General features: G+C 74.4%; 48 protein-coding genes and 1 pseudogene (1 of these 49 cut by a window edge). 22 read left to right on the forward strand and 27 right to left on the reverse strand.

What is annotated here, in order from left to right:
* Window positions 1–81, forward strand: the final stretch of a protein-coding gene (locus ABZ449_RS17530) for a GntR family transcriptional regulator (RefSeq protein WP_360346465.1). 576 nt of this gene lie to the left of the window's left edge; the window shows 81 of its 657 coding nt (coding positions 577–657); its start codon lies beyond the left edge, outside the window; its stop codon occupies window positions 79–81.
* 85 nt (window positions 82–166) lie between these two features.
* Entirely contained in the window at window positions 167–1435 is a 1269-nt protein-coding gene (locus ABZ449_RS17535; RefSeq protein ID WP_360346467.1) for an MFS transporter, read from the forward strand.
* A 128-nt stretch (window positions 1436–1563) separates the two neighbouring features.
* Here ABZ449_RS17535 and ABZ449_RS17540 read toward each other — a convergent pair whose 3' ends face one another.
* Complete coding sequence (locus tag ABZ449_RS17540) at window positions 1564–3630, reverse strand: MDR family MFS transporter (RefSeq protein ID WP_360346469.1); 2067 nt, start codon at window positions 3628–3630, stop codon at window positions 1564–1566.
* A 258-nt stretch (window positions 3631–3888) separates the two neighbouring features.
* On the opposite strand from ABZ449_RS17540, the gene ABZ449_RS17545 reads away from it, so the two are divergent.
* Entirely contained in the window at window positions 3889–5337 is a 1449-nt protein-coding gene (locus ABZ449_RS17545; RefSeq protein ID WP_360346558.1) for an MFS transporter, read from the forward strand.
* Window positions 5338–5484: 147 nt separating this feature from the next.
* Here the strand turns inward: ABZ449_RS17545 and ABZ449_RS17550 are convergent, their stop codons facing one another.
* Window positions 5485–6324: an SAM-dependent methyltransferase gene (locus ABZ449_RS17550; RefSeq protein WP_360346471.1), complete on the reverse strand. Its 840-nt coding sequence runs from the start codon at window positions 6322–6324 to the stop codon at window positions 5485–5487.
* A gap of 98 nt (window positions 6325–6422) precedes the next feature.
* Window positions 6423–7175: a hypothetical protein gene (locus tag ABZ449_RS17555; protein ID WP_360346473.1), complete on the reverse strand. Its 753-nt coding sequence runs from the start codon at window positions 7173–7175 to the stop codon at window positions 6423–6425.
* Window positions 7176–7492: 317 nt separating this feature from the next.
* Between ABZ449_RS17555 and ABZ449_RS17560 the strand changes: the two genes are divergently transcribed.
* Window positions 7493–10360: a hypothetical protein gene (locus ABZ449_RS17560; protein WP_360346475.1), complete on the forward strand. Its 2868-nt coding sequence runs from the start codon at window positions 7493–7495 to the stop codon at window positions 10358–10360.
* A 92-nt stretch (window positions 10361–10452) separates the two neighbouring features.
* Here ABZ449_RS17560 and ABZ449_RS17565 read toward each other — a convergent pair whose 3' ends face one another.
* The 3 genes from ABZ449_RS17565 to ABZ449_RS17575 are packed head-to-tail and all read right to left on the reverse strand — an operon-like array spanning window position 10453 to window position 13654.
* Window positions 10453–11478 (reverse strand): DUF1648 domain-containing protein, encoded by a 1026-nt coding sequence (locus ABZ449_RS17565; protein ID WP_360346477.1) that lies wholly within the window; start codon window positions 11476–11478, stop codon window positions 10453–10455.
* On the reverse strand, window positions 11475–11822 hold the full coding sequence (locus ABZ449_RS17570) for a GntR family transcriptional regulator (RefSeq protein ID WP_360346479.1): 348 nt from the start codon (window positions 11820–11822) through the stop codon (window positions 11475–11477). The genes ABZ449_RS17565 and ABZ449_RS17570 overlap by 4 nt, the downstream gene beginning before the upstream one ends.
* Before the next feature lie 41 nt (window positions 11823–11863).
* Window positions 11864–13654: an oleate hydratase gene (locus tag ABZ449_RS17575; RefSeq protein WP_360346481.1), complete on the reverse strand. Its 1791-nt coding sequence runs from the start codon at window positions 13652–13654 to the stop codon at window positions 11864–11866.
* Between the two features lie 273 nt (window positions 13655–13927).
* Here ABZ449_RS17575 and ABZ449_RS17580 point away from each other — a divergent pair, with 273 nt between their 5' ends.
* A complete protein-coding gene (locus ABZ449_RS17580; RefSeq protein WP_360346483.1) occupies window positions 13928–14482 on the forward strand; it encodes a universal stress protein in 555 nt (184 codons plus the stop codon).
* A gap of 275 nt (window positions 14483–14757) precedes the next feature.
* Here ABZ449_RS17580 and ABZ449_RS17585 read toward each other — a convergent pair whose 3' ends face one another.
* A complete protein-coding gene (locus ABZ449_RS17585) occupies window positions 14758–15189 on the reverse strand; it encodes an RNHCP domain-containing protein (protein WP_360346485.1) in 432 nt (143 codons plus the stop codon).
* A 28-nt stretch (window positions 15190–15217) separates the two neighbouring features.
* The gene (locus tag ABZ449_RS17590; RefSeq protein WP_360346487.1) at window positions 15218–15586 is read right to left on the reverse strand and encodes an RNHCP domain-containing protein; all 369 of its coding nucleotides are present in this window, start codon (window positions 15584–15586) and stop codon (window positions 15218–15220) included.
* 274 nt (window positions 15587–15860) lie between these two features.
* On the opposite strand from ABZ449_RS17590, the gene ABZ449_RS17595 reads away from it, so the two are divergent.
* Window positions 15861–16457, forward strand: coding sequence for a GNAT family N-acetyltransferase (locus ABZ449_RS17595; RefSeq protein WP_360346489.1), 597 nt, complete (start codon window positions 15861–15863; stop codon window positions 16455–16457).
* A 35-nt stretch (window positions 16458–16492) separates the two neighbouring features.
* Here the strand turns inward: ABZ449_RS17595 and ABZ449_RS17600 are convergent, their stop codons facing one another.
* The 3 genes from ABZ449_RS17600 to ABZ449_RS17610 form a co-directional block, all read right to left on the reverse strand.
* Window positions 16493–17344: an alpha/beta hydrolase gene (locus tag ABZ449_RS17600; RefSeq protein ID WP_360346491.1), complete on the reverse strand. Its 852-nt coding sequence runs from the start codon at window positions 17342–17344 to the stop codon at window positions 16493–16495.
* Window positions 17345–17589: 245 nt separating this feature from the next.
* Window positions 17590–18024, reverse strand: coding sequence for an alpha/beta hydrolase fold domain-containing protein (locus tag ABZ449_RS17605; RefSeq protein ID WP_360346493.1), 435 nt, complete (start codon window positions 18022–18024; stop codon window positions 17590–17592).
* Window positions 18025–18204: 180 nt separating this feature from the next.
* Window positions 18205–19188, reverse strand: a complete 984-nt coding sequence (locus ABZ449_RS17610) for a trypsin-like peptidase domain-containing protein (RefSeq protein WP_360346495.1) — start codon at window positions 19186–19188, stop codon at window positions 18205–18207.
* A gap of 195 nt (window positions 19189–19383) precedes the next feature.
* On the opposite strand from ABZ449_RS17610, the gene ABZ449_RS17615 reads away from it, so the two are divergent.
* Together ABZ449_RS17615 and ABZ449_RS17620 are read left to right on the forward strand one after the other, a co-directional pair.
* Window positions 19384–20337, forward strand: coding sequence for a Clp protease N-terminal domain-containing protein (locus tag ABZ449_RS17615; RefSeq protein WP_360346497.1), 954 nt, complete (start codon window positions 19384–19386; stop codon window positions 20335–20337).
* Between the two features lie 65 nt (window positions 20338–20402).
* Window positions 20403–21083: a GPP34 family phosphoprotein gene (locus ABZ449_RS17620; protein ID WP_360346499.1), complete on the forward strand. Its 681-nt coding sequence runs from the start codon at window positions 20403–20405 to the stop codon at window positions 21081–21083.
* Window positions 21084–21155: 72 nt separating this feature from the next.
* On the opposite strand, the gene ABZ449_RS17625 is transcribed toward ABZ449_RS17620, so the two are convergent.
* Window positions 21156–21572 carry a DUF3592 domain-containing protein gene (locus tag ABZ449_RS17625; RefSeq protein WP_360346501.1) on the reverse strand — a complete coding sequence of 139 codons (417 nt, stop codon included), beginning with the start codon at window positions 21570–21572 and terminating at the stop codon, window positions 21156–21158.
* A 164-nt stretch (window positions 21573–21736) separates the two neighbouring features.
* On the opposite strand from ABZ449_RS17625, the gene ABZ449_RS17630 reads away from it, so the two are divergent.
* Window positions 21737–22744 (forward strand): right-handed parallel beta-helix repeat-containing protein, encoded by a 1008-nt coding sequence (locus ABZ449_RS17630; RefSeq protein ID WP_360346503.1) that lies wholly within the window; start codon window positions 21737–21739, stop codon window positions 22742–22744.
* Window positions 22745–22746: 2 nt separating this feature from the next.
* Here the strand turns inward: ABZ449_RS17630 and ABZ449_RS17635 are convergent, their stop codons facing one another.
* The 4 genes from ABZ449_RS17635 to ABZ449_RS17650 all read right to left on the reverse strand — a co-directional run bounded on the left by ABZ449_RS17635 (window position 22747) and on the right by ABZ449_RS17650 (window position 26100).
* On the reverse strand, window positions 22747–24018 hold the full coding sequence (locus tag ABZ449_RS17635) for an FAD-dependent oxidoreductase (protein ID WP_360346505.1): 1272 nt from the start codon (window positions 24016–24018) through the stop codon (window positions 22747–22749).
* Window positions 24019–24144: 126 nt separating this feature from the next.
* Window positions 24145–24567 carry a nuclear transport factor 2 family protein gene (locus ABZ449_RS17640; protein WP_360346560.1) on the reverse strand — a complete coding sequence of 141 codons (423 nt, stop codon included), beginning with the start codon at window positions 24565–24567 and terminating at the stop codon, window positions 24145–24147.
* A gap of 16 nt (window positions 24568–24583) precedes the next feature.
* The gene (locus ABZ449_RS17645; protein WP_360346507.1) at window positions 24584–25387 is read right to left on the reverse strand and encodes an MBL fold metallo-hydrolase; all 804 of its coding nucleotides are present in this window, start codon (window positions 25385–25387) and stop codon (window positions 24584–24586) included.
* Between the two features lie 146 nt (window positions 25388–25533).
* The gene (locus ABZ449_RS17650; RefSeq protein WP_360346509.1) at window positions 25534–26100 is read right to left on the reverse strand and encodes a hypothetical protein; all 567 of its coding nucleotides are present in this window, start codon (window positions 26098–26100) and stop codon (window positions 25534–25536) included.
* Between the two features lie 184 nt (window positions 26101–26284).
* On the opposite strand from ABZ449_RS17650, the gene ABZ449_RS17655 reads away from it, so the two are divergent.
* The 3 genes from ABZ449_RS17655 (at window position 26285) to ABZ449_RS17665 (ending at window position 29778) form a co-directional block, all read left to right on the forward strand.
* Window positions 26285–27142 carry a PhzF family phenazine biosynthesis isomerase gene (locus ABZ449_RS17655; protein ID WP_360346511.1) on the forward strand — a complete coding sequence of 286 codons (858 nt, stop codon included), beginning with the start codon at window positions 26285–26287 and terminating at the stop codon, window positions 27140–27142.
* A gap of 482 nt (window positions 27143–27624) precedes the next feature.
* Entirely contained in the window at window positions 27625–28848 is a 1224-nt protein-coding gene (locus tag ABZ449_RS17660; RefSeq protein WP_360346513.1) for an aminoglycoside phosphotransferase family protein, read from the forward strand.
* A 9-nt stretch (window positions 28849–28857) separates the two neighbouring features.
* The gene (locus ABZ449_RS17665; protein WP_360346515.1) at window positions 28858–29778 is read left to right on the forward strand and encodes a LysR family transcriptional regulator; all 921 of its coding nucleotides are present in this window, start codon (window positions 28858–28860) and stop codon (window positions 29776–29778) included.
* A 30-nt stretch (window positions 29779–29808) separates the two neighbouring features.
* Here ABZ449_RS17665 and ABZ449_RS17670 read toward each other — a convergent pair whose 3' ends face one another.
* The 3 genes from ABZ449_RS17670 to ABZ449_RS17680 form a co-directional block, all read right to left on the reverse strand.
* The gene (locus tag ABZ449_RS17670; RefSeq protein WP_360346517.1) at window positions 29809–31041 is read right to left on the reverse strand and encodes an MFS transporter; all 1233 of its coding nucleotides are present in this window, start codon (window positions 31039–31041) and stop codon (window positions 29809–29811) included.
* 155 nt (window positions 31042–31196) lie between these two features.
* Window positions 31197–31457, reverse strand: coding sequence for a ferredoxin (locus tag ABZ449_RS17675; protein WP_360346519.1), 261 nt, complete (start codon window positions 31455–31457; stop codon window positions 31197–31199).
* Entirely contained in the window at window positions 31451–32665 is a 1215-nt protein-coding gene (locus ABZ449_RS17680; RefSeq protein WP_360346521.1) for a cytochrome P450, read from the reverse strand. Before ABZ449_RS17680 ends, ABZ449_RS17675 begins: the two co-directional genes overlap by 7 nt.
* A 641-nt stretch (window positions 32666–33306) precedes the next feature.
* Between ABZ449_RS17680 and ABZ449_RS17685 the strand changes: the two genes are divergently transcribed.
* From ABZ449_RS17685 to gndA, 4 genes are all read left to right on the forward strand, one after another.
* Window positions 33307–34392, forward strand: coding sequence for an S-(hydroxymethyl)mycothiol dehydrogenase (locus tag ABZ449_RS17685; protein ID WP_360346523.1), 1086 nt, complete (start codon window positions 33307–33309; stop codon window positions 34390–34392).
* On the forward strand, window positions 34389–35018 hold the full coding sequence (locus ABZ449_RS17690) for an MBL fold metallo-hydrolase (protein ID WP_360346525.1): 630 nt from the start codon (window positions 34389–34391) through the stop codon (window positions 35016–35018). The genes ABZ449_RS17685 and ABZ449_RS17690 overlap by 4 nt, the downstream gene beginning before the upstream one ends.
* Window positions 35019–35096: 78 nt before the next feature.
* Window positions 35097–35498 (forward strand): TIGR03618 family F420-dependent PPOX class oxidoreductase, encoded by a 402-nt coding sequence (locus ABZ449_RS17695; protein ID WP_360346527.1) that lies wholly within the window; start codon window positions 35097–35099, stop codon window positions 35496–35498.
* A 173-nt stretch (window positions 35499–35671) separates the two neighbouring features.
* On the forward strand, window positions 35672–37126 hold the full coding sequence (gene gndA, locus ABZ449_RS17700; protein WP_360346529.1) for an NADP-dependent phosphogluconate dehydrogenase: 1455 nt from the start codon (window positions 35672–35674) through the stop codon (window positions 37124–37126).
* 86 nt (window positions 37127–37212) lie between these two features.
* On the opposite strand, the gene ABZ449_RS17705 is transcribed toward gndA, so the two are convergent.
* The 5 genes from ABZ449_RS17705 to ABZ449_RS17725 all read right to left on the reverse strand — a co-directional run bounded on the left by ABZ449_RS17705 (window position 37213) and on the right by ABZ449_RS17725 (window position 42951).
* Window positions 37213–37965 (reverse strand): SDR family NAD(P)-dependent oxidoreductase, encoded by a 753-nt coding sequence (locus tag ABZ449_RS17705; protein WP_360346531.1) that lies wholly within the window; start codon window positions 37963–37965, stop codon window positions 37213–37215.
* Between the two features lie 74 nt (window positions 37966–38039).
* A complete protein-coding gene (locus ABZ449_RS17710) occupies window positions 38040–39368 on the reverse strand; it encodes an MFS transporter (RefSeq protein WP_360346533.1) in 1329 nt (442 codons plus the stop codon).
* Window positions 39369–39371: 3 nt separating this feature from the next.
* On the reverse strand, window positions 39372–40004 hold the full coding sequence (locus ABZ449_RS17715) for a DUF5825 family protein (protein WP_360346535.1): 633 nt from the start codon (window positions 40002–40004) through the stop codon (window positions 39372–39374).
* The gene (locus tag ABZ449_RS17720; protein WP_360346537.1) at window positions 40004–41932 is read right to left on the reverse strand and encodes a RiPP maturation radical SAM C-methyltransferase; all 1929 of its coding nucleotides are present in this window, start codon (window positions 41930–41932) and stop codon (window positions 40004–40006) included. The genes ABZ449_RS17715 and ABZ449_RS17720 overlap by 1 nt, the downstream gene beginning before the upstream one ends.
* 173 nt (window positions 41933–42105) lie before the next feature.
* The gene (locus tag ABZ449_RS17725) at window positions 42106–42951 is read right to left on the reverse strand and encodes a ferritin-like domain-containing protein (protein ID WP_360346539.1); all 846 of its coding nucleotides are present in this window, start codon (window positions 42949–42951) and stop codon (window positions 42106–42108) included.
* Between the two features lie 335 nt (window positions 42952–43286).
* On the opposite strand from ABZ449_RS17725, the gene ABZ449_RS17730 reads away from it, so the two are divergent.
* Window positions 43287–44660, forward strand: coding sequence for an FAD-binding oxidoreductase (locus ABZ449_RS17730; protein ID WP_360346541.1), 1374 nt, complete (start codon window positions 43287–43289; stop codon window positions 44658–44660).
* Window positions 44661–44710: 50 nt separating this feature from the next.
* On the opposite strand, the gene ABZ449_RS17735 is transcribed toward ABZ449_RS17730, so the two are convergent.
* The 3 genes from ABZ449_RS17735 to ABZ449_RS17745 all read right to left on the reverse strand — a co-directional run bounded on the left by ABZ449_RS17735 (window position 44711) and on the right by ABZ449_RS17745 (window position 47242).
* A complete protein-coding gene (locus tag ABZ449_RS17735; RefSeq protein ID WP_360346543.1) occupies window positions 44711–45448 on the reverse strand; it encodes a class I SAM-dependent methyltransferase in 738 nt (245 codons plus the stop codon).
* Window positions 45449–45597: 149 nt separating this feature from the next.
* Window positions 45598–46800: an MFS transporter gene (locus ABZ449_RS17740; RefSeq protein WP_360346545.1), complete on the reverse strand. Its 1203-nt coding sequence runs from the start codon at window positions 46798–46800 to the stop codon at window positions 45598–45600.
* 184 nt (window positions 46801–46984) lie between these two features.
* Complete coding sequence (locus ABZ449_RS17745) at window positions 46985–47242, reverse strand: hypothetical protein (protein ID WP_360346547.1); 258 nt, start codon at window positions 47240–47242, stop codon at window positions 46985–46987.
* 446 nt (window positions 47243–47688) lie between these two features.
* Here ABZ449_RS17745 and eccB point away from each other — a divergent pair, with 446 nt between their 5' ends.
* The 5 genes and pseudogenes from eccB to ABZ449_RS17770 form a co-directional block, all read left to right on the forward strand.
* The gene (eccB, locus tag ABZ449_RS17750) at window positions 47689–49188 is read left to right on the forward strand and encodes a type VII secretion protein EccB (protein WP_360346549.1); all 1500 of its coding nucleotides are present in this window, start codon (window positions 47689–47691) and stop codon (window positions 49186–49188) included.
* 100 nt (window positions 49189–49288) lie between these two features.
* Window positions 49289–49600: a hypothetical protein gene (locus ABZ449_RS17755; protein WP_360346550.1), complete on the forward strand. Its 312-nt coding sequence runs from the start codon at window positions 49289–49291 to the stop codon at window positions 49598–49600.
* Window positions 49601–49632: 32 nt separating this feature from the next.
* A complete protein-coding gene (locus tag ABZ449_RS17760; RefSeq protein ID WP_360346551.1) occupies window positions 49633–49932 on the forward strand; it encodes a hypothetical protein in 300 nt (99 codons plus the stop codon).
* 19 nt (window positions 49933–49951) lie between these two features.
* Window positions 49952–50317: a hypothetical protein gene (locus tag ABZ449_RS17765; RefSeq protein ID WP_360346552.1), complete on the forward strand. Its 366-nt coding sequence runs from the start codon at window positions 49952–49954 to the stop codon at window positions 50315–50317.
* A gap of 100 nt (window positions 50318–50417) precedes the next feature.
* Window positions 50418–52564: pseudogene (locus ABZ449_RS17770) on the forward strand (hypothetical protein); the annotation flags it as partial.

Genomic DNA, 52564 nt, shown 5'->3' on the forward strand with positions numbered 1-52564 from the left:
ATCGCGGCCCGCGACGCCGAGGGCTTCACCGCCGCGCTGCGCGCCCACCTCGACGCCCACCGCGCCGTCACCGACCGCTGAGCCGATCCCCCGCGCGCCGCGGACCTCGCGCGCGCACCCCCGACGGACCGCCGGGACCGACCGTCCGACAAGGAGCAGCACCACCATGAGCACCACCCGGCCGCCGTCCGCCGGTCCCGTCGCCACCTCCGGCCGGGGGCGGCCGTGGCTGTTCGCCGCCCTGGCCATGCTCTGCTGCGGCTGGGGCGGCAACCAGTTCACCCCGCTGCTGCTGATGTACCGCCACCTCGGCGGCTACTCCGAGGTCACCGTGGACGCCTTCCTGGGGGCGTACGTCCTCGGGCTGGTCCCCGGTCTGCTGGTCGGCGGCGCCACCTCGGACCGCTACGGGCGCCGCCCGCTGATGATCGGCGCGGTGGCCGCCTCGCTCGCCGCCAGCGGGGTGTTGTGCGGCGGCGCCGCCGGTGAACTCCCCATCTACGCCGGGCGGTTCCTCACCGGCATAGCCGTCGGCATCGCGATGGCCGTCGGCACCAGCTGGGTCAAGGAGCTCTCCGAGGCACCGCACGACCCGGCCGCCGACCCGGGCGCGGGCGCCCGCCGCGCCTCCCTGGCCCTGACCCTCGGCTTCGGCCTCGGCGCCGGGGCGGCCGGCGCGCTCGCCCAGTGGGGCCCCTGGCCGATGGTCACCCCGTACCTCGCCCACCTGCTGGTCACCCTGCCCGCGCTGTTCCTGCTCCCGAAGGCCGTCGAGACCCGTGCCCGCTCGGCCGCCGTCCGCAGCCTCTGGGCCGACCTCAAGGTCCCGGCCGCCGGGCACCGGCGCTTCGTACGGGTGGTCCTGCCGATGGCCCCGTGGGTGTTCGGCTCGGCCGGCGTCGCGTTCGCGGTGACCCCGCAGCTGGTCGGCGACCGCCTCGGCGACTGGTCACTGGCCTACGCGACCCTGCTGACCGTCCTCACCCTCGGCACCGGCGCCCTCGTCCAGCCCCTCGCCAAGCGCCTGGACACGCTCTCCTCGGCGCGCGGCGTCCTCGTCTCCATGGTGCTGATGGCCTGCGGCATGGCCGTCTGCGCCGGTGACGCGGCGGTGCGCTCGCCACTGCTCGGCCTCGGCGGCGCGGTCCTCCTCGGCGCCGCCTACGGCATCGGCGTCGTCTCCGGGCTGCTGGAGATCCAGCGCATCGTCACCCCCGACGACCTGGCCGGCCTCACCGGCGTCTACTACGCGCTCTGCTACTCCGGCTTCCTGCTGCCCGCGGTGCTCGCGGCACTCTCCTCGCTGGCCTCCTACACCGTGATGCTCGGCGTGGTCACGGCCCTCGCCCTCGCCAGCCTCGCCGTGGTCGCCGTCTCCTCCCGCCGCACCGCCCCGGCCCCGGCCCCGGTTCCGGTCGACGTCGCCAGCCGCTGATCCGGAACGCTCCGCGGACCGGCCCTGCCGCGGGCGTGAACGGTCAGCAGCGGCCCGTACCCCTTCGGTGCGCCCGTTCCCCTCCCGGCGCCCTTCGAGCTGGAGGTCGACACCTCCCGGCTGTAGGACTACACCGTCGCGCCGTTCGTCGGGCGGGCGTGGGCGGGGAGGCCGCTGGTGAGGTCCTCGACCAGGAGGCGCCAGGCGATGGCGTCGGCGGCGGCGCGGAGCCGGGGGCTGCGGGGGCGGCCGGCGTCGGCGTCGAGGCGGGCGTTGAGCCAGTCGGACCAGGCGTGGGCGAGGGCGCGGACCTCGTGGGTGCCGGCCGCGGTGGGGGAGAGGGCGTCGCCGTCGCGGGTGAGGTAGCCCTCGGCGGCCATCCGGTCGAAGACCGGCTCCAGGACTTCGGGCGGCACCCGTTTGCGGGCGGCGATGAGGTCGAGCGAGGCGTGGCCGACGGCCTTGGTGTGGCCGGCCACTTCCATCAGGGCCCAGGCCCCGGCCAGGTCCACCCGGGTGTCGGCGCCGGAGACGATCGCCCGGACGGCGTCGAGGTCCACCTCGCGCACGATCCGGCAGACCGAGTACTCCAGGTGAGGGTCGGAGTCGGGGGTGGTCGGCTGGGCGAAGGCCTCGCCCATGTCGGTGGAGCCCGCCCGGGCGGTGTCGCGCAGCTGCACCTGTTTGAGGAAGAGCGACACCACGAAGCCGACCACGGCCACCGGGATGGTCCACAGGAACACGGTGTGCAGGGCGTCGGAGTAGGCCTGGACGATCGGCGCGGCCTGGTCGGCGGGTAGCTGGTGCAGGCTCTGCGGGCTCTGGGCGGCCTGGGTGAGCACGGCCGGGTCGGCGCCGGTCACCTGGGCGGCGGTGGTGATCCCGTCGCCGAGTTCGGTCTTCAGGCTGTTGGCGTAGATGGTGCCGAACACGGCGGTGCCGAAGGAGCTGCCGATGGTGCGGAAGAAGGTCACCCCGGAGGTGGCGGTGCCGAGGTCGGCGTAGTCGACGGTGTTCTGGACGGCGATGGTGAGCACCTGCATGCTCAGCCCGATGCCGGCGCCGAGCACGAACATGTAGAGCGAGGCCAGCACGGATCCGGTGTCGGGTTCCAGCCGGGAGAGCAGGTAGAGGCCGAGGGCCATCACCGCCGTGCCGACGATCGGGAACATCCGGTACTTGCCGGTCTTGCTGACCGCGTTGCCGCTGGCGATCGAGGCGATCAGCAGGCCGATCACCATCGGCAGCGTCCGGACGCCGGAGACGGTCGCCGAGTCGCCGTCCACGTACTGGAGGAAGGTCGGCAGGAAGGTCAGCGCGCCGAGCATGGCGAAGCCGACGATGAAGCTGAGCACCGAGCAGACCGTGAACACCGGGTTGCGGAACAGCCGCATCGGCAGCATCGGCTCGACGGCCCGGGTCTCCGCCCAGCAGAACAGGCCGAGCGCCAGCGCGCCGCCGACGAACAGGCCGATGATCACCCCGGAGCCCCAGGCGTACTCGTTGCCGCCCCAGCTGGTGGCCAGGATCAGCGCGCCGGCGCCGACCGCGACCAGCACGATGCCGAGGTAGTCGACGACCGGGCGGGTCGCCGCGCGGACCGAGGGGATGGTCCGGGCGGCCGCGGCGACCACCACGACCGCGATCGGCACGTTGACGTAGAACGCCCAGCGCCAGGACAGGTGGTCGGTGAACAGCCCGCCCAGCAGCGGCCCGATCACCGTGGCCACGCCGAACACCGCACCGATCGCGCCCTGGTACTTGCCGCGCTCGCGCAGCGGGATGACGTCCGCGATCAGCGCCATCGAGGTGACCATCAGGCCGCCCGCGCCGAGGCCCTGCACGGCCCGCCAGGTGATCAGCAGGGTCATGTCGCCGGCGAGGCCGCACAGGAAGGAGCCGCCGACGAAGACGATCGCCGAGACCTGGAAGATCAGCTTGCGCCCGTACAGGTCGCCGAACTTGCCGGCCAGCACGCTGGCCACCGTCTCGGCCAGCAGATAGGACGTCACCACCCAGGACATGTGCGCGGCGCCGCCGAGGTCCGCGACGATGGTGGGCAGGGCGGTGCCGACGATGGTCTGGTCGAGCGCGGCCAGCAGCATGCCGAGCACGATGGTGGCGAAGACGACGTTCCGCTGCCGGACGTCCAGCACCGGAGGGGCGGCGGGCGGGGTCTCGGTGGCGACGGTCATGCCGTCAGCCTCCGGGGTGCGGGCGGCGGTCGCGATCCGGCTAGGCCGTTGGAGTGATCGCCGGCGGCGGCTGCCCGGGTGGCGGCCCGGGGAGGGCCGGGCGACGATGGGCCGAACGAATGCCGACCGACGAAGCCGACCGACGAAGCCGACCGAGCGTCCGCGGACCCGGACGCCCCGGCCCCCGGGAAGAGGCTCCCCTTGAACGCCGACCCCCCGCGCAGCAGCGCGCACCAGACCCGGCCCGGCGCCACCGCCGTGGGCGGCCGGGCCGCCACCCGGCGCTGGCGGGCACTCACCGTCTGCCTGGTCGCCGGCTTCATGACCCTGCTGGACGTCAGCATCGTCAACGTCGCCCTGCCGACCGTACGGGCCGGGCTGCACATGTCCGACAGCGGCCTGCAGTGGGTGCTCAGCGGCTACGCGCTGGCCTTCGGCCTGGTGCTGGTGCCCGCCGGGCGGCTCGGCGACGCGCGCAGCCGGCGGGCCGTCTTCCTCGCCGGACTCGCCCTGTTCACCGTGGCCAGCGCGCTCGCCGGAGCGGCGCAGAGCCAGGAGTGGCTGGTACTGGCCCGGCTGTTCCAGGGCGCGGCCGGCGGGGTGCTGGTCCCGCAGGTGTCCGGCTTCATCCAGGTGCTGTTCCAGGGCGCCGAGCGCGGCCGGGCCTTCGGCGCGCTCGGCGCCACCATCGGGCTGTCCACCGCCGTGGGGCCGCTGCTCGGCGGGCTGTTGATCCACGTGGTCGGCCCGCAGGACGGCTGGCGCTGGGTGTTCCTGGTCAACCTGCCGATCGGCGTCGCCGCGCTGCCGATCGCCTACCGGCTGCTTCCGGCGCCGCCCCCCGCCGCCCAGCGGGCCGGGCACCGGGACTTCGACCCGGTCGGCGTGCTGCTGCTCGGCGCCGGGACGGTCTCGCTGCTGCTGCCGTTCGTCCAGGCGCAGCAGTGGCACGGCGCGGCCCGCTGGCTGCTGCTGCCGCTGGCGGCGGTGCTGCTCGCCGCCTTCGTCGGCTGGGAGCTGCACTACGGGCGGCGGCGCGAACCACTGGTGAGCATGGCGCTGTTCACGGTACGGCCGTACGCGGCGGGGACGGTGCTGTCGCTGGTGTACTTCGCCGGGTTCACCGCGATCTTCTTCATCTTCACGCTCTACCTCCAAGCGGGCCTGCACTACTCGGCGCTGGCGGCGGGCCTGGCGATCACGCCGTTCGCGGTCGGCTCGGGGGTGTCCGCGCCGGTGGGCGGGCGCCTGGTGAGCAGGCTGGGGCGGCGGCTGGTGGTGGCCGGACTGGTGCTGGTGCTGGCCGGGCTGCTGGCCTCGGCGCTCGCCGTGCAGCTCTGGTCGGGGCCCCGCGTGGGCTGGACGACGGCGCTGCCGCTGCTGGTCGCCGGGACGGGCAGCGGGCTGGTGATCGCCCCGAACCAGACGCTGACCCTCCAGCAGGTGCCGGTGGCCCGGGCGGGCAGCGCGGGCGGGGTGATGCAGACCGCGCAGCGGGTCGGCTCGGCGGTGGGCATCGCCGTCGTCGGCTCGGTGTTCTTCGCCCACGCCGCCGGCCCCCGCCCGGACTGGGCGCTGGCCTTCCAACTGGGCGTGACGGTCGCCGCAGGGCTGGTGCTGGCGGCACTGCTGGTGGCGGTCGCCGACATGGCCTCGGGCCGGGGAAGCGTCCGGGCCGCCGGGCAGCGGGCGGGGGACGGGCCGTGACGGACACCCGAAGGGGATGGAGCGGGGTGCGGATCCCGGTGAGCGGACCCCGATGGGGCCCGGCGAGCGGACCCCGACGGGCGGGCCCGGTCGGCGGGCCCGCCGTGCGCAGAAACGATTCGGCGCTCGATCGCGAGGAGCAGGCGCTCAGCGCTTGATCGCCACGCCCGCGTACATCGCGATGTCCTGGTCGCGGACGGGCGCGGCGTCGGCGTCCGGCTGCCAGTGGTGCACCAGCGTGACGCCCGGGTCGAGCAGCTCGTAGCCCTCGAAGAACGCCTCGGCCTCGGCCTTGTCGCGGATCTGGAGCGGGATCCCGCGCGCGTTGTACTCGCGGCCGACGCCACCCACGCCCACCGGGTCGGTGTCACCCGTGAAGACCGTCAGGACGAGGAAGCTGCCGGGTGCCAGGGCGTCCATGAAGCGGCGCACGATGCCCTGCGGGTCGTCCTCGTCCAGGACGAAGTGGACGATCGCGATCAGCGACAGCGCCACCGGCTGCGAGAAGTCGAGCACCTCGCGCAGCCGGGGATCGCCGATGATCGAGTCCGGGTCGCGGAAGTCGGCGTCCACGTAACAGGTGCGGCCCTCGGGCGTGCTGTCCATCAGAGCCCGTGCGTGGGTCAGCACGATCGGGTCGTTGTCCACGTAGCCGATCCGGGCCCCGGGCGCGATCGCCTGGGCGATCTCGTGGAGGTTCGGCGAGGTCGGGATGCCGGTGCCGATGTCGAGGAACTGCCGCACGCCGTACTGCTCGGCCAGCCGGCGCACCGAGCGCTGCATGAAGTCGCGGGTGGTGCGCATCGAGATCGGCAGCGACGGCCAGGCCTGCACCGAGGCGTGCGCCGCGACCCGGTCCGCCTCGAAGTTGGTCTTGCCGCCGATGAGGTAGTCGTAGACCCGGGCGGAGTGCGGAACGTCCATCCGCAGGTCCACCGATGGGTAATCCTCGTGCGGACCGCGTTCCGCCCGGATCTCGTTGGTCATGCTCGCTCTCCCGTTGCTGGGCGTCCGTCACCGGCCGCCGTGGTGGCGGCCGTGGTGCGCATGGTAACGGTCGACCGGTGCTACGGGATGACTGGCCCTCAGGCCTGCGCCTCCGGGTGCCTCGGGTCGAGCGCGGCAGCACCCGACTGACGGGGGATCGAGGCGGAGGCGGCGGTGTCGCCCCGCCCGTGCGCCGCCAGTTCGAGCGCGGCGCCGATCCACGCGATGCCGAAGGACCACGTCGCCAGCCACTCGCACAGGTACAGCGGCCGCACCGACCAGGACGAGCCGACACCCGTCACCCCGGCCAGGACGGAGAGCGCCAGGGCGACCAGGATCACCACCCCGGCCACCAGGTAGGCCGTGCCCACCCGGGCCGGCTGGGCGGAGCGGGGATTGCGGAAGGAATAGAGGCAGAACATCGCCAGCATGACGAACAGCAGGCCGGCGAAGGCCAGGTGGAGCACCCCGACGGTGCGCTGGAGGCCGGAGGCGCCCCCCGGGGCCGTCGGGCACAGGGCGACCCCGACCGCGAAGAACCCGGCGGCCGTGCTCCAGCGGTCGTCCCGGCGGTCGAAGCGGTAGCAGATCAGGAACACCCCGAGGGCGCACAGCCCGCCGACGAAGAGGTCCCGGGTGTCGGTGTAGTAGGCGCCGCTCATCGAGCCCGGCCAGAAGTCGTCGGTGCTGCGCCCCGTCACCACGGCGGCCAGCCAGTTGCCGAACGGCAGGGCCGGCGGCAGCAGGATGCCGATCAGGCCGACGCCGAGGCGCAGGATCGCGATGGTCCGGACGTCCTGGATGCTCCGCCGGGTGGCGGGGGAGTTCTGCGTGCGCGAGTCGTGAGTCACGGACGCCTCCTTGCCTTTCGCACGGGCTCCTCGGCCCGCTGTTCCTCCGGCCGCGGGGGACGGGGTGGGGCGGTGTCGGACGGGCACCTCCACACACGTGAGCGACCGTCAACTTGTGTACCCGGATCGGCGTTCGAAGCACCACCGATTTGAGCGGTTTACGCCCACGATGACCGTCCGGAGAACCTCTGGTCACCATCTACCACGGCTGCGCGCACCGGATCGGTTCAACTTCCCGCCGAGGGCGCGGGAAGGACTGATCCCGGCAGCCCAACCGCACCTGACCGCAGCGGAATTGATCTGTACGATCCCGCCTCGTGGAGGAGACGATGACCACCGGGGCCGCCGCCCCCGGCACCCCTGGTACCCCCGGCACGCCCGGTACCCCCGGCACCCCCGGGAACGCCCACCGCCCGGCGCGCTGGGTCCGCAGCCGGCTGCGCGCGAGCCCGGCGGCCGCCCTGCTGATGGCGGCCCTCGCGTTCGTCACCGTCCTGCTGTCCGTGGCCGTCCCCCGCCTCGTGGACCGGGGCGCGGACGCGGCCCTGCGCGACCACGTGCGCCAGAAGGGCATCCACACCACCAGCCTGCAGGCCGGCTCGAAGGCCCGCCCCACCGACACCGTCGCCGACCTCGACGCCGTCCAGCGGGAGCTCGCCGCGAGGTTCGGCGGCAAGCTGCCGCTGTCCGCGCCGGGCCACGCCCACGGCACCGTCACCGCGGCCGACAAGGTGTACAACCCGGGCTTCGCGCGGATCAACGCCGAGGTCCCCCCGCAGCTCTCGCTGATGTACCTGGACGGCTTCGCGGACCGGGTCACCCTGACCGAGGGCAGCTGGCCGGGCCCCGCCACGGACGGCGCGCCGCTGCCGATGGCCGTGAGCCGCACGGCCGCCGAGATGATCGGCATCAGGATCGGCGACGTCGTCGACAGCGGGAGCCGGGGACCGGTCCGGCGGACCAGCGTGGTGACGGGCGTCTACCGGGTCGACGACCCGCTGGACCCGTTCTGGGACGACCTCGGCTGCCCCGACCGCCCCTGCCTGGAACTCGGTCAGTACGGCGACGACTGGTTGCGGTTCACCGGTCTCGTCGACGGCGGAAGCCTGGCCGCGCTGACCGCCTGGGGCCAGGACGTCCGGAACTTCTGGCGGCTGGCCGTCGACCCGGCCCCGCTGCGCGCCGACCGGCTGGACCGGACCCGGACCGACGTCGCCCACCTGCTGGTCGGCCCGGACAACGACGCCCTGGTCGCCGCGACCGGGCGGGCGGACCTGCGGATCGCTTCGTTCCTGCCCGAGGTCCTCGCCGGGGCGGCCGAGCGCTACCGGGCCGCGATGGCGTTGAGCGCGATCGGTCCGGCCGGGGTCGCCGGGGTCGCCGTGGTGGTGCTCTGCCTGGCCGCGGCCCTCGCCACCGATCGGCGCGCCGCCGAACTCCGGCTGCTGCGGGCCCGCGGGGGCTCGCTCGGCGGGGTGCTGCGGCGGCTGCTCGGCGAGGGGGCGGTGACCGTCCTGCCCGCCGCCGCGCTCGCGACGGTGCTCGGCCTGGTGCTGCTGCCCACGCCCCGGTGGGGCGCCGCGGTGGCGGCCGGTCTCACCACCACCCTGCTCGCCCTGCTGGCCTTCCCGGCCCGGGCCGCGCTGTTCCGGGAGCTCCCCCGGCCGTCCGGGCCGTGGCGCCGGCTGATCGGCGAACTCGCCCTGCTGGCCGCCACCGTCGTGGCGGTGGCCGAGGTGCGCCGTCGGGGCGTCGGCCACTCCGGGGCCGGGGTGGACCCGTTGCTGGTCGCCGCCCCGCTGCTGCTCGCCGTCACCGGTGGACTGCTGCTGGCGAGGATCGAGCCGGTGGTGGTCGGCCGGCTGGCCGCCCTCGTCGGCCGGGGCCGCGGTCTGGTCGCCTACCTCGGACTCGCCCGGGCCGCCCGCGACGCCTCCGGCCGTCGCCGGCCCTCCGCGCTGCCGCTGCTCGCGCTGCTGATCGCCGTCACCGCGACCGGTTTCGGCGCCACCCTGCTCGACTCGGTGGACCACGGGCGGCTGCGCGCCGCCCGCATCGCCGTCGGCGGCGACGTCGCCATCTCCGTTCCGGGCTACGCGACCCTGCCGGAACCTTTCCTCACGGCCGCCGGCGCACTCCCGGGCACCCGGGCCGCGACCGGGGTCCGGGTGGACCGCAAGGCCCTGTTCGTCGGTGCCGGCTCGAACAACTACACCAAGGTGACCCTCGTGGTCGCCGAACCGGCCGCGTACGCCGAGATCGCCCGTACCCTCGGCGTCGGCGAGTTCGACCCGGCGACGCTCGCCGGCACCCCCGGCGGCCCGGACACCCCGGTACCCGCGCTGTTCAGCCGCGACCTGGCCGAACGCCTGACCGCCGGTGCGCCGTTGGTGCACCTGTCCACCGCGAACGAGCTGCGCACCACCGTCGCCGGGATCGTCACCGCGACGCCCGCGCTGCCGGACCCGAGCCTGCCGTTCGTCGTGGTGCCCTCGGGGCCCGCGCTGGAACGCCTGCCGGAACTGGGCCGGGCCAACGGCTGGCTCGCCGTCGGCGACCTGGACCCCGGGCAGGTCAGGTCCCTCCTGCGGGAGCGGGGCGTGGTCGAGCCGACCGGCAGCGCGAAGCGGATCACCGAGGCCGCCGCGGCGGCCGGAAAGGGCAGCCACGGGCTGCCGCCCGCCTACGCGGTGGGCAGCAGCCGCGAGTACGCCGCACAGCTCGCCGACGACCCGCTGCAGCAGGCCGCCGGGCGGCTGTTCTGGTACGCGGCCCCCGCCAGTGCCGGATTCGCCGTCCTCGCCGTCCTGCTGACGCTGCTGCGGGCCGCGCCCGACCGAACGGCGGTGCTCGCCCGGCTGCGCACCATGGGCCTGCGGCCCCGTCAGGGGCTGGCTCTGATCATCGCCGAGGCGCTGCCGCGGACGCTGGTCGCGGCCGTCGGCGGCGCGGTGGTCGCGGCCGTGGCGGCCGTCCTGCTCGGGCCGGCCTTCGATCTCTCGACCCTGGTCGGCGTCAAGGCCGCCCTGGCCGGAAGGGCCGGCAACGCCCTGGATCCGGCGGTGCTGCCGGTGCTGCTGCCCACGGCGGGACTGGCGCTGGTGGCCTGCCTCGGGGTGGTGCTGGAGACGCTGGTCGCCGGACGGCGGCAGATCGCCACCGAGCTGCGGGCGGGGGACGCCTGAGCGCGGCAGAAGGCGGCCCGGCCTGCCGGCCGGACCGCCTTCTCCGCTTCCGCTTCCGCCGCTTCAGCCGCTTCCGCCTCTGCTGAAACGGTTCAGCCGGTGGTCTCCCGGGTGCGCGCGATCAGCGCGTTGAGCAGCGCCGCCCCGCGCTCGGCGTCGTCGACGCTGACCGCGAAGTCCGCGCCCCGACGGGTGCGGACCACCAGGCAGACGCCCCCGCGGAGCATCACGGTGGTGCCGAGTCCGTTGATCCGGTAGCCCCAGCCGCCCGCCTGCGCGGCGGTGCGCCGCTCGGCGCGGGCGGATTCGAGCTCGGCGGGGGACCAGTGCCGGGCGGGCCGGCCGAACGGGCCGAAGCCGACGGTCAGGCCGCGGGCGGTCACCCGCGCCCGCACCGAGGAGCAGCCGAGGGCGGCCAGCGAGACGACGGCGAACGGCACCACCAGCGCCCAGTCCAGCTCGGCGACCCCGCTCGCGGCGGCCACCACCCCCGCCACCGTCACCAGCCCGAACACCGCGGCGGCCAGCTGCAGCCACGGGTTGGCGGCCCGGGACAGCCAGACGAACCGCTCGCCCGGCGGCATCTCCAGCGGCGCCGCCCCGGTCACCGGCCGCCGCTCGGGCCGGCCGCCGTAGCGGCGGCCCGCCAGCCAGGCCAGCAGCCCGGCGAGGCCGGTGGCCAGCAGGATCAGGACCACCTCGATGCCCATCGGTGCGGCGTCCTGCCAGCGGGCGCGGTCCAGGTTGGCGTGCACGATCGAGGTCTGCGCCCCCGTCAGCAGCACCCCGCCGGCCGCCAGCGTGGCCGCTGCGGCCCCGGGCGACCGACCGGCCCAGTACCGCCGCAGGGCCACCGAGGTCAGCACCAGGACCGCCCAGAACGCGGCCGGGAACAGCGCGGACGCCGTCAGCGACATCGAGCCGTCCGGGTGCCGCCCGTTCCAGTGGGTGGCCAGCGGGTCCGGCAGCCGGTGGCGGGCCACCAGCGGCAGGGCGATCAGCAGTGCCGCCACGCCGGCGGACCAGGCCGCCGCGGCCCAGACGGCGCCGCGAGCCGGTCGCTCCGCCGCGGTCGGCTCCTCCGTCGCCCTCTCGTCCGTTGTCCCCTCGTCCGTCACGACATCCCCCTGATCATGTCCACGAGATCGTTCCTGCTGTAGCCGGCCCGGGCCGCGTCCTCGACCAACCGCCGTACCCGGTCGACCAGTTCGGAGCGGGTGTCGGCGCCGGTCGCGATCGTGATGCCGCGGCCCCGGCGGAACTCCAGCACCCCCTCGTCGCGCAGCGTGCGCAGTCCGCGCAGGACGGTGTTGGTGTTCACCCCCAGCGCCCGGGAGAGTTCCCGGGCCGGGGGCAGCTTGTCCCCGGGGGCGCACTCGCCCTCGGCGACGGCCCGTCTGATCGCGCCGGCGACCTGTTCGTGCAGCGGTCGGGTGTCCCCGATGTCCAGCTTCAGCAACATGGTGCTACCGACGATAGCACCATAGGCGTTTCCCGCCCCGGCTACCGCCGCTCGTCCTCGATCAGGCCGAACTCCTGCATCAGCTCGCCGATCTCGGTGGCCTCCAGCCGGCGCAGCAGCCTCCTGCGCAGGAACTCCGGCCCGGGCAGGTCGAGTTCGGCGCCGTCGCGGAGCCGGGTGGTGGCGGCGAGCAGCTTGCGCACGTCGTAGGTGGAGTTGAACACCTCCGGCACGCCGCGCTCGACGTCCAGCAGTCGGTAGACTGCCTCCATGCCGGTGCGCACCGAGTACTCGGTGGTGAAGACGCAGTCCCGGGTGGTCTCCGCGAACTGGCCGATGAAGGCGAAGTTGACCGCACCCTCGGGCACCACGTCCGGACGGTCGCCGGCGTGCCGGGGCAGGAAGAAGGACGTCACGTACGGCATCATCACCGGCACGCAGCGGGCGGCGTTCGCGGCCAGGTCGGGGATCTCCCCGACCGGCACGCCCAGGTGGTACAGCCACTCCTGGGTGATCTGCTCGCCGGTGCACTCCTGCATCGGCTTGCGCACGAAGTCGCCCGGGCGGTCGACGAACAGCGAGTAGACCCAGACCACGATCTGGTCGGCGGGCTGCTGCTTGAAGTGCGGCTGGCGGTTGACCGTCCAGCTCAGCAGCCAGGAGGAGTCCCGGGCGGTGACGATGCCGCCGGTGACCACGCCGCCGCCGAACGGGTCGCGCTTGGCGACCTTCCGGATGTAGTGCGGGATGCGCGGGTCCAGGGTGGTGACGGTCGCCGACTCCCACTTGCTCTCGGCGATGTTGCCGCAGAACACCTCGGGGCGGCCGAAGGCCGGGTCCTTGGCGGCGATCCGGCGCCACAGGTCCCAGGCCGGGGCCGGGCCCTCGTCCAGCCGGGCCGGGGTGTGCTGGTCGCCGTCGTCGGAGTTCTCGGTGAGCGAGCCGATGGTGGTGAACACCAGGTCGTCCGGGCCGAGGTCCACCCCGCCCTCCCGGCCGGCCTCCCGCCAGTGGATCCGGGTGGCCTGCTTGCGGCCGGGGGCGTCGGCGGTGCCGGGGGAGAGGTCGAAGTCGATGTCGGTGACCTCGACCTCGTAGCGGAACCGCACACCCTGGTCCATCAGCCAGCGGGTCAGCGGCAGGACCATCGACTCGTACTGGTTGTACTTGGTGAACTTCAGCGCGGACAGGTCCGGCAGGCCGCCGATGTGGTGGATGAAGCGGTGCAGGTAGAGCTTCATCTCCAGCGCGCCGTGCCATTCCTCGAAGGCGAACATGGTGCGCCAGTACAGCCAGAAGTTGCTGTCCAGGAAGTTCCGCGAGAAGACGTCGTCGATCCGCTTGCCCTCCAATTCCTCACGGGTCGCGAGGAAGACGCGGATCAGGTCCTTCTGCGCCTTGTCGTCGAGCGCGAACCGGCCCTCGGTGCGGGCGTCCCGGCCACGCTGCTCGGTGACCCGCTGGAGCGAGAAGTTCGGGTCGTCCTTGTTGAGCCAGTAGAACTCGTCCAGCACGGACGCGCCCTCGACCTCCAGCGAGGGCACCGAGCGGAAGAGGTCCCACAGGCACTCCATGTGGTCCTCCAGCTCGCGCCCGCCGCGGACCACGAAGCCCTTCTCGGGCACCTCGATCCCGTCCAGCGCGCCGCCGGCCAGCTTCAACCGCTCCAGGATCGTGATCCGCTCGCCGGGCACCTGCCCGTCCCGGACCAGGAACGCCGCTCCGGCCAACGCCGCGAGCCCCGACCCCACGAACCACGCACTCTTGCGCTCGGCGCCTTCGGGCTTCCTCGGCCGGGCGAACGCCTCGTAATTGCCACTGCTGTAGTACATGCGCGCGCTCCCTGGAAAGTTCGGTATCGAACTGCCCGTCGGGCATCGTGAATCCCGGCGGGTCATTTCCGTCCACCCATCCGGTGATGATGTTTGCATGCTTTATCTGCCGAACGAGTGAGGAGGGGGGTGGTGCGGGCCCCGGCGCGTCGCGTATGGAGAGCGTTGGGAACGCCGCCCGGCGCGTCAGGGATCCGTCAAGGAGCGCAGGTCGGCCCCACCGGGGCGGTTGGGTGGAGGACGACGGCGAACACGACCACACGAGGACGGATCATGCACGGCAACGGGCGGCACGGCGGCGGCGCGGAACCCAGGGTGGTGGTCGGGGTGAGCGGGTCGCTGGGAAGCCTGGCCGCACTGCACCACGGCCTCGCCGAGGCCCGCGACCGCGGCGCCGTCCTGGTGCCGGTGCTCGCCTGGGAGCCTCCCGGCGGTGAGCACGGCTACCGGCGCTCGCCCTGCCCGCCGCTGCTCTCCGCCGTCCGGGAGGCCGCCGAACGGCGACTGCGGGACGCCCTCGACGCGGCCTTCGGCGGAGCCGACCCCGGTGTGCCGCTGAGCCCGGTGGTGGTCCGCGGCGAGACCGGCCCCGCCCTGCTGCACGTCGCCGACCGGCCCGACGACCTGCTGGTCCTCGGGCGCAGCGGCGGCCCGCTGCACCGCCGGCTGCGCCGCGCGGTGCCCGCCTACTGCGCCCGGCGGGCGGGCTGCCCGGTGCTGACCGTCCCGGGGCCCGAGCTGCTGCATGATCTGGAGGCCCTGCACCGGCGCACCCGATGGCACCTGCCGGTCGCCACCGAGCACGAACTCGCCTCGATGCGGCGGTAGTCCGCGGTGCGGATGTACTCGGCCCGGCGAACGGTACGGATGGCCCCGCTGCGCCTCGGCGCTCCACGCCGAGGGCGCGGCCCACGGACGGTCCGCCCGTGAGGACGGACCTCACCGAGGAACCGGGACTCCGGCCGGTGTCCGGAGCCCGCGGCGAACCGGTGGAGACGGGCGGCCGGGCGCGCGGCGCGGTCGCCGGTTCGGACAGCGGGCCCGCCCTCACGGGCGGGCCCGCGGCGGCCGCCCCGCGCCCCGGTGGGGGAGCGGGGCGGCGGTCACAGCGCGAGCAGCACGCGGTGGGCCAGGGTGGTGTCCCGCAGGGGTCTGACGGCGAGCCGGACCAGTGCCAGGGCGTTGTCGTCCCCGGCGATCCGGTTGGCGCTCAACTCGCCGCAGGACAGGCACTGGTGGATGACCATCCACTCGCCGTCGGCGCGGGCCGACAGGCTCAGCGCGGCCATCCGGCCGCCGCAACCGGCCGCCCGGTCGCCGGGTGTCCTGCCGTCGACGTGGCGGCTGGTCAGGCAGTGCGGGCAGTGGTTGCGGTGGGCGGTGCCGGGGGCGTCCAGGGAGACGTCCAGCCGGCAGCCCACGCAGCGGAAGGCGTGCGCCTGGTGGCCGCCCTGCTCGTGCAGGACGTCCTTGTGCCGCTGGGGTCGGCGCTCCCGCCGCCCCCGGCCGCCGGTGCTGTTCTTGCGTCGTGGCACGGTTCGGTGCTCCCTCTTCTGCGGCGGTTCAGAGGGTGCCGAACGCCTCGAGCGGGAACGGCGGTTGGGCGAGCGGGCGGACGGCCATCCGCATCAGGACGAGCTGGTTGTCGTCCGCGCAGATCGGCGTGGACGTCAGTTCGTCGCAGCGCACACACCGGTGGACGACCGTCCAGTCCCCGGTGCGCAGCACGGCGATGGCGATCGGCGACATCCGGCCCCGGCAGTCGCTCGGGCCGCCCTCGACCTGGTCGAGGACGTGCCGTGAATGCAGGCAGGACGGGCAGTGGTTGCGCCGCGTGCCGTCGGCGGCGTGGGTGGAGACGGTCAGACCGCACCAGGCGCAGGCGAAGGTGGAGGTCTTCAGGACGTGGGGAGTGCTGGAGGTGCTGGACACCCGGGTGTGCTCCTTGCCGAGGGGTTCCTGTGATGGCAGCAAGAGCAGGCCGAGTGGCCTCGACGGTTCGTCAGGCGGTTGTCGTCAGGCGGCGTGGCGAGGCGCACTCGGCGCGGTGCGGGACATCAAGACACCCTCTCCGGCCGGGCGTTGGCCCGGGTCGATCGGTACGGAACGGCGCCAGCCTAACCACACCCGTCGCACGGGTGCCAACGGATTTCCGCGGCTCTGACCCTCGCCGCGGGACGGACATAAGGGCGCGCAGGATGTCCGTATGCAGATGACCAACGTGCCCCGGACGGCGACCCCCGACGACGCGTCGTCCATCAGCCGATCGCTGGCCCTGGCCTTCGCCGACGATCCGGTGATGTGCTGGTTCTTCCCCGACGAGGCCACCCGGCGGGCGGGGCTGGTCGGTTACTTCACCACGCTGTTCACCCGTCAGTACGGCCGGTACGGGGTGTGCGAGCGGACCGCGAACGCGGCCGCGTTCTGGTTACCGCCGCGGGCGCAGGACAAGGCGGTCCCGGACGAGGGGACGCTCCGGGAGCTGACGGAACTGCTCGGCGACCGGGCCGAGCAGTTCCGGCGCTCCGTCGAGGCGGCCGCCGCCGACGCGCCGCAGGAACCGTACTGGTACCTGGCGGTCATCGGGGCCGACCCGGCCGCCCAGGGCCAGGGGCAGGGCGGCGCCCTGCTGCGCTCGGGACTGGCCAAGGCGGACGCGGACGGGCTGCCCGTGTACCTGGAGTCCTCCAAGAAGGAGAACCTGGCGGTCTACGGGCACTTCGGCTTCGAGGTGCTGGAGGAGGTCAGGCTGCCGGAGGACGGGCCGGCGCTCTGGGTGATGCGGCGTTCGGCGGGCTCCTAGCGGGCGTCCTGCCCGCATGCGGGACCCGCTGTGGTTCAGCGGGTGTCGCGGGCCGCGCGGAGGATGAGGTCGGTGACCGCGGCCGGGTGGGATACGGCGACCGCGTGGGAGGCCTTGTCGACGGTGACGGTGTGGGCGTGGGCGCGCTCGGCCATCCACTGCTCGGCCTTCGGCGGGATGTTGTAGTCCTGGCCGGCGACCAGGGCGTAGGAGGGGATGTCCTTCCAGGCCGCCTGTGAAGCCTTCTCCTCCAGGGCAAGGGTGGAGACCGGCCGCTGGGTGGCCGCCATGATCGCGGCAGTGGCAGCGGGGACGTCGGCCGCGAACTGGTGGCGGAACAGGTCCTGCTTGATGGTCAGTTCGGTGCCGGTGCCGCCGCCGGGCAGGGGGTAGGAGCTGGTGTTGAGGGTCTCGCCGAGGGTGCTGCCGGGGAACTTGCCGGCCAGCTCGCCGGCGCTCTCGCCGACGTTCGGGATGAACGCGGCGATGTAGACCAGCGCCTTCACGTCGGGGTCACCGGCGGCGGCCTGGGTGATCACCGAGCCGCCGTAGGAGTGGCCGACCAGGATCACGGGCCCGTGCACGCCGTCCAGGACGCTGCGCAGGTAGGCGGCGTCGCTGTTCACGCCGCGCAGTGGGTTGGCGGCGGCGATGACCGGGTAGCCGTCGCGCTGCAGTCGCTTGATGACGTCGGACCAGCTGGAGGCGTCGGCGAAGGCGCCGTGGACGAGCACGACGGTGGGCTTGGTCTGGCTCGCCCCGCCCTTCTGCGAGGCTGCGGCGCTGCTCACCGTGGTGGCGGCCAGCAGGGAGCCGGCCACGGCCGAGGCGAGGGCCACGGTGATGGCGGCCCGGCGAGCTGAACGGGTACGGGAGGAACGGGACATGACGGTCTCCTTGAAGGCGGTCGCCGGTGACGCGGTCTGGCAGGAAGGCGCGGGTGTGCCGCGTTTTGAACCGTTCTGACCGTTCTGATCGGCGACGCGGTTGAACGGCCACACCGGTGACGGCGTGAGGTCGGTCGAGCTGGGCCGGTCGGCCGGAATGGGCCGCGCGGTGCGCGGCGTCCGGCCTTGGGGGTGCGGGGCATCCGAGGGCGGCCCGGGGGAAGCCGGGCCGCCCTGGTGCGGGGTCAGGAGGTGCCGTGCAGGCCGGTGCAGAGGAAGCGGTTGGCCTGGTCGACGGCTGCCTCGGCGGCGTTGGTGTCGGCGAGGGCGTCGAGCATGGCGAAGTCGTGGATGATGCCCTGGTAGCGGACGGTGGTGATGTCGTTGCCGGCGGCGCGGAGCTTGGCGGCGTACGCCTCGCCCTCGTCCCGCAGGACGTCGGCCTCGTCGGTGATGACCAGGGCCTTGGGCAGGTCCTTGAGCTGGTCGAGGTTCGCGCGCAGCGGGGAGGCGAGGATCTGCTCGCGGTCCTTGGCGTTGGGGGCGTAGGCGTCCCAGAACCACTTCATGGCCTTGCGGGTCAGCCAGGGGCCGTTGGCGAACTCCCGGTAGGAGGGGGTTTCGAAGTCGGCGTCGGTGACGGGGTAGAAGAGCCGGGTGATGGTCTGCGAGTGGGACATGGTGAAGGGCGACTCTCGGTGGTCGAGGGGGAGGGCCCCAGATTAGGAACCCGTGTCCCCCCGCTTGTACGCGCAGCGCACTCGTTCCGGCCGGTCCGCGTACCCGTCGCCGACACCCGTTGGGGCGTCGACTCGGCTCGACAGTCGGGGGGATTCCGCTGTCGAACGCCCTGGCTCCGGTCAGTCGTCGGCGGGCAGCTCCGCCGGGACGGCGAGGACGTCGACCAGCGCCTCGCCGCGCAGGACGGTCAGCGGCAGCGGGCGGCCGATCGCGTCGGCCAGCATCAGGCGCTGGAGGGCCTGGGCGCTGCCCATCGGCTCGTCGGCGGCGGTGAGCAGCAGGTCGCCCTCGTGCAGTCCGGCGCGGTCGGCGGGTGCGCCGGGCACCACCTCGACGATCCGCAGGCCGGTGCGCTGCCCGGTGCGGTGGCGCACGGCCGGCGGGAGGGGCGCGGGCACCCCGGCGAGGCCGAGGTAGGCGCGGCGGATCCGGCCGTCGGAGAGCAGGGCGGCGACGATCCGGCGGCTGGTGGCGTCGATCGGGACGGCCAGGCCGAGCCCGTTCCCGGCCACCGCCGTGGTGATGCCGACCACCTCGCCGTTCGCGGTGGCCAGCGCGCCGCCGGAGTTGCCCGGGTTGAGCGCGGCGTCGGTCTGGATCACGTTGTCGATGACCCGCACCGTGCCGGCGGAGCGGGCCGGGATCGAGCGGCCGAGCGCGCTGACCACGCCCGCCGTGACCGTTCCGGCCAGTCCCAGCGGGTTGCCGACGGCGACGACCAGCTGCCCGACCCGCAGGGCGGTCGCCTCGCCGAGTGTCACCGGCGTCGGGGTCGGCCCGTCGGCGCGCAGGACGGCGAGGTCGGAGAGCAGGTCGGTGCCGATGGTGTGGAACGGGGAGGTGGTGCCGTCGGCGAAGGCCAGCGTCCCGGCGTCGGCGTGGCCGACGACATGGGCGTTGGTGAGCAGGAACCCGTCCTCGGTGAAGACCACGGCCGAGCCGAGCGCGGTGCTGAACCAGCCTCCCCGCCCGCGCCGGGGGACCTGGAGCGCGGCGACCCGCGGCGTCAGCGCGGCGGCGACGGAGGTGACGATCCGGGAGTAGGCGTCCAGCGGAGCCTGTGCCTCGGGGACCGGGCCAGGCCCGGGGAGCGTGTCGGCCATGGTGCTCACCCCTCTCGCGGGCGCGGTTCTCACGATGGCACCCGATGGCAACAACGGCGGGGCGCTCGGTCTTCCGCGCCCTCTGCCGACGCTGTCCTGACGCGTTCTTGACGTACGGATGGCCTGCGGGGAACCCCCAAGAAAGGGAAAAGCGGGAGTATTGTTCGGGTAAAGCCGCAGTGGTGGGAGGGGCCGATGGACACGACCATGCTGGAGCCGGACTGGCACGCGCTCGGCGGGCCGGGTGACGGGCCGGGGGACGGGCCGCTGGGGACGGAGCACCTCCTGGTCGCGGTGGCGGGGGAGGCGGGCCCCGCCGGCGCGGCCCTCGCCGCCGCCGGGGCGGGTGCGGACACCCTGCGCGCCCTGGTCCGGGAGCGCGAGGGGCGCTGGACGGCGGCCGACGGGCCCGTCGTCGGCGGGGAGGACGGTCGGCCGCTGAGCGGGGCCGCCGCCCGGGCGCTGGCCACCGCGACGGAGCGCGCCCGCCGGGACGGCGAACCCGGCTGCACCGCGGCACACCTGCTGCGCGCCCTGCTCGCCGACGAACGCTCCGACGGGCTCGCGGACGGGCTCGCCGATGGGCCCGGCGACGGCCACCGCGGCCGGACCCGCGCCGCCGAGCTGCTGCGTGCGGCCGGCGTCGCGCCGCAGGCCGTCCTGGACCGGCTCGACGGTGCCGGGCGGCAGGACGGTGACCTCGATCCGCTGCTCCGCCCCACCCGGGAGGCGCTGCTGGCCCGCCGCACCCGTCCGGCCCCGCGCTGGAAGCGTCTGGTGCGGCCGGGCTCCTCCGCTCCGGCGGCCTGGATCCGGCCGGAGGCCGACGCCCAGGCCGAGCGACTCGGCCGCCGTACGCCCGGCACCGAGCACGTCCTGCTCGCGCTGCTGGCCGTGCACGAAGTGGCCCGCCACGAGCCGCGGTTGGCGGCGGAGGACGGGGCCGGTGAGCTGCTCTCCGGGCTCGGCCTCGACTACGCCCGGGCGCACGCCGTGCTCGACTCCGGTGGGGTGATGCTGCCCGCCGACCCGCGCGCGGTCGAGGCCTATCTGGCCGACGCCGCAGGTCAGGGCACCGATCGGCTGGTCCGGGCGTTGCTGGAGGAGGACACCCGGGCCCGGCGCCTGGTCGAAGCCCTGCGCGGCTGAGGCGGCGCCGGCGCGACGAACCGCGACACCGGGACGAACCGCGACACCGAGAGGAAGGACACCCGATGCACGTCACCCTCGCCGAGGAGCTGATGCTGCTCTCGCTGGACGACGAGTCCGGCGTGGCGAAGGACGCCTCCACCGCCGCCTGGGCCGCCGCGGGCGGCATCCTGGCCGAGCTGGTGCTGGCCGGGCGGGTCGCGATCGAGGACGGCCGGCTCACCGTCGCCGACCGGACCCCGACCGGGGAGCCGCTGGTGGACGGCCGGCTGGCCCGGCTCGACGAGTGGGCCGCCGGACGCCGAGCCGGCAAGGCCAAGGCGGCCGATTGGCTGATCAAGGACCGGTCCACGGCGGTCGCCGACACCGTCGGGCGGCTGTGCGAGCGCGGCCTGGTGGTCGAGGAGCGCCGCCGGGCGCTGGGGATCTTCCCGGTCCGCCGTTACCCGGAGGCGGACGGCGGCGTGGAGCGGGAGCTGCGCGAGCGGCTGGCCGCGGCCGTGCTGAACGGCGCCGAGCCGGACCTGCGCACCGCCGCCCTGGTGGCCCTGCTGCACGGTTCCCGGCTGCACAGGCTGGCCTTCCCCGAGCTGCCCCGCAAGCAGGTCGAGCCGCGCTTCGCCGAGATCGCCGCCGGGGACGGGGCGGCCGAGTCCGTCCGCGAGGCGATCCGGACCGTGCAGGTCACCATGGCCGCCGTCACCACCGCGGCCACCGTGGCGGCGACCACCGCCGCCACCGTCTGAGGACGCCGGGCGGGCCGTGCGCCGAGCCGCGTGCGGCCCGCCCGGCCCCGCGGCTCGGCGAGCCCCGGTCGCTCAGAGCACCGCGGCGCCGAGCGTGATCGAGCAGAGCACCACCAGCACTCCGAGCGCGAGGAACCCGTACTCCAGTCCGGCCCGCTCGCGCCCGTCCACCAGCACCTGCCGCGGGTCCGCCGGGTCGTAGCGGACCGGGACGAAGCCGCCGTCCGGCAGCGGGTGGCGGGCGGTGGAGGGGACGGGGGAGAAGACCTCGATGACCCGGCCGTCCTCGGTCTCGAACTGGAGCAGCGGCCGCGGCGGCAGGGCGCGGTCCTCCGGCGCCAGGGCGCGTTCGCGCACCAGCGCCCGCGCCGGGACGCCGACCCGGCGCAGCCGCCGCAGTTCGCGCAGGCCGACCGCCCCGGCGAGGTAGGCGACCACGCCGCCCAGCGCACCGAACACCACGACCGCGAACCCGGCCGTACCGCCCATCGCCGCCTCCCTGTCCGCGACTCCCTCCGAGCTCCAGTATCACGCGGGCGAGGCGCTCTTGACGTCCCGGAATGGTCCAGTCCACCCTGAGCGACGGCATGTTCCTGTCACCACCGGCCTCCGATCGCCCCGGCCGGTCCCGACCACCGCAAGGAGCACCGTCCATGACCAAGCGCCCCGCCGTCCCCGCCGTCCCCGCCGTCCCCGCCGTCATCGCCGCGCTCACCGTCCTCACCCTCGGCGGCGTCCCCGCGGCCGTGGCAGCCGACCCCGCCGGCCCCGCCGCCCCGGCCGTGGTCAAGGTCGCCACCGCCAAGCAGCTCCAGAGCGCCCTCGCGGCCGCCGTGCCCGGCCAGACCATCCAGCTCGCCGACGGCACCTACTCGGGCAACTTCAAGGCCACCTCCGCCGGCACCGCCGCCGCCCGGATCACCCTCACCGGCTCCGCGAAGGCCGTCCTCACCACCCCCAGCGGCGGCGGCTACGGCCTCCACCTCGACGGCGCGAGCTACTGGACCGTCCAGGGGCTGACCGTCACCGGCGCCCAGAAGGGCGTCATGGCCGACGCCGCGAACCACGTGGTGCTCGACGGCCTGACGGTCCACCACACCACCATGGAGGGCGTGCACTTCCGCAACTCCAGCGCGTACGGCACGCTGCGCGACTCGCGCGTCCACGACACCGGCCTCGGCGGGGACGGCATGGGCGAGGGCGTCTACGTCGGCACCGCCAACACCCTGACCGACCGCAGCGACCACGTGCGGATCACCGGCAACACCTTCGGCCCGAACATCGGCGGCGAGAACGTCGACCTCAAGGAGGGCACCATCGGCGGCCTGGTCTCCGGCAACACCTTCGACGGCGACGGCCTCACCGGGCGCAACTACGACGACTCCTGGGTCGACGTGAAGGGCAACGACTACGTCATCGAGAACAACACCGGTCGGCGCACCACCGACGACGGCTACCAGACCCACGGCGTCCGGCCGGGCTGGGGCTGCGGCACCGTCTTCCGGGGCAACCGCTCCGACCTCACCGGCGCCACCGGCCCGGACCGGTACGCGATCGACGTGACCAACTACGACGCGGCGACGTGCAGGACCACGATCGGCGCGGGCAACACCGTCACCGGGGGCCGGGGTCTGGTGAACCCCGGCGTCCCGATCGGATAGTCCTACAGATCCTCGAGCGGGGTGTCCGGGTCGGCCAGTGCCTCGGCGTCCACCACCCGCCCCGAACGCACCAGTTCGCGGATCGGGTCGGTGACGTCCCAGACGTTGACGTTCATCCCCGCGAGCACCCGGCCGCCGGACAGCCAGAACGCGATGAACTCGCGGGTGGCCGGGTCGCCGCGGAACACCACCCGGTCGTAGCCGTCCGGCTCGACGTAGCCGACGTACTCCATTCCGAGGTCGTACTGGTCCGTGAAGAAGTACGGGACCCGGTCGTACACCGCGTCCGGCTGTCCGAGCAGCGCGCGGGCGGCGGTCTGCGGCTGGTTGAGCGCGTTGGCCCAGTGCTCGACCCGCACGTGCCGGCCGAACAGCGGGTGGTAGGCGTTGGCGACGTCACCGGCCGCGTAGACGTCCGGGTCCGAGGTGCGCAGGTGCTGGTCGGTCTTGACGCCGTTGTCGACCTCCAGCCCGGCCGCCTCGGCGAGGCCGGTGGCGGGGGAGATGCCGATGCCGACCACCACCGCGTCGGCCGCCACCGTCGTTCCGTCGGCGAGCCTCACGCCGCTCACCGTGCCGTCCTCGCCGGTCAGTTCGGTCACCTTGACGCCGAAGCGCAGGTCCACTCCGTGCTCCCGGTGCAGGTCGGCGAAGACCTGGGCGACCTCCCGGCCGAGCACCCGCAGCAGCGGAAGTTCGAGCGCCTCCAGCACCGTCACCTCGGCGCCCGCCTCCCGAGCGGCTGCCGCCACCTCCAGGCCGATCCAGCCCGCGCCGATCACCGCGATCCGGGCCCCGGGCCGCAGCGCGGCCTTGATCCGGTCGCTGTCCTCGATCCGGCGCAGGTAGAGCACCCCGTCCAGGTCCGCGCCGGGCACCGGCAGCCGGCGCGGCACCGAGCCGGTGGTCAGCAGCAGCTTGGCGTACTCCACCTGCCCGTCGTCGGCGAGCGTCACGGTGTGCCCGGCCGGGTCGATCGAGGCCACCGCCGTGCCCAGGCGCAGCGTGACGTCGTGCTCCGCGTACCACTGCGGCGGGTGGACGTGGATCTTCTCCCGGGGCGTCTTGCCCTGGAGGTAGCCCTTGGACAGCGGCGGCCGCTCGTACGGGCGTTCGTGCTCTTCGCCGATCAGGACGATGCCGCCCCGGTATCCTGCCTCGCGCAGTGCCTCGGCCGCCTTCGCGCCGCCCAGGGACGCCCCGACGATGACGATCGGGCGCTCCCGCCCGTCGCCCGCTCGCGCTGCCCCGGTGCCCGTGTCCGTGCCCGCCATGCTCGACTCCTCGCTCTCCGGCCGTGGTCGGGGCCAGCCTGCCGCCGTCCGGGTGGTCTGTCGAGACCGCGCCTGGCGCGCCGCGCCGCGCTCGCCCGTACGGGTGAGGCCGGGCGCGGGCGGACCTCAGTCGGTCATCGCCGCCCTGACCAGCGCGGTGTCGGTGAACTGTTCGAAGCGTACGATCCGGCCGCCGCGCACGGTGAAGTGGTGGGCGACCCGGACCGCGAGCGGTCTTCCGGTGGCCCGGTGGACGGCCGTGTAGCGGCCCAGCACCACCACGGTCTCGCCGTCCACCACGTAGGTGTCGTCGTGCGCCGTCCAGCCGTCCCAGTCGGCGGCCAGCCGCTCCATCACGCCGGCGGTGACGCCCTTCGGGGTGCGGTAGGTGCCGGCCAGCGGGAAGCCGGCCATCTCGGTCCACTCCACGTCCTCGGCCAGGGTGGCGCGCAGCGCGGCCAGGTCGCCCCGGGCGGACGCCAGGTACTGGCGGCGCACCACGTCGGCGGGGGCGGAGGACTCCGCGAAGGCGGAGACGTCCCGGGGGATCTCGATCACCGTCCGCTCACCCCCAGGCCATCTCGCCCATGACGACCTTGGTGCCGATGTCCACCGCGATCCGCAGCCCCAGCTTCGGGAAGCGCCGCTCCAGCGACTCCTTGGCGGAGGCCGCGTCCCCGGCCCGGCCGATCTCGGTCTCGAAGGCGCGCAGGTAGGCGCGGGTGTGGTCGACGGCGTTGAGGTCGGTGGGCGCGCCGGCGATCCGGTGGCCGGCCGCCACCCAGGTCGGGTGGAGCGCCTCGATGCCGTCCAGCAGGTCGATCCAGGCGGCCCGTTGGGCGGAGGTGGGGGTGTCGGCGGTCCACACGTGCAGGCCCTCGAAGAGCAGCACCCCGCCCAGCACGGCGCGGTGGTGGTGCTGCCAGAGGTAGTGCCGGTCCGGCAGGTGGAAGTCGGCGCCGCGCAGCTCGAAGCGGTGCCCCTCGAAGACCAGCTCGTCCCCGTGCAGCACCTCGGGCCGCACCAGCCGGGTGGGCAGCTCCGGGCCCAGGTGCGCCCAGGCGCGCAGCTTGGCTTCGTACGTCTCCTGGATGTGCTCGACGGTGGAGGCGGTGGCCAGGAAACGGGCCTGCGGGAAGGCGTCCTGGACCTCCTGGGCGCCGAAGTAGAAGTCCGGGTCGCCGTGGCTGACGAAGACGGTGGTCAGCCGCTTGCCGCTCGCCCCGATCCGTTCGACCAGGCGGCGCCCGTCGGAGCGGGTGAACCCGGCGTCCACCAGCAGGGCGTCGTTCGGGCCGGTGACCAGGACGGAGGTCTTGTTGAGCGAGCTGTCGGGGCTGTCGATGATCTCGAAGTCGAGAGCACTCATGAGCTGAACGGTCCTTCCTCCTGGCCGGCACGCCTCGCCGTCAGCATCGGTGCTCGGCGGGACGTCCGCATCCCGAAGGCGCGACGTCCGCATCCCGAAGGACCGGGTGCGTCCCGCGGACCCGGCGCTCCGCCGGACGCGTCGTCCTATCCGCGGGTCCAGAGACCGAGGTCGCTGCTGGTGGCGACCGCGAGGGTCCGGCCGGTGGGGGAGAAGCCGGCCGCGCGGAAGGTGGACCGGTCGGAGTCGAGGACCAGCCACCAGCTCTCGCCGTGCTCGCCCTGCCACGGCCCCCGGCCGTTGGCGAGCAGCACCCGGTGGTGCGGCCACTCCGGGGCGACCACCTCGACGTGCCAGCCGCCCTCCGCGGCCGTGTGCAGCCCGCCGCCCCACAGCCCCGCCACCGGGATGCGCACGTCCGCGACCTGGCCGAGGCCGGGGCAGGCGAGGTCCAGGCCGTCCGGGTCCTCGGCGGGCTCGTGGTCGCGGGCCAGCTTGAGGCCGGTCACCGCGTCGAACAGGCCGTGGCCGCCGTGCGAGACCGTCAGCACCAGGTCGTGCCCGCTCTCCGGGTGGACGGCGAAGCCGATGCCGAGCAGCCCGCCGACCGCGAACAGGCCCCGGCCGACCGGCCGCCACGGCTCCGGCGGGGCGGTCACCTCGGCGGCCATGATCCGGTCGCGGAGGTGCTGCTGGTGCGAGGTCAGGGCCATGCGGCCGATCATCCCACCGGGGCGTGCCCGCCGCGCCGGCCCGTCGGCGCGCCCGCCGGTCAGCGGGCCGACCCCGGCCGCGGCACCGCCGGCTCGGCTCGGACGTCCCGGAGGCGGTGCCGCGGTGAGAGCCGTCGTGGCGGTGAGCGGGAACAGCCCGGGCATCCGGCACGTTCGCCCGATCATGACCGACGACACCGCTCCCGAGATCCTCCGCTACGCCGCCTTCGCGACCCGCCCCGAGGGCGGCAACCCGGCCGGCGTGGTGCTCGACGCCGCCGGGCTGACCGACGAGCGGATGCTCGCCGTCGCCGCCGAGGTCGGGTACTCCGAGACCGCCTTCCTGACCGCCGGCCCGACCGAGGGCACCTACCGCGTGCGGTACTTCAGCCCGCTCGCCGAGGTGCCGTTCTGCGGGCACGCGACGGTCGGCTCCGCCGTGGCCCTCGCCGAGCGCGTCGGCCCCGGGCGGTACGTCTTCGCGACCGCGGCCGGGGACGTGCCGGTCGAGGTCGCGCGCGGGGCCGACGGGCTGCTGCGCGCCACCCTCACCAGCGTCGAGCCGAAGGTCGAGGAGGTGCCGGCGGCCGACGTCGCGCAGGCGCTCGCCCTGCTCGGCTGGTCCGCCGACGACCTCGACCCGGCCCTGCCGCCCCGTGTCGCCTACGCGGGTGCCCGGCACCTCGTCCTGCCGGTCGCCACCCGCGAACGGCTGGCCCGGCTCGACTACGACTTCGACGGCCTGGCGGACTTCATGCGCGCCCGTGATCTGATCACCCTGCAGCTCGCCTGGCGGGAGGGCCCCGAGGTGTTCCACGTCCGCAACCCGTTCCCGGTCGGCGGCGTGGTCGAGGACCCGGCCACCGGCGCCGCCGCGGCCGCCTTCGGCGCGTACCTGCGGGAGCTCGGCGCGGTGGCGGCCCCGGCCGCGCTGACCCTCCACCAGGGCGACGACCTGGGCCGCCCCGGCGTCCTGCGGGTCGAACTGCGGGCGGAGGACACCCGGGTCCGGGTCTCCGGCACGGCGGTGGCCATCGGCTAGGCCCGGCTCCGGGCCTCACGCGGCGGGGGTCGGAGCAGGACCTGCTCGCCCTCGCCCCACCCGGTCGATCGGTATCCGCTGACAGATCCACTGGACGGGGCCCGTCGCCCACGTGGTCCTGCCTGTCCCGGGAGGGCGGGTGGGCCGCCCCGTTCCGCGCGGGGAAGCCGCCACCGGGAGAAGCCCCCGTGCTCGACCCCGCGCTCAGGCAAGCGCTCCGGCGGTTCCGTTCGGTGCGGTCGAACCGACCCGACGGCCGTGACCCGCGCCGCCTCGCCGACTGGCGGGAATCGATGGCCGACGCCCTGGACGAGTCGGCCGTCAGGCTCGTCTCCGGGTCCGACCGGGAGCAGGCCGGGGCGGCGGCGGAAGGCTACCGGGCGCAGGCGGCGGCCCTTCGCTCGGCGTGCGGGGAAAACCGTTGGCGAGTGTCGGCTCCCGTGGGTGAAGCTGCTCGGATGCAGCGAGCGAGCAACCGGACCGTGACGGTCGATCTCACGTACGGCGACGAGTACTTCGGTCAGTTGTCCCCCTTCGAGGTGGGCCTCGGCTGGTGGTCCTCCGTGGACGAGGTGGTCGCGCTGGCGACGGAGGCCTCCGGGGTGCCGGTGCTGGTGGCGCGGCTGGTCGACGGGGACAGCGAGGACCCGGGCCACGGCGGGCGGGTGCGCTACCACGCCGAGGCGCTGCGCCGCCCGGCCGGGTTGAACTCCCGCCCCCTGGAGGGCGATGCGGCCGCGCTGCTCGGCCCCGCCGAGCGGCGCGCCGCCTGGGCCACGCCCGCAGGTCTGCGGTCGGCGCTGGACTGGGCGGAGACGGAGCTCGGCGCCGTCGGCCGGCCGCAGGCCGCGCCCGCCCGGCAGATCCGGACCTGGAACCTCTCAGGCCTCTTCCGCCTCCCCACCGACACCGGCGTCGACGCCTGGCTCAAGACCACGACGCCCGCGTTCAACGCCCACGAGGGCGAGGTCATCGCGCTGCTCGGCGGCGTCGACCGCGCGCTGGTCCCGACCGTCCTCGCCGCCGACCCCGCCGGCGGGCGGCTGCTGCTCGACCACGTCCCCGGCGAGGACTGCTGGGACCCGTCCGCCGGGACGGTCGCCGACCTCGTCCCCCGGTTCGTCGCCGCCCAGACCGTGCTCGCGGGCCGGCCGGCCGACCTGGCCGGACTGCGCGACCGCACCCCCCGCGCCCTGGCGGCCCAGCTGACGGCCCTGCTGGACCGGCTCCCCGAGGAGACCGACCTGACGACCGAGGAGCTGGACGGCCTGGCCGGCTTCGCCGCCGACCTGCCCGGGCTGCTGGACCGGCTCGCCGACTGCGGACTGCCGCAGACCCTGGTCCACGGCGACTTCCACCCCGGCAACTGGCGTTCCGACGGCGCGAGCACGGTGGTCGTCGACTACGCCGACTCCTGCCTCGGGCACCCGGCCCTGGACGGGCTGCGCCCCCGCGCCTACCTCGGCCCGGAGGCCTGGCAGCACCATGCCCGGCTCTGGACGGAGGCCTGGCAGCGGCACGCCCCCGGCTCCGACCCGGGCCGCGCCCTCCACCTGGCCGAGCCGCTGTACCACCTGTCCTACGCCCTGCGTTACCAGGAGTTCCTGGACCACATCGAGCCGAGCGAACGCCCGTACCACGAAGGCGACCCGGCCTCCGAGCTGCGCGCCGTACTGGCCTGCGGCCCGGTCGCCCGCCGGACGTAGACTGCCGGGGTGGAACGACCGACGCCGACCCCCGGAGCCTTCGGGACGTCCGTCCTGCCCGAACTGCCGTTGCAGGAACTGGAGTGCTTCTCCGTCCTCGTCCACCAGCTGCACTTCGGGCGGACGGCGCAGCGCCTCGGCGTCTCGCAGGGACGGGTGTCCCAGCTGATCAAGCGGCTGGAGACCCGGATCGGCGCGCCGGTGTTCGAACGGACCAGCCGCCGGGTCGAGTTGACCGGGCTGGGGCGGGCGCTGGCCGAGCAGGTGGTGCCCGCCTTCGAGCGGCTCCGGGAGGGGTACGACGCCGCCCGGGCCGGGGCCGCGACGGCGGTGCCGCTGCGGCTGGGCTTCCAGTGCGCGGTGTACGAGCCGGTCGCCCGGGTGATCGCGAGCCTGCCGGAGGGGGCGGCGCAGCTGGTCGAACTGCCGTGGGCGGACCCGTTCTCGCAGCTCGCCCGGGGCGAGATCGACCTGGCGATCGTGCTCGCCCCGTGCCGGGAGCCGGGGCTGGAGGTGCTGATGGAGTTCTCCCGGCAGCCGGTGTGGGTGGCGGTCTCGGCCGCGCAGCGCCTCGGCGGGGCGGAGGGGGTGGGCGTGGACGAGCTGGCCGCGCTGCCGCTGATCGAGCCGCGCGGCCCGGCACCCGAGTACTGGCGGCAGGCCAACGCGCCCCGGCGGACGCCGGACGGGCGGGAGCTGGCCTACTCCGCGGGCGCGGCCACCATCCAGGAGGGCCTGTCGATGGTGGCCGGCACCCGCCAGGGGCTGCTGCTGTGCGAGCGCAGCACGACGTACGTCCAGCGGCCGGACATCCGTTTCCTGCCGGTGCCGGGGCTGGAGCCGACCGCGCTGGAGGTGGTCCAGCGGGAGCGGCGCCCGCACCGGCTGGCGGCCGGGTTCGTCGAGCTGCTGGCCGGGCACGTCGACTGAGCCGAAGGGCCAGGGCGTGTCTGACACGCCCTAAGGCCTGTCCGGGCCCGGTGAGTCCGGCCTTCCGGCGCCCGGCCGGGAGAGCAGGGCGAGCAGCAGCCCGAGGGCCGACAGTCCGGCGGCGGTGAGCAGGGCGGCACGGTTCCCGGCCCGGTCGACGACGAGGCCGCCGGCGAGGGAGCCGAGGGCGATGCTCGCGTTGAAGACGCCGGCCCAGATCGCCGCCGAGGCCTCGATCCGCGCCGGGTCGGCCATCCGGACCCAGGTCTGGGTGGAGACCGACACCCCGCCGTACGAGGCTCCCCAGACGACCAGGACGAGCAGGACGGCGGCGACGCCGGTGGCGTACGCGAGCAGGGCGGCGGCCAGGGCGACGCCGCCGAGGGCGAGGGCGACGGCGGTCTTCGGGTGGCGCCCGGCGAGCGGGCCGAGAGTGAAGTTCCCGGCGACGCCCGCGAGTCCGTACACCAGCAGGCAGGCGGCGACGACGCCGCTGCTCAGGCCCGCGTCGGCTTCGAGGACCGGGCGGACGTAGGTGTAGCCGGCGAAGTGGCCGAGCACGACGAAGGCGGTGATCGCGATCCCGGCGGCGACGCCCCGGTGGCGCGGGATGCCGCGCGGTGCGTCGAGCCGGGTGCGCTCCTGCACGGGCGGTGCGGGCGGTGCGGGCAGCGCGGGCAGGGTGGCGGCGAGGACGGCGGCGGAGGCGGCGCCGAGCAGGGCGAACGCCCAGAACGCGGCGCGCCAGTCGAGCAGCGCGGCCAGGTAGGTGCCCAGCGGGACGCCGAGGACGGAGGCGATGGAGACGCCGGAGAAGATCAGTGTCATGGCGAGGGCGAGCCGCGGGCCGTCGGCGAGGCGCGGGCCGAGGCTCGCGGTGAGGCCCCAGACGACGCCCATGGCGGCGCCGAGCAGGACGCGGCCGGCGGCCAGGACGGCGAAGTTCGGCGCCAGTGCCGTCACCGCGTCGGCGACGCCGAGCAGCAGCATGAAGGCGACCAGGACGCTCCGGCGGTCGCGCGGGCCGACGAGCCGCGGCGCGAAGGGGCAGAGGACGGCGGCGATCAGGCCGGTGACGGTGAGGGAGAGGCCGGTGACCCCGTCGGTGACGCCGAGGCTGTGGGACATCGGGGTGAGCAGGCCGACCGGCATCATCTCGGAGGACACCACGGTGAAGGTGGCGAGCGCGACGGCGAGGACCGGGGACCAGCGGTGGGCGGTGGGTGAACCGGCCGGTGGGGCCAGGGTGTCGGCGTTTGTCATGCGGCCAGCCCATCAGCCGGCGGAAGGCCCCGACAAGATCGATGAGCTCATCGACCGATGAGCCGGGTTAATCGATCGCCCGGCCCGTGCCCTGCCGGAGGAACTCCCGGTGGTGCCCACCGCGGGTCGTCGCGGCGGGCACCACCGGGGCGCGCTCACTCCGCGGGGGCGATCCGGTGGCCGCCGCGGGCCGAGTGCAGGCTGAGCGCCTCGACCGGGCAGAAGTCCACCGCCTCGCTCAGCCCGTCCGTCGGCTCCGCGCCGCCGTCCGCGTACCGGGCCAGCGGCGCGGCCAGCCCGTCGGCGCCGAGGACCAGCGAGTCGGGGGCGCTGAGGACGCACATCCCGGAGCCGATGCAGCGGTCCCGGTCGACCCGGACGATCACCGGCTCGGTGTCCGCGCGGCCCGTCACCATTCCACCCGCAGGGAGTTCGGGCTGCGGGTGAGCAGGCCGCGCCGCCAGTCGATCCGGTCGACCGGGTCGGCCAGCCGCAGGGCGGGCAGCCGGCGGGCCAGCCGGTGCAGCGCGAGCTCCAGCTCCATCCGGGCCAGCCAGGCGCCCAGGCAGTGGTGCGGCCCGGCGCCGAAGGTGAGCGTGGGGGCGGTCAGCGGGGCGAACAGCTCGGTGAGCAGGTCCCCGGTGAACGCCTCCGGGTCGTGGTTGGCGGCGGCCGCGTCGGCGGCGACCACGCTGCCGGCCGGGATGACCACGCCGCCGATCTCGACGTCCTCGACGGTGCGGCGCATGAGCCCGGGCATGTACTCCTGGCGGTCGCCGAGCGGGACGGCGCGCAGCAGCTGCTCGGTCGCGGCGGCGGCGCTGGCTTCGTCGGAGGAGAGCCGCTGCCAGGCCTCGCGGCCGTCCTGGAGCAGGTAGACCAGGGCGTTGCCGAGGCTGGTCATGGTGGTCTCGTGGCCGGCCACGACCAGGCCGATGACCAGCGTGACCAGCTGGCCCTCGGTGATCGAGCCGTCCTCGGCGGCGGCCGCGAGCAGGCTGCTGACCAGGTCCTCGCCGGGGGCGGAGCGGCGCTCGGCGATCACCTCGGCGCCGAAGGCGGCGAACTCGGTCATCGCGGTGACGATCTCGTCGGCGCTGTACGCGGTGACGGACATCGCGTGGTCGCTCCAGTGCGCGAGCCGCTTGCCGTCCAGGTTGTCCAGGCCCATCAGCCGGCTGATCACGGCGACCGGCAGCGGGCGGGAGTAGCCGGCGATGACGTCGGCGGGGGAGCCGTGGTCGATCAGCTCGTCGATCAGCGACTCGACCACCGAGGCCACCCAGGGCCGCCAGCGTTCGATCGCGCGCGGGGTGAAGGCGCGCTGCACGGTGCGGCGCAGCCGCTGGTGCTCGGTGCCGTCGATGTTCAGCATGCTCTGCGGGTCGTCCAGGATGTTGGGCGTGACCGTGATCGACGGGGCGTCCGGCGCGTAGAGCGGGGCGCGGCCCAGCCGCGGGTCGGTCAGCACCTGGCGCACGTCGGCGTGCCGGCTGACCAGCCAGACCGGCGTGCCGGTGGGCAGCGCGGCGAGGCGGGGCGGGCCGGGTTCGAGCAGACGCATGCAGTGCAGCGGGGGGAGCGGGGCGGTGCCGGCGCTGGTCGCACTGTTCTCGGTGGACATCCGTACTCCAGACTCCAGGGCGGTGGGCCGCGGAACGCGACCCGACGGGGGGTGGATCCGGGGATCGTGCGGGGGACGGGTGATGCGGCCGGCTGGCGGCTCGACACGGGCCGGGGTTCGGTCGGGCTCCTACGGGATGTGGCGCGAAATGTGCGCGGGTGCACGGTCGGTGCGCACCCGGCGCGGTCGGTGCGCGGTCACGCGCCGACGGGCGGGGCGGGTGTGCTGAGCGTGGTCGTGTGGACCGTCTCAGCTACGACCGTACGTGGGCGGCGGGCGCCCGTCTGCGGCGATTCCAGCCAACGCGGGTACTTTCCGGGCACTTCGGGGAGTGCTGACGGGCGCTCAGCGCCGCCCGTGCGCTCCCCTCGGCGAAGCCGCGCCGGGCGGGGTTTCCGGGTCCTCGGCGGACACCCGGCCGGCACCTCTCGCATGAGGGCCCGTGAGCCGTCGCGGCGGTGGCGGACACGCCGTCGGCAGGCGCGGTGAGCCGTATCACACCGCGTCACGCCGGATCGCCCGGGACGCTCCGCCGGTGACCGGCCGGGTGGGCGATACGCTTCGTGGGCAGTTCGTCTGCAGTCGTGTTGTCGCAGGTCACGCCGGTGCAGAGCCGCACCGGCAGACGGAGGTGGAATCGGATGCCCCAGCAGGTCAAGGCAGTCATCGCGCGCGCCAAGGGCGCGCCCGTGGAGGTGACCACGATCGTGGTGCCGGACCCTGGCCCGGGCGAGGCGGTGGTCCGGATCCAGGCGTGCGGCGTCTGCCACACCGACCTCCACTACCGGGAGGGCGGCATCAACGACGAGTTCCCGTTCCTGCTCGGCCACGAGGCCGCGGGCATCGTGGAGTCGGTCGGCGAGGGCGTCACCGAGGTCGAGCCCGGTGACTTCGTGGTCCTCAACTGGCGCGCGGTGTGCGGCCAGTGCCGCGCGTGCAAGCGGGGCCGCCCGCAGTACTGCTTCAACACCCACAACGCCAAGCAGAAGATGACGCTGCTGGACGGCACCGAGCTGTCCCCGGCGCTGGGCATCGGCGCGTTCGCCGAGAAGACCCTGGTCGCGGCCGGCCAGTGCACCAAGGTGGACCCGGCGGCCGAGCCGGCCGTCGCCGGTCTGCTGGGCTGCGGCGTGATGGCGGGCCTCGGCGCCGCGATCAACACCGGCAACGTCGGCCGGGGCGACTCGGTCGCGGTGATCGGCTGTGGCGGCGTCGGCGGCGCGGCCGTGATGGGCTCCCGGCTGGCGGGCGCGGCGAAGATCATCGCGGTGGACATCGACGACCGCAAGCTGGAGACCGCCCGCGGGCTGGGCGCCACCCACACCGTCAACTCCCGCACCACCGACCCGGTCGAGGCGATCCGCGAGCTGACCGGCGGCAACGGCGCGGACGTGGTGGTCGAGGCCGTCGGCCGGCCGGAGACCTACAAGCAGGCCTTCTACGCCCGGGACCTGGCCGGCACCGTCGTCCTGGTCGGCGTGCCGACCCCGGAGATGACGCTGGAGCTCCCGCTGCTCGACGTCTTCGGCCGCGGCGGCGCGCTGAAGTCCTCCTGGTACGGCGACTGCCTGCCCTCGCGGGACTTCCCGATGCTGATCGACCTCTACCTCCAGGGCCGCCTGGACCTCGGCGCCTTCGTCACCGAGACCATCGAGCTCGACGCCGTGGAGCAGGCCTTCGAGCGCATGCACCAGGGCGACGTCCTGCGCTCGGTGGTGGTCCTGTGACCGCGCGCGTCGACCGGCTGGTGACGGCCGGGACCTTCGAACTCGACGGCGGCAGCTGGGAGGTGGAGAACAACGTCTGGATCGTCGGGAACGACGAGGAGGCGGTGGTGATCGACGCCGCGCACGACGCCGAGGCCATCGAGGCCGCGCTCGGCGGGCGCCGGCTGCTGGCGATCGTCTCCACCCACGCGCACAACGACCACATCGACGCGGCTCCGGCGCTCGCCGCCCGCACCGGTGCGCCGATCCTGCTGCACCCGGACGACCTCCCGCTGTGGAAGCTCACCCACCCCGAGCGGCTGCCGGACGGCGAACTGGCCGACGGCCAGCGGATCGAGGTGGCCGGCACCGAGCTGACCGTGCTGCACACCCCGGGCCACGCGCCGGGCGCGGTCTGCCTGTACGCGCCCGCGCTGGGCACCGTCTTCACCGGGGACACCCTGTTCCACGGGGGCCCGGGAGCCACCGGCCGGTCGTTCTCGCACTTCCCGACCATCATCGACTCGATCCGGGAGCGGCTGCTGACGCTCCCGGCCGAGACCGTGGTGCGCACCGGTCACGGCGACCCGACCACCATCGGCGCCGAGGCCCCGGCCCTGCCGGAGTGGATCGCGCGCGGGCACTGACGGGCACCGGTGGTCCGAAGCCCACCCGGTACGGCCCCCGGGGAACGACCGTTCCCCGGGGGCCGTACCATCGCGATCATGGCCCACGACCCGCGCGACCTCGACGACGCGTTCCTCGCCTTCTGGCAGGAGCGGCACATCTCCACGCTGACCACCACCCGCCCGGACGGCACGCCGCACGTGGTGCCGGTCGGTGTGACGTACCAGCCGGAGACGGGAACCGCCCGGGTGATCACCAGCCGCACCAGCCGCAAGGCCCGCAACGTCGCCGAGGCCGGGCCCGAGGGCCAGCGGGTCGCGGTCTGCCAGGTGGACCGGGCCCGCTGGTCGACCCTGGAGGGCGTGGCGGTCGTCCGCGACGAGCCCGAGCAGGTCGCCGAGGCGGAGCGCCGCTATGCGGAGCGCTACCGGCAGCCGCGGGTCAACCCGGACCGGGTGGTCATCGAGATCACCGTCGACCGCGTCCTCGGCCGCGCCTGAGCGCGCCCCCGGGGAACGGCCGTCCGGCTGCGGGCCCCGGCACCTGAACGGGGCAGTCCCCCGTGCGGCGGGCGCGCGCGGATCGAGAGCATGGGATCGGCCGGCCCGGGCGGCCGCGGCGCAGGGCCGCGAGCCCCTCCCGGGGGACTCCCCGAGGAAGGAAGCACCCGCCCATGGAGGCATCCGCACAGATCGGCGTGACCGGGCTCGCGGTGATGGGCCGCAACCTGGCGCGGAACTTCGCCCGCAACGGCTACGCGGTCGCGGTGCACAACCGCACCCCGGGCCGGACCGAGGCCCTGGTCGAGGAGTTCGGCCACGAGGGCACGTTCGTCCCGGCGCAGTCGCCGCAGGAACTGGTGGCCGCGCTGGAACGGCCCCGCAGGCTCCTGATCATGGTGAAGGCGGGGCGGGCCACCGACGAGGTCATCGAGGAGTTCGCCCCGCTGCTGGAGGCGGGCGACATGATCATCGACGGCGGCAACGCGCACTTCGCCGACACCCGCCGCCGGGAGCGGGCGCTGCGCGAACGCGGCATCCACTTCGTCGGCACCGGCGTCTCCGGCGGGGAGGAGGGCGCGCTGCACGGCCCCTCGGTCATGCCCGGCGGCTCCGCCGAGTCCTACGCCGTCCTCGGCCCGATGCTGGAGCGGATCAGCGCCCACGTGGACGGCGATCCGTGCTGCGCCCACATCGGCACCGACGGTGCCGGCCATTTCGTGAAGATGGTGCACAACGGCATCGAGTACGCCGACATGCAGCTCATCGCCGAGGCCTACCACCTCCTGCGGGAGGTCGGCGGGTACACCCCCGCCGAGATCGCCGAGACCTTCCGGAACTGGAACAAGGGACGGCTGGACTCCTACCTGATCGAGATCACCTCCGAGGTCCTCGCCCACACCGACGCCGCCACCGGCAAGCCCTTCGTCGACATCGTCCAGGACGCCGCGGAGCAGAAGGGCACCGGACGCTGGACGGTGCAGACCGCCCTCGACCTCGGCTCCCCGGTCACCGCCATCGCCCAGGCCACCTTCGCCCGGGTCGCCTCCGCCCGGTCCGAACTGCGGGCCGCCTACCGGCCGCTGCCCGGGGGCACCCGGCAGGAACTGCGCCCGCACGAGGCCGAGCGCTTCACCCGCGACGTCGAACAGGCCCTCTACGCCTCGAAGGTCATCGCCTACGACCAGGGCTGGACGATGATCCGCGACGCGGCGGCCGAGTACGGCTGGGACATCGACCTGGGCGCGGTGGCGAGGATCTGGCGCGGCGGCTGCATCATCCGCGCCGCGTTCCTCGACCGGATCCGCGCCGCCCACGCCGCCGACCCCGACCTGGTCAGCCTGCTCGCCGAGGAGCAGTTCGCGGCGGAGGTCGCCGACGCCCAGGCGGCCTGGCGCACCGTGGTGGCCGGCGCGGCCCAGCACGGCATCCCCGTACCGGCGTTCTCCGCCGCGCTCGCCTCCTACGACACCCTGCGCAGCGAGCACCTGCCCGCCGCGCTGGTCCAGGGGCAGCGCGACTTCTTCGGCGCCCACACCTACCGCCGCACCGACCGCCCGGGCAGCTTCCACACGCTCTGGGCCGAGCCCGCCCGCCCCGAGGTGCGGACGGACGGCGGGACGGCGTAGGCCGGCGACGGCATGGGCCCGCGACGGCACGGGTCGGCGACGGCACGGGTCGGCACGGACCGTCGCGGCCACGTGCCGGGGGCGGGTCAGTACCGGGCGTCGGTGGGCTCAAGGGTGAGCTCCGCGATCCGGGCCTGGCCGGGGCGGCTCATCGCCCACTCGACGGCGGCCGCCACGTCCTCGGCGAGCAGCGGGTGGTACGGCCAGTCGGTGACCTCGTGGACGCGCGGGTCCGGGTCCCCGGAGAGGACCGAGGCGAACTCGGTGTTGGTGGCACCGGGGGAGATCAGGCAGATCCGGCAGCCGCCGGGCGGCCGTTCCTCCTCGGCGAGCGAGCGGACGAAGCCCGCCAGTCCGTGCTTGCCGGCGGCGTAGGCCGCGTAGCCGGGCGAGGCCCGGGTGCCGAACACGGAGCCGATCAGCACCAGGTCCCCGCCGTGGGCGTCCAGTTCGGGCAGGAGCAGGCGCGTGGCGATCATCGGGGCGAGCAGGTTGACCCGCAGCTGGGACTCCCACGGCGCGCTGTCGGCCTCCCGCACCGGCCCCTGGCCGCGGCCGTGCCCGGCCGCCAGCACGGCGCCGGCGAGCGGGCCGGGCAGGGCGGCGAGGACGGCCGTCAGCGCGTCGGCGAGCTCGTCGGTGCGCTCCAGGTCGAGGGGCACCGCGACGACGACGGTGCCGTGCTCGGCGGACAGCTCCGTGGCCAGCGCCTTGAGGCGGTCCTCGCGCCGGGCGATCAGCACCAGGTCGTGTCCGCGGGCGGCGAGCCGGCGCGCGGTGGCCGCTCCGATGCCGCTGCTCGCTCCGGTGATGAGCACGGTTCCCGCTGTGCCGGGCATGCGGCCTCCTGTGTCGTCGAGGACGTGGTGTCGAGGACGTGGTGCGAGGGGTCGGGCTCGCGGATGACGGGGCATCAGGCGGCCTTCTTCCGCTCCGCCGCCCGCTCGATCTCGGCGAGCATGTCGCGCGGGAACCAGAGGCTGCTCGCGCCCGCCAGGGCGACGGCCGCCGCCCCGACCAGCACCGGCACGATGCCGACCCGGGAGGCGAGCCACCCGCCGACGAAGGCGCCGACCGGCAGGGTGGCGGTCAGCACGGCCTGGAGGAAGGCGTTCACGCGACCCAACAGGTGGGCGGGGGTGACGAGTTGGCGCCCGGTGGTCATGGCGATCGCCCAGACGGTGGCCAGCAGTCCGAACAGCAGCTGGTACAGGACCAGGACCGGGAAGGACAGCCCCAGGGAAGCCGCCGGGATGAGGAAGAGGGCGGCGCCCGCGCCCACGGCGCACAGCCGGATGGCCCGGGCCATGCCCAGCGCGCGGGTGACGGAGGTCGCGGCCAGCACGCCGCTGCCCATCCCGACGGCGTACGCGGCGTAGACGGCGCCGAGCTGCCAGGAGGGCAGCTGCAGCTCCCGGTCGGCGTACAGGACGAACAGGCCGCCGCCGGCCCCGCCGCCCAGGTTGAGCCCGGCCGCGGCCAGGGCCTGGCGGCGCAGCAGGGTCTCGCGCCGGATGACGTCGAGGCCCTCCTTCAGGGCTTCGAGGCGGGACCGCGCGCCGCTGCCCGCCTCGTGCGCGGACCGGTTCAGGGAGGCCGGCAGCGCGAGGAACAGGGCCCCGCCGACGAGGTAGGCGGCGCACTCGACGAGCAGCGCGGGGGCCGGGTCGATCACGCCGATCAGGATGCCGCCGAGCGCCGGCCCGCCGATCAGGCCGATGGTCCGGGCCCCGGTGAGCGAGGAGTTGGCCGGCAGCAGGCGTTCCTTGGGCATCACGCGGGGCAGACAGGACTGCAGTGCGACGCTCTGGGCGGAGTTCAGCGCCCCGGAGGCGGCGGCCGCGGCGAACAGGTGCGGCCAGGTCAGGCCGTCCAGGGCGGCCGCGAGCGGCACGCTGCCGATGGCGGGGACCTGCAGCCAGGACAGCGAGACCAGCATCCGCCGCAGCCGGGCCCGGTCGACGGCGACGCCGATGACCGGGCTGAGCAGGACGCCGGGCAGGTAGGACATCGCCATCAGCGCCGAGGCGCCCAGCGGGCCGGCGTGCAGGTGGGCGATGGCCAGCAGGGGCAGCGCCAGCGCGGTCACCTGACGTCCCACCGAGCTGGTCATCTGCTCCGTGACCAGCAGCAGCAGCGGGCGGTGCCGGCGCAGCGGTACGGATTCCGGGGCCGGGGGCGGTGTCGTGGGCGGTCCGGACTCCGCGGGTACGGACGACTCCTCGGCCGTGGAAGATCCCATGTATCAGACTCCTGTGTCGGGCACGGTCCAGTGGCGGATGCGTGGAGGCAGTGTCACCGCCCAGCCCCGGGTGACGAGCACGAGGCCTTCGGACGCCAGGACGGACACGGCCTCACGGCCCGTACTGCTGAGGTCGTCCAGGGCGGTGGGGGTCAGGCAGGCCCGGAAGGTGGCCACCAGGTCGGGGTGGTCCAGCGCGAAGCGGGCGGAGGCGTCAGGGTCCCGGCGGTCCCTGACCTGGACGAAGCCAGGTCCCTGCCGGTAGTAGAAACTCCCGTACGCGTAGGCGGAGCGCCAGTCGGCCAGGGCCCGTTCGGCCTGCGGGGTCTGCGCGGCCTCCTCGGCCTCGGAGGGCTCCGCGAACGGCGGCGGCAGGTGGTGCAGGTGGTGGAGGGCGAAGTCGGCGGCGTCGGGGTCGTGCAGCACCGGGTCGTCCGGGGCCGGCGACCACCGCACCGGGAGCACCTGGCTCTGGCACTCGCGCAGCAGTCGGACGGCCTCGGCGGCGGGCCGCCCGCCCGCGCCGAGACGGACCGGTGCGGCGAGGACGACCAGCCGCCCGTCCAGCCGGTGGGGCACGGTGTCCGGCAGGTCCGGCCGGTCCGGTGCCGCGAGGGAGGGCTTCGCGATCGGCATCACGCCACCTCCTCGGGGGTGGGGAGGGCGACGGGGAACGCGGCGCCGTCGCCGGGGGCGCGGACCGGCACCGCCCGGGTGGGCAGCGCGACCAGGGTGTCGCCGTCCTTGAACACCAGTCCGTGCGCCAGGAGTTCGCGCCCCCAGGCGGTGAGCGCGTCCAGCGGGACCTCGTGCCCGGCCTCGGCCAGGCGGCGCTGCAGGGCGGGGAGCGTACGGCCGTGGTCCAGCTCGCGGAAGGCGGCGGCGCGCCAGTGCGTCAGCCGGTGGGTGCGTCGGGGCCAGCCCTCGCGTTCGTCGTGGATCAGCAGATCGCCCTGCTCGCCGCCGTCGCCGCCGTCACCGACGTCCGGGCCCGCCGTGACCGGTTCGAGCAGGAGCCGGGAGGACGGGTAGGCCTCCGTCCAGCGGTCGATCTCCTCCACCAGCCGTCGTTCCAGCTCGCCCTGGATGCCGGTGGCCGGGGTGTCGAACAGGTAGACCAGGTCCTCCAGTTCCTCCCGCGGCAGCTGGTAGACGTGCTGGTAGATGTCGGCGGGGCGGCGCTCGGTGAAGCCCAGCGCGGGGTTGGTGAAGTGCGGGCTGAAGCGTTCCAGCGCGATGCGGGTGGCACCGCCCGGAGGCTGGAGGTGGCGCAGGGCCGGCATCTGGTCGATGATCTCCGTGTAGTCCTCGTCGCGCTCGCCCGGGAACCCGTAGAGGTAGTTCCAGACGCAGGTGAGCGCGTGGTTCTCGCACTCCCTCATGGTACGGACGTTGCGGGCGCCGGTGACCCCCTTGTCCATCAGGTCGAGCACCCGGCTGTTCAGGCTCTCGATGCCGGGCTGGACGTGGGTGACCCGGGCGCGGCCCAGCAGGGCGATCTGCTCCCGGCTGAGGTTCGACTTCACCTCGTAGTGGATGCGCAGGTCCCACTCGCTCTCGGCGGCCCGTGGCAGGAAGTCACGGAAGTAGTCCATGCTGATGATGTTGTCCACCGTGATGACGTCGAGCAACTTGTGCCGGTGGACGAGCCGTTCGATCTCGGACCAGAGCTGTTCGCCGCTCTTCGAGCGGAACTCCATCAGGCTTCCGTTGAGCCCGCAGAAGGTGCAGTGGTGCTTCTCGCCCCACCAGCAGCCCCGGGCGCCCTCCACCACGAGCTTGGGCTCGACGAACTCGGCCACCGGGGAGGAGTCGAAGGACTCCTGCCAGGCGTCGAAGTCGGGGCTGGGCAGCAGTCCGATCGGGACGGTGCCGCGGGGCTCCCGGTTGGCGCGCGAGGTGTCGCCGTCCCACCAGCAGACCCCGGGGACGTCGGCGGGGGCCGTGCCGCGCTCGATGTGGGCGAGCAGCGCCGGGAAGGCCCGCTCGGCCTCCCCGCGCACGACGTGGTCCAGGAAGGGGTGGTTGCGGTGCAGGGCGTGGCCCATGACGCTGTCGCAGTTGCTGCCGCCCAGCACGGTGACGACCTCGGGCCGCAGGCGCTTGATCTCCCGGGCGAGGGCGAGCGAGGGCACGTTCTGCAGGAAGGTGGTGGTCATCCCGACCACGTCGGGGTCGGTGGCGAGCACGTCGCGGGCGGCCTCGGCGATGAACCGGGCGGCGTGCGGCCGCATGCGCAGCAGGCTGTCGATCGACGATCCGGTGCGGGCCGCGTAGGCGGTGAGCTGCTCGGTCCCCCACTGGTCGTCGTCGTAGAGGCAGCCCGAGAAGACCCAGTCGCCGAAGCCGTCGAACACCTGGTCGTCGGCGACGGTCATGTACTCCGCCGGGGTCAGTTCGCCGTCGCTGTGCTCCAGCAGGAACTCGGCCCAGCGCAGCCACCCGTGGTACTCGGCGACCTCGTCGGCCGGCCGTTCCCGGGTGACGAGTGCGTGCAGGAGGCCGACCTGGAGCGACGGCATCTCCAGGGCCTGCCACGGCATGGAGACGAGCGCGATACGCATTCCCTGGCCTTTCCGACTCTCGGACTCTCGGACGGTGGAGAGGCGGCCGCACCACCGGGGGTACGGCCGCCTCGGCTGAACCAGTGAGCCTTACTTGCTCGCGCGGCGTGTGCTCACGCTGTACTTGTTGGCCGCCTTGGTCTCAGCGCGGACGGCAACCTTCTTGATCTCCATCACACCTCCATGTGTTCTCGCGTGGATTTGCGGCGCCGGGACAGTTCTTGCCGGTCGTCCCGGACATTCAGGAGCACCCGCATGCGGGTGGCGTGTCGCGCCCGGAGCCGGGCGGCGACCAGTGGTGCCGGTGTACCGGGCAGCAGCCGGTGCACCAGCGAGGCCAGCTTGTCCACGTCGTTGTGCTTCAGCACCACCTGTTCGGCGGCGAGCAGCAACTCGGCGGGCAGACGGCGCAGTCGGTCCGCGCCGGGGCCGTGGGTGAGGTAGGCCATGCCGAGCGCGACGTGGCGGGACTCGTCGCGGCGCACCAGCCGGTACACCTCGCCCAGGCCGTCCCCGCGCAGGCCCTCGTCGAACCAGCGGAACTCGTCGGCGGCGAACCCCTCGGCCAGTGTGTGGGCCAGGAAGCGGGCGGTGTAGTCGCCCAGGGACCACAGGTCGCGCGACAACTCCTCGACGGCCTCGCCCGGATCCTTGACCGACCCGGCGACGGCGTGCGCGTAGCGGTGGAAGACGGCCGAGTGCTTGGCCTCGTCGGCCACCGCGGTGGCGAGCACCAGCTTCATGTCGCCCTCGGGGCAGGCGTGCAGCAGACCGGCCGCCACGTCCATGCCGACCTGTTCGGCGTAGGTGCTGCCGCTCGCGATCAGCCAGGACAGCTCGGAGGGCGGGGCGGTCCCGGTGCGGTCGCGCAGGGCCCGGTGGACCACCTCGGCCGGCTCCCAGTCGTGCGAGCGGGCGTCGCGGATGAAGCGGTGGTGCAGGTCGGGGACGCCGCGGGCGCGGTAGCGGGCCACGCCCGACGGACGCGGTCGGTCCGGAGCACCTTCGGTCCCAGTCATCCCTCACCCCGTTGCCGTGCCGACCGATGTCATGTGCAGGGAAGCAAAACACGGTGGGCCCGGTTGTTCGAACGCTTTCGTCGTTCCGGCCCCGCAAATGCGCCAAGATCCCGGTGACTGACGGGACTTGGGTTGATCGCCCGGCGGTCCGAGGCTGACCAGCGGAGATCGGGACCGGCCTGGTCTCAGGCGTGGTCCGTCCGGGACGGTTCGACCAGGAACGGAGGATGGCCGAAAGCTGATCGACCATCAAATCTTCACCTTCGGACCGTCGACGGGCGACCTATCGTGTGTGCGCCATCGCATCGGCGCATCGATCACGGGGAGCCGCCACCATGCCGGAGGACGACGTCCTGCCACGGGCAACACCACCCGCACACTGGCTGAGCCCCGGCGACGCCGGGTACGACGAGGCGCGCACGGTGTGGAACGGCATGCACGACCGCCGCCCCGTCCACATCGCCCGCTGCCGCAGCGCGGCGGACGTGAGCGAGGCGCTGCGCCACGCGGCGGCCCAAGGCCTCGACGTCACCGTCCGCGGCGGCGGCCACAACGTCGGCGGCAGCGCCGTCGCCGACGGGGCGCTGATGATCGACCTGTCGCCGATGCGCGCCGTCACCGTCGACCCGCGGGCCCGCACCGCCGAGGCCCAGGGCGGCTGCCTGCTGAGCGACCTCGACCAGGCCACGGCGCCGCACCAACTGGCCTGCCCGGCCGGCGTCATCTCCCACACCGGCCTGGGCGGACTGGCCCTCGGTGGCGGATACGGCTGGCTCGCCCGCCGCTGGGGCCTGACCTGCGACCACATCCTCGCCGCCGAGGTCGTCCTCGCCGACGGCTCGGTGGTCGAGGCCAGCGAGGAGAGCCACCCCGAACTGCTGTGGGCGCTGCGCGGCGGCGGCGGGAACTTCGGCGTGGTGACCCGCTTCACGCTGCGGCTGCGCCCGGTCGGACCGGCGCTCTTCAGCATGGGCGTGCACGCCCTGGACGACGTCCCCGACGCCCTGGCCGCCTACCGGGCGTACACCGAGCGGCAGCCGGCCGGCCTGCACGTCGTCGGCGGGCTGAAACGCGCGGGCGAGCAGGACTGGATACCGGAGCACCTGCGGGGGCGGCACGCGCTGCTGCTCCTGGCGGTGTGGACCGGGGACCAGGAGGAGGGCCGCGCGCACACCGAGTCGCTCTACCGGGAGGTCGCGCCCGCGGCCCGGGTGAGCATCCCGATGTCGTACCCGCAGCTGCAGGCGCTCGGCGACAGCAGCGAGCCCAGGGGCGACCGGTACTTCGTCAAGTCCCGCTACCTCCAGGACCTTTCGCCCGATGCCGTCGCCCGGATGGTCGAGGCGACCCGGGCCAACCCGTCCGCGCTCTGCTCGATCGACTTCGAGTTCCTGCGCGGGGCCATCGGGGACGTCCCCGAGCAGGACTCCGCCTTCCCCGGCCGCGCCGCTCCCTACCAGGTGACGGCGGAGGCGCACTGGACCGACCCGGAACGGGACGCGGAGCACATCGCCTGGTCGCGGGCGACGATCGAGGGCCTGCGGGCCTTCGGCACCGGCGGGGCGTACGCCAACTACGTCCAGGGCGAGGGGGACCGGAAGGCGCGGGACGTCTACGGCCCGGAGCGCTACGCCCGGCTCGCGGCCGTGAAGAAGGCCTACGACCCGGGGAACGTCCTGCGCGGCAACCTGAACATCCGGCCGGAGTAGGGCTGCCCTGGTCCGGCTCGCCCGCCTCGCCCGCCTCGTCCGCGCCGGGCTCAGCGCGGCGCGGACCCGCCCGGACCGGCGACCAGCCAGTGCGCGGGCAGCTCGATCCGGGTGCCGTCGGGGGTGGACTCCGTGGTGGCCAGGGGCAGTTCACCGCCGGCGAGGACGTCGAGTCCGGCCGTGCGGAACAGTTCGGGGAAGACCGCGTCGGCGACGTCGGCGGGGACGAGCCCGTGGGCGAGGACCGGGCGCAGCTTCGGGGGCGGGCCGGCCGGGTCGCGGGCGAGCTCGCCCAGCACGCCCTTGGCCGCCTCGGCGAGCTCGAACACGAAGGCCCGGCCACGTGCCCCGATCAGGACGCGAACGGCATCGACCACCCGTTGGCGGTCGGCCGGATCGCTCTGGTGGATCACCCCGCGCACGTACACGTTGGCGTCGCCGAGGCGGTGGTGGAGCGCCCGGACGGCCTTGGCGTCGGTGGCGTCCAGCCGGGTGAACTCGGCCCGCCCGGCCGGGTCGCCGCGCCGGGCGCGGTCCACCGCGGCGGCGGCCAGGTCGACCCCGAGGACGAGCGGGAAGCGCTCGGCGAGGAAGCGGGTCTGGGTGCCGTTGCCGCAGCCCAGGTCGATGACGGGCAGCGCCGGGTCGGCCAGGTGGGGACGGAACAGCACGAGGTGGCGTTCGGCGCTGAGGGCCGGTTCGGCGTCCCAGATCACCGCGCCCGGTTCCTCGGGCGCGTCGCGCCAGAAGCCCTCCCAGGCGCCCAGGTAGCGATTCGTCACGCTCATGACGGGGACCTCCGGATGTCGCGCGAGGTGTCTGGTCCGTGTCTATCGGTACCCGGTCCGGGCGGCAAGCGGGTCCGGGCGGCAGTCGGCGGGCGTGCGCGGGTGGGCGCGCGCCGGGAACGTGCGGGCGCGCACCGGGGGAGCGAAGGTCAGCCGGCGGAGCGCGACCGTCGCAGCAGGTAGAGGCCGGAGGCGGCGGCGAGCACGGCCATGCAGGCGGCGAAGACCAGTCCCGCGTCGATCAGGCCGAGCGGCCCGGTGAGCAGCCCCACCCCGATGACCGGGATCGAGATGCCGAAGTAGGCGACCACGAACAGCGCCGAGAGGGCGCCGCCGCGGTGCTCGGCGGGAGTGGCCGCGGCCACCTCGCCCACCGCCCCGCGCAGGCCCATGCCCTGCCCGGCGCCGCCCACGAGGGCGCTGAGCACCAGCGGGGGCAGGGTCTCCCGGGCGAGCGAAGCGGCCAGCAGGGCCATCCCGGCGATCAGCACCAGGCAGCCCAGCGGGATCGCCCGGGCGGTGCCGAGCCGGGGCACCAGGAGCTGGCCGAGCGTGGAGGCGAAGAAGGCCGTGAAGACCACCAGGCCGACCACCGCGCGGTTGTGGACGCCCAGCTCCGTGCCGAGGAAGGCGGGGCTGACCGAGGTGAACAGGCCCAGCAGGGAGAAGCCGGCGAAGGCGGCGACCGCGGCCGGCAGGAACACCGGCCGGACCTCCGGCGGCAGGGACGGCCGGTCGGGCCGGGCCGTGCGCAGCGGGCGGGTCCCGGAGACCGTCTCGGGCAGTAGCCAGGTGAGCGCGAACGAGGCGGCGAGCAGCCCCAGGTGCACGACGAACGGCAGGACCAGGAGGTGCGGCGCGTACTGCGAGAGCACGCCCGACAGCAGCGGTCCGCAGCCGAGCCCGCCCATGTTGGCGGCGGTCGCGACGAAGCCCGCGTGGGCCCGGTGCCCGGGCGGGGCGAGTTCCAGCACGTACGCCGTCCCGGTGCCGGTGAACAGGCCCGCCGAGAACCCGGACAGCAGGCGGCCCAGGCAGAGCAGGGCGACACTGTCCGCGTTCAGGAAGACCACGGCGCTGGCGGCCGAGCAGAGCAGCCCGCAGAGCAGCACGGGCCGGCGCCCGACCGAGTCCGAGACGTTGCCGATCAGCAGCAGGACGCCGATGACACCGAAGGCGTACACCGCGAACACGACCGTCACCGTCAGCTCGGAGAAGCCGAGCTCCTCCTGGTACAGCCCGTAGAGCGGGGTGGGCAGGGTGGTGCCCGCCATGCAGACGGCGAAAGCGGCGGCGGCGACAAGGTGCCCCACCCGGGCGACACCTGGCCGGGCGGTCCGACGATCGGTCATTCGCCCACCATAGGGCCTGTCTTCAAACTCGCGCCTGCGGGGCGAACGACGGGAGTTTGAAGACAGGCTCTGGGCGCGGGCCCCGGGCCGGGGCCCTGCCGCGCGGGGGAGCGCTGCGCCGAACGGCGGTCCGAGCCCGGCCGCCGCCGGGTACGGACGGGCTCGGACGGCCGTGCGGGCGGCGTCAGCGGGCCTGGTGCCAGGTGGCTTCGAGGGCGGTGGAGCCGTCGGGGCTGGTCGAGCGGCGCCACCGGGCGTGCAGACCGGCCGGGCGGGTGGCCGGGCGGGTGGTCGGACGGGGCGTGCCGATGGCGCCGAGCACGGTGTTGTCGAGCGGGCTGGCAGCCAGCCGGTCCAGCACCTGCGCGACGGTGGTGCGCAGGCCGTGGCCGTGGCGGCGCACGTCGGGGACGACGGAATGGAACGCAGCGAGGACGGACATGCGGCTCACCTCCGGAAGGACCTGCGGGTCGTGCAGGTGCGGTCCGTCCAGCTTCCGCCGCTCCGCGGGCTCCGGGGCCCGGATTGACGGGCTGCTGACACTCCGCTGACGATCTGCTGACGCGGGGGTGTCCCGCTGGTGGTCCTCGGATGGCCTCGGGGAGGTCCCGCGGGTGGTCCGCCGGGGCGTCAGACCCGGTACGCGGCGACGTAGCGGGCCGGGTCGCGGCGCAGGTCCCCGTGCCAGCGCTCACGGCACTGTTCGGCGAAGGTCCGTCCGGTGGCGAGGATCTCCTCCAGCGGATCCAGGTGCCCGAGAGGACGGCCGGCCGCCGGACGGGGTGGTGAACCCGGCCGGTGCGGGCGGCCGTAGGACCGAAGTGGGCGCGCGCAGCGGTGCGGCCGCGAAGCAGCGGGGGCGTCCGTGAAGAACCGGGGAGGAACTGGATGCAGTCCCGACGCGACCAGGTGCAGGCGCACCTGTTCGTGATGAGCAGGCTGGCCTCGGGCATGCTGCGGGCGGAGCCCGACGCGCCGGACACCCCCTCCGGGCGCACCACCCGGGGCACCATGGCGGGCCTGGCGGTGGGCGTGCTGATCGGGCTGGGCGTCACGGTGTACGGGGTGATCCGGCCCGGTGGCGGTGACGGCTGGGCCAAGCCCGGCACGCTGGTGGTGGTCGAGGAGACCGGCGCCCGGTACCTGTCCGTCGGCGGGCAGCTGCATCCGGTGCTGAACGACACCAGCGCCAGGCTGCTGGCCGGTGAGCAGATGACGGTGCGGCAGGTGAGCCGGGCCTCGATCGCGGACGCGCCGCGCGGCGCCCCGGTCGGGATCGTCGGCGCCCCGGACGGGCTGCCGCCCGCCGCCGACCTGGCCGGCGGCACCTGGCTGGCCTGCGCCACCACCCAGCCCGGCCCGACCGGCACCCCCGTGCCGAAGCTGGCACTGCTGGTGGACCCGGCGGCCGAGGGGCGGGCGCTGACGCCCGGCCAGGGGCTGCTGGTCGCGGCCCCGGACGGCTCGGCGCACCTGCTCTGGCAGGGCCAGCGGCTGCGCGTCGACACCGCCAACCAGGCGCTCCAGGCGCTCGGTTACGGCGGTGCGACGCCGTTCCCGGTGCCGGCCGGGGTGCTGAACGCGCTGCCCGCCGGGCCCGACCTCGCCGCGCCCGCGGTCGCCCGGCGCGGCGAGGCGGGCCCGGCGCTGGGCGGCAAGCCGACCCGGATCGGCCAGCTCTTCGAGGCCCCGGGCGGTGCGCACTACCTGCTCACCAAGGACGGCCTCGCCCCGCTCACCCCGACCCTGTACGCCCTGCTGCTCGGCGACCCGCGCACCCAGAAGGAGGCGTACGGCAGTGCGGCCCCGGCGCCCGCGCCGATCGGCGCTCTGGACCTCGCCGGGCACGCCGCGCCCGGCGGACCGCCGCCCCCGGGGCTCCCGGAGTCGCCGCCGGCGCTGGTCGCCCCGCTGCACGGCGAGGGCGTCTGCGCCGACCTGCACACCGGCGCCGGCGCCCCGACCACCGCCGTCACCGTGCTGCCCGCCGACCAGGCCTACGCGGGCCGTCCGCCGACGCCGCCGACGCCGCCGGCGGGTGCGGCGGGCGCGTCCTGCGCCGTCGCCGACCGGATCGCCGTCCGGCCCGGCCGAGGCGCCCTGGTGCGGGCGCTGTCGGGAGCGGGCGCCGGAGGCACCGAGTACCTGGTCACCGAGGGCGGGATGCGTTACCCGCTGCCCTCGGCGGCGGTCGTCAAGCAACTCGGCTACGGAGGTGCGACGCCGACCGCCGTCCCGGCCGCGGTGGTGGCGCTGCTGCCCGTCGGCCCGAGCCTCGATCCGGCGGCCATGGCGGAGGCCACCGCGCCCACCGCCGGGCCCGTCGCCGCCGCGGCCGCCCCGGGGGCCGCCGGCACCGCCGCGGCGAGTCCGTCGGCGTGCAGCTGAACCACCGTCCTCGGCAGGGCCGTTGGTCCGATCAGACGTCTCGGCCGGGCAGTCCGTCCGGCGAGCGCAGGGAAGGGAGCAGAGCATGACCACACCGGGCATGTTGACCAAGGAAGACGAAGCGATCCGCCAGGTCCTGGCGAGCCTGGAGCAGCAGATCGAGCACATGGTGACCGCCGGGCGCACGGTCGAGCGGATCAAGGAGGAGATCGCGGGAGGCTACATCTCCGGCGCGAGCGCCGTCTTCCAGCAGAAGGTCGAGGACTGGATGACGCGCTACCAGCAGGTCATCGGGGCCTTCGAGCGCTTCGTGCAGTCGACCCAGGGTGCCAACGCGATCCTCACCCAGGCCGAGGAGGACGCCCGCGCCCATGCCGCGGACGGCATCTACGAAGGCCTCCAAGGCGCCTGACGGACCATCACCAGTAGAGGACGGGTACCCCCATGGACTTCGGCAACATCCAGCTCCACCACGAGACCGTGTCGCAGGCGGCGAGCGAGCTGCGCCAGGCCGGCAACATGATGCGCAGCAACCTGGACGAACTCATGAGCAAGCTGCGGGGCGTGATCGACGGCGGCCACTTCCAGGGTGTCGCGGCCACGGCCTTCGAGGACCTCTCCCGGGTGGTCTCGGCCAACGAGTCCGCCATGGACGACGACATCACGGCGGCCGCGAACACCCTCAGCACGATGCACGAGATCATGCGCGAGTCGGACACCCAGGCGGGGAAGCAGTTCGCCTGACGAGGAGGGGGGTCCGCGCATGAGCGGCGACACCACCAAGATCACCATCGCCTACTTGGAGGGCCGCCTAGCAGAGCTGCGGGCCTTCGAGCAGGACGTGAACGGCCAGAAGACGAACTGGGCGAAGGCGCCGTCGGCGCTGAAGGCGGGCCAGGACGCGTTCCCGTCCGCCAAGGCGCTGAAGCAGGCCTACGTCGACTACGCGAAGAGCGTGGGCGACGGCATCGAGGCCGTCCGCAAGACGATCGACGACATCGTCAACGACCTGCTGAAGGCCGGGCGGACGCTCCACGAGGGCAACGACGAGGCCCTCACGGAGGCCCAGCTGCTGGAGGTCCTCCACGACGTGCTCACCGGCGTCGCCCCGACGACCAAGCTCCCCTGACGCCAGGAGACCGCCGTCGGCGCCGCAGGGCCACCCGGCCCGCCGGCGCCGACGGCACACCGCTGCCCGAGAACCGTTCCACCCCGCCCGGAGGATGACCATGGCCGACCAGACGAGCTACACCTGGGAACAGATGCTGAAGGTGTTCGCCGGGACGGACCACAGCGACGTCGCGCAGCGCACCGACGTGACCGGCCCCCAGTGGATCCAGGCCCGCTACCTGTACACGGACACCAAGGCCAACAACGACAAGCGCAAGGTCCAGAACGGCATCTCCAAGGGCGACGCCGGATACGACATGTGGGCCGAGTGGGTGTACCTGGTCGAAGGCGGCGGCACCTACAGCACGATCCTGGGCGTGACCTGCGACTGGCACTTCTGGGACGGCAAGCCCGACGACAAGACGCCGACCCCGTTCAGCCGCTTCAAGTCCAACCCGGGCGACATCATGGGCCCGTCGATCTGGGGGAGCTGCAGCGGCAACGAGGTCACGGCGCCCCCGACGCTGTGGGACGCCGCACGGATCATCGGCGAGGTCGACACCTTCTTCGTGGAGCAGCGGAGGAAGGTGAACACCTGGTTCAACGACGTGGGCGGCTCGGACAGCGAGTTCCAGGGCAGCGCGGCCGGCCGGTTCAAGGAGGTGCTGTACGGCCTGGAGAACGAGTTCATCGCCATGCACTTCGGGCTCAGCGGCGATCTCGGCGCGTACAAGGACCTGCCCAAGGAGGCGCCCAAGGACCCGCCCAAGGGCGGGTCCACGAGCAACCCCATCGTCACCAAGCTGAACGCTGCCGGGGACGCCCTGAAGCAGCAGCAGGCGAACATGTACTACCAGGGCTACGAGCCCTGGATGGGGAACTCCGCCCTGCTGAGCTCCACGGGCAACGAGCAGGGCGAGCACTGGCAGTACACCGACGGCTCGAAGGGCGGCAGCTTCGCCTCGCCGTACACGTGCGTGCACTTCGCGTTCACGGAGCTGGTCAAGGACCTCACCGCGGTCCTCACCCTCACCACGATCAGCTACGACGACGGGAGCATCTCGGCCGAGGCCACGGTCTCGGGTGGCGGGGTCACCCTGGCGACCAACGACAAGGGCGTCGACAAGGGAGCCCTGGACGCCTTCGTCGCGAAGCTGGAGGCCAAGGCGAAGGAGAAGTGGAACGGCTGGGTCGCCGAGAAGCTCGACTCGGCCGCGACCAACGCGGGGAGGCTCCTGAGCGACGCCTACGACGACGCGAGCAAGCTCCTGATCCCGATCAGGCCGGTCACGCTCGACCTGCCCAAGGACAAGGTCGAGACCAAGACCACCCCCGACGGCAAGGACGACAAGAACGGCGACGGGTCGAAGACCGACGTCAAGGGGCCCCCGGGGATCGGCGGGACCGGGGGCGGCACCGGAGGCGGCGGCGCGGGCGGGGGCGGGACCGGCGGGATCGGGGGCATCGGCGGCGGCAAGGGCGGCGGGAAGACCGGCGGCATCGGCGGCATCGGCGGGACCGGCGGGGGCGGGACGACCGGCATGGTCCCGCTGTTGGACAAGGACGGCAAGCCGCTGCTCGGCAAGGACGGCAAGCCGCAGATGGTCCCGGCCGGCACCCACGTCAACGACAAGGGCCAACTGGTCGACAAGGACGGCAAGCCGCTGCTGGACAAGGACGGCAAGCCCTGGACCGTGCCGCCCGGCACCGTCGTGGGCCAGCCCGGTACGGGCTCCGGCGGCTCCACCACCGGGTCCGGCGGCACCGGCACCGGCTCGGGCACGCCGTTCAAGGTGCCGCCGGGCTCGAAGAGGAACGACGACGGGACGGTCACCGCCCCCGACGGCACCCTGGTGAAGGACTCCAACGGCAACCCGGTGGTGCTCGGCAAGGACCGGACCATCGCCGAGGACGGCACCGTCCGGGACGCGAACGGTCGGCCGGTCTCGCAGTTCGAGCAGCTGCTCACCGACGAGGAGCACGCCCTCTCCAGGGGCATGGGGGACATCCGCGGTGGGGGCGGCAGTTGGAGCGGGCTGCCCGGCTCGATCGGCGGTGGCGGCATCTCCTTCGGCTCGGGCGGATCCGGCGGAGCCGGCTCCGACCTGTTCGGCGAGCCGCGGGGCGGCGCCGCCCCGAAGACCGTCGGCGGCGTCGCCTCCGGCCCGGCGAACCTCGGTGTCGGCGGCCGGCTGGCCGAGGCCATGGGCGTCAGGCCGACGGCCGAGGTGGCCGCCGAAGCCGTCACGCAGGTGGTCGATCACCT

The organism is Kitasatospora sp. NPDC005856 (genome assembly GCF_040629945.1).
Lineage (GTDB): Bacteria > Actinomycetota > Actinomycetes > Streptomycetales > Streptomycetaceae > Kitasatospora.

Excerpts from the sequence above, each read along its gene's own strand:
- ABZ449_RS17670 (WP_360346517.1), bottom strand. The coding sequence starts at position 31,041 with ATGACAAACGCCGACACCCTGGCCCCACCGGCCGGTTCACCCACCGCC.
- ABZ449_RS17655 (WP_360346511.1), top strand. The coding sequence starts at position 26,285 with ATGACCGACGACACCGCTCCCGAGATCCTCCGCTACGCCGCCTTCGCG.
- ABZ449_RS17725 (WP_360346539.1), bottom strand. The coding sequence starts at position 42,951 with ATGACTGGGACCGAAGGTGCTCCGGACCGACCGCGTCCGTCGGGCGTG.
- ABZ449_RS17705 (WP_360346531.1), bottom strand. The coding sequence starts at position 37,965 with ATGCCCGGCACAGCGGGAACCGTGCTCATCACCGGAGCGAGCAGCGGC.
- ABZ449_RS17635 (WP_360346505.1), bottom strand. The coding sequence starts at position 24,018 with ATGGCGGGCACGGACACGGGCACCGGGGCAGCGCGAGCGGGCGACGGG.
- ABZ449_RS17620 (WP_360346499.1), top strand. The coding sequence starts at position 20,403 with ATGCACGTCACCCTCGCCGAGGAGCTGATGCTGCTCTCGCTGGACGAC.
- ABZ449_RS17575 (WP_360346481.1), bottom strand. The coding sequence starts at position 13,654 with ATGTACTACAGCAGTGGCAATTACGAGGCGTTCGCCCGGCCGAGGAAG.
- ABZ449_RS17680 (WP_360346521.1), bottom strand. The coding sequence starts at position 32,665 with ATGTCCACCGAGAACAGTGCGACCAGCGCCGGCACCGCCCCGCTCCCC.
- ABZ449_RS17695 (WP_360346527.1), top strand. The coding sequence starts at position 35,097 with ATGGCCCACGACCCGCGCGACCTCGACGACGCGTTCCTCGCCTTCTGG.
- ABZ449_RS17535 (WP_360346467.1), top strand. The coding sequence starts at position 167 with ATGAGCACCACCCGGCCGCCGTCCGCCGGTCCCGTCGCCACCTCCGGC.
- ABZ449_RS17735 (WP_360346543.1), bottom strand. The coding sequence starts at position 45,448 with ATGAGCGTGACGAATCGCTACCTGGGCGCCTGGGAGGGCTTCTGGCGC.
- ABZ449_RS17715 (WP_360346535.1), bottom strand. The coding sequence starts at position 40,004 with ATGCCGATCGCGAAGCCCTCCCTCGCGGCACCGGACCGGCCGGACCTG.
- ABZ449_RS17580 (WP_360346483.1), top strand. The coding sequence starts at position 13,928 with ATGCACGGCAACGGGCGGCACGGCGGCGGCGCGGAACCCAGGGTGGTG.
- ABZ449_RS17675 (WP_360346519.1), bottom strand. The coding sequence starts at position 31,457 with ATGGTGACGGGCCGCGCGGACACCGAGCCGGTGATCGTCCGGGTCGAC.
- ABZ449_RS17730 (WP_360346541.1), top strand. The coding sequence starts at position 43,287 with ATGCCGGAGGACGACGTCCTGCCACGGGCAACACCACCCGCACACTGG.
- ABZ449_RS17645 (WP_360346507.1), bottom strand. The coding sequence starts at position 25,387 with ATGAGTGCTCTCGACTTCGAGATCATCGACAGCCCCGACAGCTCGCTC.
- ABZ449_RS17760 (WP_360346551.1), top strand. The coding sequence starts at position 49,633 with ATGGACTTCGGCAACATCCAGCTCCACCACGAGACCGTGTCGCAGGCG.
- gndA (WP_360346529.1), top strand. The coding sequence starts at position 35,672 with ATGGAGGCATCCGCACAGATCGGCGTGACCGGGCTCGCGGTGATGGGC.
- ABZ449_RS17720 (WP_360346537.1), bottom strand. The coding sequence starts at position 41,932 with ATGCGTATCGCGCTCGTCTCCATGCCGTGGCAGGCCCTGGAGATGCCG.
- ABZ449_RS17570 (WP_360346479.1), bottom strand. The coding sequence starts at position 11,822 with ATGTTGCTGAAGCTGGACATCGGGGACACCCGACCGCTGCACGAACAG.
- ABZ449_RS17615 (WP_360346497.1), top strand. The coding sequence starts at position 19,384 with ATGGACACGACCATGCTGGAGCCGGACTGGCACGCGCTCGGCGGGCCG.
- ABZ449_RS17595 (WP_360346489.1), top strand. The coding sequence starts at position 15,861 with ATGCAGATGACCAACGTGCCCCGGACGGCGACCCCCGACGACGCGTCG.
- ABZ449_RS17540 (WP_360346469.1), bottom strand. The coding sequence starts at position 3,630 with ATGACCGTCGCCACCGAGACCCCGCCCGCCGCCCCTCCGGTGCTGGAC.
- ABZ449_RS17650 (WP_360346509.1), bottom strand. The coding sequence starts at position 26,100 with ATGGCCCTGACCTCGCACCAGCAGCACCTCCGCGACCGGATCATGGCC.
- ABZ449_RS17610 (WP_360346495.1), bottom strand. The coding sequence starts at position 19,188 with ATGGCCGACACGCTCCCCGGGCCTGGCCCGGTCCCCGAGGCACAGGCT.
- ABZ449_RS17600 (WP_360346491.1), bottom strand. The coding sequence starts at position 17,344 with ATGTCCCGTTCCTCCCGTACCCGTTCAGCTCGCCGGGCCGCCATCACC.
- ABZ449_RS17745 (WP_360346547.1), bottom strand. The coding sequence starts at position 47,242 with ATGTCCGTCCTCGCTGCGTTCCATTCCGTCGTCCCCGACGTGCGCCGC.
- ABZ449_RS17685 (WP_360346523.1), top strand. The coding sequence starts at position 33,307 with ATGCCCCAGCAGGTCAAGGCAGTCATCGCGCGCGCCAAGGGCGCGCCC.
- ABZ449_RS17550 (WP_360346471.1), bottom strand. The coding sequence starts at position 6,324 with ATGACCAACGAGATCCGGGCGGAACGCGGTCCGCACGAGGATTACCCA.
- ABZ449_RS17710 (WP_360346533.1), bottom strand. The coding sequence starts at position 39,368 with ATGGGATCTTCCACGGCCGAGGAGTCGTCCGTACCCGCGGAGTCCGGA.
- ABZ449_RS17740 (WP_360346545.1), bottom strand. The coding sequence starts at position 46,800 with ATGACCGATCGTCGGACCGCCCGGCCAGGTGTCGCCCGGGTGGGGCAC.
- eccB (WP_360346549.1), top strand. The coding sequence starts at position 47,689 with ATGCAGTCCCGACGCGACCAGGTGCAGGCGCACCTGTTCGTGATGAGC.
- ABZ449_RS17605 (WP_360346493.1), bottom strand. The coding sequence starts at position 18,024 with ATGTCCCACTCGCAGACCATCACCCGGCTCTTCTACCCCGTCACCGAC.
- ABZ449_RS17625 (WP_360346501.1), bottom strand. The coding sequence starts at position 21,572 with ATGGGCGGTACGGCCGGGTTCGCGGTCGTGGTGTTCGGTGCGCTGGGC.
- ABZ449_RS17630 (WP_360346503.1), top strand. The coding sequence starts at position 21,737 with ATGACCAAGCGCCCCGCCGTCCCCGCCGTCCCCGCCGTCCCCGCCGTC.
- ABZ449_RS17765 (WP_360346552.1), top strand. The coding sequence starts at position 49,952 with ATGAGCGGCGACACCACCAAGATCACCATCGCCTACTTGGAGGGCCGC.
- ABZ449_RS17755 (WP_360346550.1), top strand. The coding sequence starts at position 49,289 with ATGTTGACCAAGGAAGACGAAGCGATCCGCCAGGTCCTGGCGAGCCTG.